The organism is Microbacterium imperiale (assembly GCF_017876655.1).
Lineage (GTDB): Bacteria > Actinomycetota > Actinomycetes > Actinomycetales > Microbacteriaceae > Microbacterium > Microbacterium imperiale.
Window position 1 is genome coordinate 1,530,017 of sequence record NZ_JAGIOK010000001.1, and the last position, 55,396, is coordinate 1,585,412.

53 protein-coding genes (1 of these 53 only partly in view) are annotated in these 55,396 nt (G+C 72.0%); 25 read left to right on the top strand and 28 right to left on the bottom strand.

What is annotated here, in order from left to right:
• Positions 1–145: 145 nt before the first annotated feature.
• On the top strand, positions 146–1,666 hold the full coding sequence (locus tag JOF37_RS07460; RefSeq protein WP_210006261.1) for a DUF6421 family protein: 1,521 nt from the start codon (positions 146–148) through the stop codon (positions 1,664–1,666).
• A gap of 47 nt (positions 1,667–1,713) precedes the next feature.
• Complete coding sequence (locus JOF37_RS07465) at positions 1,714–2,781, top strand: threonine aldolase family protein (RefSeq protein ID WP_210006262.1); 1,068 nt, start codon at positions 1,714–1,716, stop codon at positions 2,779–2,781.
• A gap of 60 nt (positions 2,782–2,841) precedes the next feature.
• On the opposite strand, the gene JOF37_RS07470 is transcribed toward JOF37_RS07465, so the two are convergent.
• Positions 2,842–3,297 carry a VOC family protein gene (locus tag JOF37_RS07470; protein WP_210006263.1) on the bottom strand — a complete coding sequence of 152 codons (456 nt, stop codon included), beginning with the start codon at positions 3,295–3,297 and terminating at the stop codon, positions 2,842–2,844.
• A gap of 100 nt (positions 3,298–3,397) precedes the next feature.
• On the opposite strand from JOF37_RS07470, the gene JOF37_RS07475 reads away from it, so the two are divergent.
• Positions 3,398–4,423, top strand: coding sequence for a helix-turn-helix transcriptional regulator (locus JOF37_RS07475; protein ID WP_210006264.1), 1,026 nt, complete (start codon positions 3,398–3,400; stop codon positions 4,421–4,423).
• Here JOF37_RS07475 and JOF37_RS07480 read toward each other — a convergent pair.
• The gene (locus tag JOF37_RS07480) at positions 4,396–6,315 is read right to left on the bottom strand and encodes a M3 family metallopeptidase (protein WP_210006265.1); all 1,920 of its coding nucleotides are present in this window, start codon (positions 6,313–6,315) and stop codon (positions 4,396–4,398) included. The genes JOF37_RS07475 and JOF37_RS07480 overlap by 28 nt on opposite strands.
• Positions 6,316–6,372: 57 nt before the next feature.
• A complete protein-coding gene (locus tag JOF37_RS07485; RefSeq protein ID WP_210006266.1) occupies positions 6,373–6,984 on the bottom strand; it encodes an NUDIX hydrolase family protein in 612 nt (203 codons plus the stop codon).
• A gap of 70 nt (positions 6,985–7,054) precedes the next feature.
• On the opposite strand from JOF37_RS07485, the gene JOF37_RS07490 reads away from it, so the two are divergent.
• The 4 genes from JOF37_RS07490 (at position 7,055) to JOF37_RS07505 (ending at position 15,272) form a co-directional block, all read left to right on the top strand.
• The gene (locus JOF37_RS07490) at positions 7,055–7,708 is read left to right on the top strand and encodes an alpha/beta hydrolase (RefSeq protein ID WP_210006267.1); all 654 of its coding nucleotides are present in this window, start codon (positions 7,055–7,057) and stop codon (positions 7,706–7,708) included.
• 213 nt (positions 7,709–7,921) lie between these two features.
• A complete protein-coding gene (locus JOF37_RS07495; RefSeq protein WP_210006268.1) occupies positions 7,922–9,577 on the top strand; it encodes an ABC-F family ATP-binding cassette domain-containing protein in 1,656 nt (551 codons plus the stop codon).
• A 96-nt stretch (positions 9,578–9,673) separates the two neighbouring features.
• Positions 9,674–14,506 carry an Lhr family ATP-dependent helicase gene (locus JOF37_RS07500; RefSeq protein ID WP_210006269.1) on the top strand — a complete coding sequence of 1,611 codons (4,833 nt, stop codon included), beginning with the start codon at positions 9,674–9,676 and terminating at the stop codon, positions 14,504–14,506.
• Positions 14,499–15,272: a DNA-formamidopyrimidine glycosylase family protein gene (locus JOF37_RS07505; RefSeq protein WP_210006270.1), complete on the top strand. Its 774-nt coding sequence runs from the start codon at positions 14,499–14,501 to the stop codon at positions 15,270–15,272. Before JOF37_RS07500 ends, JOF37_RS07505 begins: the two co-directional genes overlap by 8 nt.
• A 21-nt stretch (positions 15,273–15,293) precedes the next feature.
• On the opposite strand, the gene JOF37_RS07510 is transcribed toward JOF37_RS07505, so the two are convergent.
• On the bottom strand, positions 15,294–15,989 hold the full coding sequence (locus tag JOF37_RS07510; RefSeq protein WP_210006271.1) for a YitT family protein: 696 nt from the start codon (positions 15,987–15,989) through the stop codon (positions 15,294–15,296).
• A gap of 174 nt (positions 15,990–16,163) precedes the next feature.
• Here JOF37_RS07510 and JOF37_RS07515 point away from each other — a divergent pair, with 174 nt between their 5' ends.
• Both JOF37_RS07515 and JOF37_RS07520 read left to right on the top strand, forming a co-directional pair.
• Entirely contained in the window at positions 16,164–16,571 is a 408-nt protein-coding gene (locus tag JOF37_RS07515) for a transferase (protein WP_210006272.1), read from the top strand.
• 31 nt (positions 16,572–16,602) lie between these two features.
• The gene (locus tag JOF37_RS07520) at positions 16,603–17,349 is read left to right on the top strand and encodes a LysR family substrate-binding domain-containing protein (protein ID WP_210006273.1); all 747 of its coding nucleotides are present in this window, start codon (positions 16,603–16,605) and stop codon (positions 17,347–17,349) included.
• 13 nt (positions 17,350–17,362) lie between these two features.
• On the opposite strand, the gene JOF37_RS07525 is transcribed toward JOF37_RS07520, so the two are convergent.
• Positions 17,363–17,662 (bottom strand): hypothetical protein, encoded by a 300-nt coding sequence (locus JOF37_RS07525; protein WP_210006274.1) that lies wholly within the window; start codon positions 17,660–17,662, stop codon positions 17,363–17,365.
• 105 nt (positions 17,663–17,767) lie between these two features.
• Here JOF37_RS07525 and JOF37_RS07530 point away from each other — a divergent pair, with 105 nt between their 5' ends.
• A complete protein-coding gene (locus JOF37_RS07530) occupies positions 17,768–18,493 on the top strand; it encodes a glutamine amidotransferase (protein WP_210006275.1) in 726 nt (241 codons plus the stop codon).
• A 61-nt stretch (positions 18,494–18,554) separates the two neighbouring features.
• Here JOF37_RS07530 and JOF37_RS07535 read toward each other — a convergent pair whose 3' ends face one another.
• The 4 genes from JOF37_RS07535 to glgX are packed head-to-tail and all read right to left on the bottom strand — an operon-like array spanning position 18,555 to position 25,819.
• Positions 18,555–19,412, bottom strand: a complete 858-nt coding sequence (locus JOF37_RS07535; RefSeq protein ID WP_210006276.1) for a TspO-related membrane protein — start codon at positions 19,410–19,412, stop codon at positions 18,555–18,557.
• 31 nt (positions 19,413–19,443) lie between these two features.
• Positions 19,444–21,180, bottom strand: a complete 1,737-nt coding sequence (gene treZ, locus JOF37_RS07540) for a malto-oligosyltrehalose trehalohydrolase (RefSeq protein ID WP_210006277.1) — start codon at positions 21,178–21,180, stop codon at positions 19,444–19,446.
• A complete protein-coding gene (treY, locus tag JOF37_RS07545; protein ID WP_210006278.1) occupies positions 21,177–23,606 on the bottom strand; it encodes a malto-oligosyltrehalose synthase in 2,430 nt (809 codons plus the stop codon). Before treY ends, treZ begins: the two co-directional genes overlap by 4 nt.
• A complete protein-coding gene (gene glgX / locus JOF37_RS07550; RefSeq protein WP_210006279.1) occupies positions 23,603–25,819 on the bottom strand; it encodes a glycogen debranching protein GlgX in 2,217 nt (738 codons plus the stop codon). The genes treY and glgX overlap by 4 nt, the downstream gene beginning before the upstream one ends.
• A 218-nt stretch (positions 25,820–26,037) precedes the next feature.
• Here glgX and JOF37_RS07555 point away from each other — a divergent pair, with 218 nt between their 5' ends.
• The 5 genes from JOF37_RS07555 (at position 26,038) to JOF37_RS07575 (ending at position 30,736) form a co-directional block, all read left to right on the top strand.
• Complete coding sequence (locus JOF37_RS07555; RefSeq protein ID WP_210006280.1) at positions 26,038–27,540, top strand: HNH endonuclease signature motif containing protein; 1,503 nt, start codon at positions 26,038–26,040, stop codon at positions 27,538–27,540.
• Positions 27,541–27,777: 237 nt separating this feature from the next.
• Positions 27,778–28,587 carry a F0F1 ATP synthase subunit B family protein gene (locus JOF37_RS07560; protein WP_210006281.1) on the top strand — a complete coding sequence of 270 codons (810 nt, stop codon included), beginning with the start codon at positions 27,778–27,780 and terminating at the stop codon, positions 28,585–28,587.
• Positions 28,577–28,993, top strand: coding sequence for a phage holin family protein (locus JOF37_RS07565; protein WP_210006282.1), 417 nt, complete (start codon positions 28,577–28,579; stop codon positions 28,991–28,993). Before JOF37_RS07560 ends, JOF37_RS07565 begins: the two co-directional genes overlap by 11 nt.
• Positions 28,990–29,565, top strand: coding sequence for a DUF3618 domain-containing protein (locus tag JOF37_RS07570; protein ID WP_210006283.1), 576 nt, complete (start codon positions 28,990–28,992; stop codon positions 29,563–29,565). The genes JOF37_RS07565 and JOF37_RS07570 overlap by 4 nt, the downstream gene beginning before the upstream one ends.
• 130 nt (positions 29,566–29,695) lie before the next feature.
• The gene (locus JOF37_RS07575; protein WP_210006284.1) at positions 29,696–30,736 is read left to right on the top strand and encodes a YihY/virulence factor BrkB family protein; all 1,041 of its coding nucleotides are present in this window, start codon (positions 29,696–29,698) and stop codon (positions 30,734–30,736) included.
• A 4-nt stretch (positions 30,737–30,740) separates the two neighbouring features.
• Here JOF37_RS07575 and JOF37_RS07580 read toward each other — a convergent pair whose 3' ends face one another.
• Genes JOF37_RS07580 through JOF37_RS07590 form a run of 3 tightly spaced genes read right to left on the bottom strand, consistent with a single transcriptional unit; the run spans position 30,741 to position 32,229 of the window.
• A complete protein-coding gene (locus tag JOF37_RS07580; protein WP_210006285.1) occupies positions 30,741–31,211 on the bottom strand; it encodes a glutaminase in 471 nt (156 codons plus the stop codon).
• A 9-nt stretch (positions 31,212–31,220) separates the two neighbouring features.
• Positions 31,221–32,078 carry a transposase gene (locus JOF37_RS07585; RefSeq protein ID WP_210006286.1) on the bottom strand — a complete coding sequence of 286 codons (858 nt, stop codon included), beginning with the start codon at positions 32,076–32,078 and terminating at the stop codon, positions 31,221–31,223.
• A gap of 10 nt (positions 32,079–32,088) precedes the next feature.
• Positions 32,089–32,229, bottom strand: a complete 141-nt coding sequence (locus JOF37_RS07590; protein WP_210006287.1) for a hypothetical protein — start codon at positions 32,227–32,229, stop codon at positions 32,089–32,091.
• Positions 32,230–32,318: 89 nt separating this feature from the next.
• On the opposite strand from JOF37_RS07590, the gene JOF37_RS07595 reads away from it, so the two are divergent.
• Positions 32,319–32,678: a DUF7882 family protein gene (locus tag JOF37_RS07595; protein ID WP_210006288.1), complete on the top strand. Its 360-nt coding sequence runs from the start codon at positions 32,319–32,321 to the stop codon at positions 32,676–32,678.
• Positions 32,679–32,682: 4 nt separating this feature from the next.
• On the opposite strand, the gene JOF37_RS07600 is transcribed toward JOF37_RS07595, so the two are convergent.
• The 5 genes from JOF37_RS07600 to JOF37_RS07620 all read right to left on the bottom strand — a co-directional run bounded on the left by JOF37_RS07600 (position 32,683) and on the right by JOF37_RS07620 (position 36,686).
• A complete protein-coding gene (locus tag JOF37_RS07600; protein ID WP_210006289.1) occupies positions 32,683–33,000 on the bottom strand; it encodes a DUF7882 family protein in 318 nt (105 codons plus the stop codon).
• Between the two features lie 59 nt (positions 33,001–33,059).
• Positions 33,060–33,311, bottom strand: coding sequence for a hypothetical protein (locus tag JOF37_RS07605; protein WP_210006290.1), 252 nt, complete (start codon positions 33,309–33,311; stop codon positions 33,060–33,062).
• A 74-nt stretch (positions 33,312–33,385) separates the two neighbouring features.
• Entirely contained in the window at positions 33,386–33,940 is a 555-nt protein-coding gene (locus JOF37_RS07610; RefSeq protein WP_271174993.1) for a MarR family winged helix-turn-helix transcriptional regulator, read from the bottom strand.
• Positions 33,941–34,032: 92 nt separating this feature from the next.
• A complete protein-coding gene (nhaA, locus tag JOF37_RS07615) occupies positions 34,033–35,298 on the bottom strand; it encodes a Na+/H+ antiporter NhaA (RefSeq protein ID WP_210006291.1) in 1,266 nt (421 codons plus the stop codon).
• 77 nt (positions 35,299–35,375) lie between these two features.
• Entirely contained in the window at positions 35,376–36,686 is a 1,311-nt protein-coding gene (locus tag JOF37_RS07620) for a hemolysin family protein (protein ID WP_210006292.1), read from the bottom strand.
• A 212-nt stretch (positions 36,687–36,898) separates the two neighbouring features.
• Here JOF37_RS07620 and JOF37_RS07625 point away from each other — a divergent pair, with 212 nt between their 5' ends.
• A complete protein-coding gene (locus JOF37_RS07625) occupies positions 36,899–37,726 on the top strand; it encodes a hypothetical protein (RefSeq protein WP_210006293.1) in 828 nt (275 codons plus the stop codon).
• Here JOF37_RS07625 and JOF37_RS07630 read toward each other — a convergent pair.
• Entirely contained in the window at positions 37,711–38,250 is a 540-nt protein-coding gene (locus tag JOF37_RS07630; protein ID WP_210006294.1) for a YaeQ family protein, read from the bottom strand. The genes JOF37_RS07625 and JOF37_RS07630 overlap by 16 nt on opposite strands.
• A 43-nt stretch (positions 38,251–38,293) precedes the next feature.
• Here JOF37_RS07630 and JOF37_RS07635 point away from each other — a divergent pair, with 43 nt between their 5' ends.
• Positions 38,294–39,139, top strand: coding sequence for an NAD-dependent epimerase/dehydratase family protein (locus JOF37_RS07635; RefSeq protein WP_210006295.1), 846 nt, complete (start codon positions 38,294–38,296; stop codon positions 39,137–39,139).
• 60 nt (positions 39,140–39,199) lie between these two features.
• On the opposite strand, the gene xylB is transcribed toward JOF37_RS07635, so the two are convergent.
• Both xylB and xylA read right to left on the bottom strand, forming a co-directional pair.
• Positions 39,200–40,501, bottom strand: a complete 1,302-nt coding sequence (xylB, locus tag JOF37_RS07640; protein WP_210006296.1) for a xylulokinase — start codon at positions 40,499–40,501, stop codon at positions 39,200–39,202.
• Positions 40,502–40,558: 57 nt separating this feature from the next.
• The gene (gene xylA, locus JOF37_RS07645) at positions 40,559–41,746 is read right to left on the bottom strand and encodes a xylose isomerase (protein ID WP_210006297.1); all 1,188 of its coding nucleotides are present in this window, start codon (positions 41,744–41,746) and stop codon (positions 40,559–40,561) included.
• An 88-nt stretch (positions 41,747–41,834) separates the two neighbouring features.
• On the opposite strand from xylA, the gene JOF37_RS07650 reads away from it, so the two are divergent.
• The 4 genes from JOF37_RS07650 (at position 41,835) to JOF37_RS07665 (ending at position 44,192) form a co-directional block, all read left to right on the top strand.
• Positions 41,835–43,037: an ROK family protein gene (locus JOF37_RS07650; protein WP_271174992.1), complete on the top strand. Its 1,203-nt coding sequence runs from the start codon at positions 41,835–41,837 to the stop codon at positions 43,035–43,037.
• Positions 43,038–43,105: 68 nt separating this feature from the next.
• Positions 43,106–43,462: a DUF6804 family protein gene (locus tag JOF37_RS07655; protein WP_210006298.1), complete on the top strand. Its 357-nt coding sequence runs from the start codon at positions 43,106–43,108 to the stop codon at positions 43,460–43,462.
• The gene (locus JOF37_RS07660) at positions 43,459–43,734 is read left to right on the top strand and encodes a hypothetical protein (RefSeq protein WP_210006299.1); all 276 of its coding nucleotides are present in this window, start codon (positions 43,459–43,461) and stop codon (positions 43,732–43,734) included. Before JOF37_RS07655 ends, JOF37_RS07660 begins: the two co-directional genes overlap by 4 nt.
• Positions 43,731–44,192 (top strand): BLUF domain-containing protein, encoded by a 462-nt coding sequence (locus JOF37_RS07665; protein ID WP_210006300.1) that lies wholly within the window; start codon positions 43,731–43,733, stop codon positions 44,190–44,192. The genes JOF37_RS07660 and JOF37_RS07665 overlap by 4 nt, the downstream gene beginning before the upstream one ends.
• 42 nt (positions 44,193–44,234) lie before the next feature.
• Here the strand turns inward: JOF37_RS07665 and JOF37_RS15505 are convergent, their stop codons facing one another.
• Together JOF37_RS15505 and JOF37_RS07675 are read right to left on the bottom strand one after the other, a co-directional pair.
• Positions 44,235–44,414, bottom strand: a complete 180-nt coding sequence (locus tag JOF37_RS15505; RefSeq protein WP_271175000.1) for a DUF3072 domain-containing protein — start codon at positions 44,412–44,414, stop codon at positions 44,235–44,237.
• A 254-nt stretch (positions 44,415–44,668) separates the two neighbouring features.
• Positions 44,669–45,064 (bottom strand): hypothetical protein, encoded by a 396-nt coding sequence (locus JOF37_RS07675; RefSeq protein ID WP_210006302.1) that lies wholly within the window; start codon positions 45,062–45,064, stop codon positions 44,669–44,671.
• A 376-nt stretch (positions 45,065–45,440) separates the two neighbouring features.
• Here JOF37_RS07675 and JOF37_RS07680 point away from each other — a divergent pair, with 376 nt between their 5' ends.
• Entirely contained in the window at positions 45,441–45,632 is a 192-nt protein-coding gene (locus JOF37_RS07680) for a hypothetical protein (protein ID WP_210006303.1), read from the top strand.
• An 89-nt stretch (positions 45,633–45,721) separates the two neighbouring features.
• On the opposite strand, the gene JOF37_RS07685 is transcribed toward JOF37_RS07680, so the two are convergent.
• The 3 genes from JOF37_RS07685 to JOF37_RS07695 all read right to left on the bottom strand — a co-directional run bounded on the left by JOF37_RS07685 (position 45,722) and on the right by JOF37_RS07695 (position 46,712).
• Positions 45,722–45,880, bottom strand: coding sequence for a zinc transporter permease (locus JOF37_RS07685; protein ID WP_372445485.1), 159 nt, complete (start codon positions 45,878–45,880; stop codon positions 45,722–45,724).
• 103 nt (positions 45,881–45,983) lie between these two features.
• The gene (locus JOF37_RS07690; protein ID WP_210006305.1) at positions 45,984–46,265 is read right to left on the bottom strand and encodes an ArsR/SmtB family transcription factor; all 282 of its coding nucleotides are present in this window, start codon (positions 46,263–46,265) and stop codon (positions 45,984–45,986) included.
• 66 nt (positions 46,266–46,331) lie between these two features.
• Positions 46,332–46,712: a hypothetical protein gene (locus JOF37_RS07695; protein WP_210006306.1), complete on the bottom strand. Its 381-nt coding sequence runs from the start codon at positions 46,710–46,712 to the stop codon at positions 46,332–46,334.
• A 157-nt stretch (positions 46,713–46,869) separates the two neighbouring features.
• Here JOF37_RS07695 and JOF37_RS07700 point away from each other — a divergent pair, with 157 nt between their 5' ends.
• Entirely contained in the window at positions 46,870–48,111 is a 1,242-nt protein-coding gene (locus JOF37_RS07700) for a maltokinase N-terminal cap-like domain-containing protein (RefSeq protein ID WP_210006307.1), read from the top strand.
• Between the two features lie 136 nt (positions 48,112–48,247).
• Here the strand turns inward: JOF37_RS07700 and treS are convergent, their stop codons facing one another.
• Together treS and JOF37_RS07710 are read right to left on the bottom strand one after the other, a co-directional pair.
• Positions 48,248–50,545, bottom strand: a complete 2,298-nt coding sequence (treS, locus tag JOF37_RS07705) for a maltose alpha-D-glucosyltransferase (protein ID WP_210006308.1) — start codon at positions 50,543–50,545, stop codon at positions 48,248–48,250.
• 74 nt (positions 50,546–50,619) lie between these two features.
• A complete protein-coding gene (locus JOF37_RS07710; protein WP_210006309.1) occupies positions 50,620–54,018 on the bottom strand; it encodes a DUF5979 domain-containing protein in 3,399 nt (1,132 codons plus the stop codon).
• Between the two features lie 241 nt (positions 54,019–54,259).
• Here JOF37_RS07710 and JOF37_RS07715 point away from each other — a divergent pair, with 241 nt between their 5' ends.
• On the top strand, positions 54,260–54,862 hold the full coding sequence (locus tag JOF37_RS07715; RefSeq protein ID WP_210006310.1) for a DUF305 domain-containing protein: 603 nt from the start codon (positions 54,260–54,262) through the stop codon (positions 54,860–54,862).
• Between the two features lie 70 nt (positions 54,863–54,932).
• Here the strand turns inward: JOF37_RS07715 and JOF37_RS07720 are convergent, their stop codons facing one another.
• Positions 54,933–55,396, bottom strand: the 3' portion of a protein-coding gene (locus tag JOF37_RS07720) for a PfkB family carbohydrate kinase (protein WP_210006311.1). Its footprint extends 436 nt past the window's final position; 464 of the gene's 900 nt are visible here — the last part of the coding sequence; its start codon lies off the right edge, out of view — the gene reads right to left on this strand; the stop codon is at positions 54,933–54,935.

Here is a 55,396-nt window from a genome sequence, read left to right on the forward strand (position 1 = left end):
TGGTGTGGCGTCGCAGGCGCGCCGGGTCGACACGAGCCCCGCCGATCCGACGGACGTATCGCCCGACGGCGCGCGCCCGTTAGTCTGGCGCAACCTGACCACCGCTCCCCCGCGGAGCCGTACCTCGCAGATCGGAGGTTCCCCCATGTCCATCGCACAGACGCGCCCCACCCCCGGTGCCGCCAAGACGATCATCGGCGAGCCCGAGGTCGTCGAGGACGGCGCCGCGATCGACGCCGCGGGCATCGCGCTCGCCGCCGACGTGGAGCACGACCCCGCCTGGATCGCGCTGCGCGATGCCGCGACGGCTCTGCAGACCCTGCAGGCTGCCGACGGCTCGGTGCCCGACCCCGGCGACCGGGACACGGCGCGACGACACGTCGCGGCGATCACCGCCGCGATCGAACGGCTCGCGCCGCGGTTCCCGCACGACAGCGCGTACCTCGCCGCCTCGATCCGGGACTTCGAGCGATGGGCCGGCCCGGGCGATCCGGGCGAAGCGGTGTCGACGGAGGGGGCGTTCGGCGTGCCCGATTTCCTCGACTCGCTCCTGGCCTTCCAGCCGCAGCAGCACCGCGTCGACGGCATCCGGCATCTCGTCGTGTTCCCGATGTACACGCAGAACGGCTCGCGCGACCGGCACGTCGAGGCGCTGCTGGTCGAGGCGATCTGGCCGGAGGAGATCGCCCGGCTCGAGACGATGTACGCGAATCGTCTGTTCGTGTCGTTGCGGCTGCTCGACTTCACGGCCGGATACGACACCGACTCGGCCGTGCTGTTCCCCGAGACGGTCGCGATGCGCGAGATCCCGACCTTCACGTGGGGCGCGATCTTCCAGGACCGTGAGGCCGCGCGCTACCGACGCGTCGTCGCCGCGGCATCCGAGATCACCAAGCTCGACCTGCCCGCCGAGGCGGCGGAGATGCTCGACGACCAGGCGCTCACCGAGCGGGCGTTCGTCATGTGGGATCTCATCCACGACCGCACGCACATGCGCGGCGACCTGCCGTTCGACCCGTTCATGATCAAGCAGCGGATGCCGTTCTTCCTGTACTCCCTCGAAGAGCTGCGGTGCGACCTGACGGCGTTCCGCGAGTGCGTCGCCCTCGAGCGGAGCCTGGGCGCCGAGCCCGGCCTCGACCCGGTGGATGCCGAGCTGCTGCGGCTGTCGCGACTGGTGCAGTACGCCGTGATCTTCGACCGGATCTTCCGGTTTGCCATCACGGGGACGCGGGTGCGCAACTACGACGGGCTCGGCGGCCAGCTGCTGTTCGCGTGGCTGCACCGGCGCGGCGTGCTGCACTGGACCGACACGGCGCTCGCGTTCGATTGGCGGGAGGTGCCGGATGCCGTCGTCGCCCTGGGCGACGCGATCGACCGCCTGTACTGGGAGTCGATCGACCGGCCCAAGACGGCGCACTGGCTCGCGGCGTACGAGCTCGTGCGGTCGGTGCTCGAACCGCACCCGGCGTCGGTGTGGGCGCGCGGGCTGCCGGAGGAGGTGCTCGCCGGTCCGCCGAAGGGCTTCACCGACGCCGTGCTCGACGACGAGTTCCCGCTGTCGATGTTCTACGAGGCCCTCGAGAAGAAGATGCGCGACGTCATCGCATCGACCCGCGGTATCCGCGGGACGACGACGACACCGACCCGCGGCATCCGCGGCTGACCCGCACGCGGGCCCGAGGCCGCGCCCGAGGCTGAAAGGATGAGGTCATGACCTCCCTGCACGACACCTCGGTGCGCGGCTTCGCGTCCGACAACTACTCCGGCATCCACCCGGAGGTCCTCGCCGCCATCACCGCGGCCAACGACGGACACCAGACCGCCTACGGCTCGGACGTGTACACCGCACGCCTGCAGGAGCTCGTCGCCGAGCACTTCGGCGCCGGCGCGGAGGCCTTCCCCGTGTTCAACGGCACGGGCGCCAACGTCACGGCGCTGCAGTCGATGCTGCCGCGCTGGGGGGCCGTGATCGCGGCATCCACGGCGCACATCAACGTCGACGAGGGCGGCGCCCCCGAACGCGTCGGCGGCATCAAGATCCTGAACGTCCCGACCGCCGACGGGAAGCTCACCCCCGACCTCATCGACCGCGAGGCGTGGGGCTGGGGCGATGAGCACCGCGCCCAGCCGCTCGTGGTGTCGATCACGCAGTCGACCGAGCTCGGGACGATCTACACCCCCGACGAGCTGCGGACGATCGCCGACCACGTGCACGCCCGCGGCATGCGCCTGCACATGGACGGCGCGCGCATCGCGAACGCCGCGGCAGCGCTCGACCTGCCGCTGGCCGCCATCACCCGCGACGTCGGTGTCGATGTCCTGAGCTTCGGCGGCACGAAGAACGGCGCGATGATCGGCGAGGCCATCGTCGTGCTCGACCCGGCGGCATCCGAGGGGCTGACGTACCTGCGCAAGCTCAACATGCAGCTGTCGTCGAAGATGCGCTTCGTCTCGGCGCAGCTGGTCGCGCTGCTCGAGAACGACCTGTGGCGCCGCAACGCCGAGCACGCGAACGGGATGGCGCAGCGCCTGCGCTCGAGCGTCGAGGCCGGAATCGCCGACGGCTCGATCCGCGGGGTCGAGTTCACGCAGCCGACGCAGGCCAACGGCGTGTTCGCCGTGCTGCCCGAGGGCGTCGCCGACCGGCTGCGCGCATCGTTCCGTTTCTACGATTGGGACGAAGCTGCTCGCGAGGTGCGCTGGATGTGCTCGTTCGACACGTCCGCGTCCGATGTCGACGCCTTCGTCGCCGAGCTCGGGCGCCTGACGGCCGACTGACCCCGCTTCACGAGCGACGGGAGCCGCGGCGCGGAGCTATCCGGCCGCGGCTCCGTGCGTTCAGCGCGCGGTGACGCTGAAGCTCCACGTCACACCGAACCGGTCGGTGAGCATGCCGAACCCGGCGCTCCACGCCGACGCGGCGAGCGGCTCGACGATGACGGCATCCGTCGCCAGCGCGTCCCAGGGCCCCTGCAGCTCGGCGAGGCTCTCGGAGCCGACCGAGACGAAGAGCGCCTGATCGGTGATCGTCGCGTTGTTCTCGCGGCGGGTCGCCCCGCCGCCGGCGATCGAGCCCTCGGTGCGACCCGGGATGTCGTAGCCCATGACGCGGAAGCCGTTCTCGGCGACCACGAGGCCGAACACGACGGCGTCGGCGCCGGGAGCGTCGGCCGGCATGCCGACCTCGGCGTACGTGGTGATGACGGTGTGGCCGCCGAAAGCGGAGCCGTAGAACTCGAGCGCCTCGCGTGCATCGCCGCGGAAGTTGAGGTGGGGGGTGGTCTGGATGGTCATCGCTGCTCCTGAGTGAGGGTCGGCCCGATCGGCTCGACACCGTCAGCCTGCCGGGCGTGCAGGTCAGTTTCTGTCCGCCTTCGCGGGTACGGTGGGGGCCATGACCACGACGTCGCGATTGCTCACGCTGCTGTCGCTGCTCCAAGCTCGCCGCGACTGGCCCGGCGCCGTGCTGGCCGCGCGCCTGGAGGTCAGCGACCGCACGGTGCGCCGCGACATCGAGCGCCTGCGAGAGATGGGCTACCGCATCCACGCCTCGCTCGGTCCCGACGGCGGCTACCGCCTCGACGCCGGCAGCGAGTTGCCGCCGCTGCTGTTCGACGAGGACCAGACCGTCGCGGTCGCCCTCGCACTGCGGTCGGCGCCGGCCGTCGGCGCGGGCATCGGCGACGCGGCGATCCGCGCCCTCGCGACGATCCGGCAGGTGATGCCCTCGCGTCTGCGACACCGGCTCGACGCCCTCGACATCACCACCGTCGGCCGTCCCGGGGATGCCGCACCGCCGGACGTCCCGCTCGAGGTGCTCGTCGCGCTGGCCGACACGATCCGCGACCGGCAGACCCTCCGCTTCGACTACGTCCGCCCTACCGACGACGACCACGCCGCACCGGACGTCGGACCGGCCATGCCGCCGCGGCGTGCGGAGCCGCACCACCTCGTCGCCGCGGGCGGACGCTGGTACCTCGTGGCGTGGGATCTCGACCGGGGCGACTGGCGCCTCTACCGCGCTGATCGCGTGCGCCCGCGCATCCCGCACGGCCCGCGCTTCGACCGGCGGGCGGTCCCCGGTGGCGACGTCGATGCCTTCGTCTCGGCGCGCTTCCGCGGATCCGACGTCGACGCGTGGCCGTGCCGCGGCGCCGTCGTGCTGCACCTTCCCGCGCGCCGGGTCCGGCCCTTCGCGGGCGACGGCACCGTCACCGCCATCGACGACGACACCTGCCGACTCGAGAGCGGCTCGTGGTCGTGGGCCGCGCTAGCGGCGTCGTTCGGCCGGTTCGACGCACCGATGGAGGTGGTCGGGCCGCCCGAACTCGCCGACGCGTTCGCCGCTCTCGCCGACCGCTATGCCCGCGCGGGTTCGGCCCGGGGCGGGCGTCAGGCGCCGGCGAGCCAGTCGCGGTAGGCGTCGAAGGAGGACGGGCGACCGAGGAAGTCGGCGACGAGGTCGGCCGCGTCGCGGCTGCCGCCGGGCTCCAGCACGCGCTCGCGGTACCGCCGGGCGACGGCCGGGTCCATCAGGTCGTCGCCGAACGCCGACAGCAGGTCACGCGCGATCACGAGGCTCCACTGGTACGTGTAGTAGCAGGCGCCGTACCCGGTGAGGTGGCCGAAGCCGGCGTAGGTGTGACCGCCGGGCAGCGGGCGCACGGGCGACGACTCGCGGTACCACCGCTCGACGGCGCCGGCGAGATCCGCCGGACGCTCGACGTGCAGCCCGTACGAGACGTTCGCGTGCCCGAGCTGACGGGTCACCTCGAGGGCGCGGCCGAACGCGTCGGCGACCCGCATCCGCTCCACGAGATCGGCGGGGATCGGCTCACCGGCTTCGTTGCGGGCGAAGGTCGCCAGCACACCGGCATCCCACGCCCATTCCTCGAGCAGCTGGCTGGGGGCCTCGACGAAGTCCCACTCGGTCTCGATGCCGCTGAAGTCGGCCCACACGGCGTCGGCGCCGCCGAGGATGCCGTGAACGAGGTGGCCGAACTCGTGGAAGAACGTCACGACCTGATCGTGCTCGAGCAGCCCACGCGAGAAGTTGCACAGCAGGACGCCCTCGGGCAGCGAGCGGCCCGCGATCCCCGGCGCGAGACCGAAGCAGGCGGCGTGGTTGTACTTGCCCTCGCGCGGATGCAGATCGAGGTGGATGCGGCCGAGGTGACGCTCGCCCCGGAACACGTCGTAGCTGCGGACGTCCTCGTGCCACGCCGCGGCGTCGACGGGACGGTAGCTGATCTCGAGCAGTCGCGCCGTGACGTCGAGCACACCCGGCAGCACGTTCTCGAACGCGAAGTAGGCGCGCACCTCCTGCGCGTCGACGGCGAACCGCTCGCGCTTGACGGCCCCCAGCAGGTACCAGAGATCGGCCGAGGTGACGGCGTCGGCATCGGGCTCGTCGCGTCGCAGGCGCTCGAGCAGCTGCTCGTACTCGGCCGCCGCGACCTCGCGCGTGGCATCGGCGATCCGGTCGAGGAACGAGCGGATGGCGGCGCTCGATCCGATCATGCGGGTCTCGGTCTCGTGGTCGGCCCAGTCGCCGTAGCCGAGCAGCTCGGCGCGTTCGGCCCGGACGGCCAGGAGCTCGGCGAGCACCGGATCGTTCTCGGGCCACGCGAGGTCGTTGTAGACCGACAGCAGCGCGGTGCGCGTCGAGCGGCGCTCCGCGAACTCACGCACGGGCATGAGGTCGGTGTACTCGGTCGTCAGGGTGACGAGCCCGTCGGCGTCGACGGGGTGGGCGTCGATGAAGTCCTGCGGCAGCCCGGCGAGCGCGTCGGGAGCGACCTTCAGCTCCCGGCGGCCGTCGCGGATGTTGCGCGAGAACCGCAGCGACAGCGCGGTGTCGCGCTCGGCGAGCGCCCGCAGCCGGTCACGGGTCGCGTCGTCGCGATCGACGCCGCCCCGACGGAAGTCCCGCTGGATGCGCGCGAGCAGGCGGCGGGCGGCGGCATCCAGTCCGTCCGTCGTGAGCCCGTCGAAGACCGCGAACAGGCGCGGGTCGAGGGCCCGCTCCGACAGCAGCGCGTCGATGGCCTGCACGCGCGCCTCGGCGGCCTCGCGGACGGCGGGATCGGGATGCGCCTCACTGAGCACGGATGCCTCGGACGCGGCCTCGGCGATCGCGATCGAGGCCTCGTTCCACAGCTGCAGCCGGGCCAGCGGCGACAGGTCGTGACCCGCGATGAGCTGCGCGTCGATGTCGCGCACGCGGCCGATGCGGGCGTCGGGTCGATCCGAGGCGAACGCGAGCCAACCCGAGGGATCGGCGGGGAGGGCGAGGGGCTGCGGCGCGGTCATGCTCCGAGCCTACGCAGGGCGCCGGGCGCGCGGCGCGGCACCCTCAGCGCAGAGCGCTCAGCGCAGCGCGCCGACCGAGGCGAGGGCCAGGCGGATGAGGGTGCCGCGGCCGCCCTCCATCTCGGCCGCGAGCGCGTCGGACGCGGCCTCCGCCGGATCGAGCCACGTGACCTCGAGGGCGTCCTGCCGCGGCTCGCAGGTGCCCGTGACCGGCACGACGAACGCGAGCGAGACGGCGTGCTGCCGGTCGTCGTGGAAGGCGCTGACGCCGGGGATCGGGAAGTACTCGGCGACGGTGAACGGCGTCGGCGAGGCCGGCAGCAGCGGGAACGCCATCGGCCCCAGGTCGTTCTCGACGTGGCGGAAGAGGGCGTCGCGGATCGTCTCGCCGTAGCGCACGCGACCCGACACGATCGTGCGCGTCATCTCGCCCACCGGTGTCGCGCGCAGCAGGATGCCGACCTGCGTGACGGCGCCGAGGCCGTCGGTGCGCACCGGCACCGCCTCGACGTACAGCATGGGTAACCGGCGGCGGGCCTCGGTCAGCTCGACGTCGCTGAGCCAGGCCGGGTTCGCCGCCCCGCCACCGGGAGCGCCCCGCAGCGGATCGACGGGCAGCGAGGACGCGTCGCCCTCGTCGGGATCGGGGTCGGGGGTGCGCACGGCCATGCTCCATGTATACCAATGCCGTCCCGCAGCGCGATGACCGGACGTCGGAGCCGGCTGCCAGGATGGTCCCATGTCCGAGACCCCGGTCCTCGATTCCGCCGCCGTGCGCTGGTCGGCGCCCCCGGCCGAGCGGGCCGGTCGGCCGCTCCTGGTGCTGATGCACGGGTACGGATCCGACGAGAACGATCTCTTCGCGCTCGCGCCGCACCTGCCGGCGGAGTACGTCGTCGCCGCGGTCCGCGCCCCGCTGTCGCCGCCGTTCCCGACGCCGGGGTGGTCGTGGTACCCGATCGAGGGCCTGCACGGCCGCGACCCCGACATCGCGACGGCGAGTGCGCGCGCGCTCGTGACCTGGATCGACGGGGTCCGTGCGGATGCGGCATCCGTCGGCGTGCTCGGGTTCTCGCAGGGCGGGGTCATGGCGATCGAGGCGCTGCGCCTGGCGCCCGACGCCTTCTCGTTCGCCGTGAGCCTCGCCGGGTACGCCAACCCGCATCCGCTGCCCGGCGACGCCGCGCTCGCCGAGCGGCGTCCGCCCGTCTTCTGGGGGCGCGGGGCTCTCGACGACGTCATCCCCGCCCCGCTCGTCGCGCACACGGTGCAGTGGCTGCCGGGGCACGTGGAACTGAGCGGACGGGTCTACCCCGGGCTCGCGCACGCCGTGTCGGCGGACGAGCTGAGCGATGTCTCCACGTTCCTGCGCAAGCAGCTGCCCGAGGCGTAGACTCTCTCCGCCCCTGTCCCGAGTGTGAGGAACGACCGTTGATCGGTTTCGACGCGACCGCGCTGTGATCCCGCGCTGATCCGTCGATGCCTCCGGGCGTTCGATTCGGCCAGCGCTTTTCGATACCGCGCTGGCCCGCCGGACCGATCCCCTCTCTGCCGGGGCTTCTCGGTGTCCGTCGCGCCCGCGCACGACGACATCCGAGGAGGCACCATGCCCCATCCCACTCCCGCGGTCGTGCTCGACCGCATCACCCACATCTGGCCCGACGGGACGACCGCGCTGCGCGAGGTCTCGGGCGCGTTCGGTGCCGGACGCACCGGCCTCGTCGGCCGCAACGGCTCCGGCAAGACGACGCTTCTGCGGCTCATCGCGGGCGCGATCGCCCCGGGCTCCGGCACCGTCAGCGCGGCCGGACGCGTCGAGCTCCTGCCGCAGCGCCTGACCCTCGACGTCGATCGTCGCGTCGCCGACCTCGTCGGCGTCGCGGCCGTCGTCGACGCCGTCCGCGCCGTCGAGGACGGCGACGTGGATCCGCGCCACTTCGACACGATCGGCGATGACTGGGACGCCGAGGCCCGAGCGACGGCCGCCCTCGCCGCCGCGGGCCTGCCGCCGGGAGCGCTCGATCGTCGTGTCGGCGAGCTCTCGGGCGGAGAGGCGGTGCTCGCGGCGCTCGTCGGGGTGCAGCTGCGCCGCGCCGAGGTGGCACTGCTCGACGAGCCCACGAACAATCTCGACCGTGACGCACGCGAGCGGGTCGTCGAGATCGTGCGGTCGTGGCGCGGCGCCCTCATCGTCGTGAGTCACGACACCCGGCTGCTCGAGCTGATGGACGACACCGCCGAGTTGTACGGGTCAGAGCTCACCGTGTACGGCGGCCCCTACTCCGCCTGGCGCGCGTGGCGGGACGCCGAGCAGGAAGCCGCGCGCGCCGCCGAGACCGCCGCGGCGTCAGCGCTGCGCCGCGAGAAGCGCGACCGGATCGAGACCGAGACCACCCTGGCCCGACGCGCAGCGATGGGAGCCAAGGCCCAGCGCGAGAAGCGGGTGCCGGGGATCGTCGCGGGCAACCGCGCCTCGGCCGCGCAGGTGTCGGCCGGGAAGGTCCGCGGTGCGGCATCCGATCGCGAGGCGACGGCACGCGCCGCCCTCGACGCCGCCGGCCGCCGGGTGCGCGACGACGACGCGGTGCGGATCGACCTGCCCGATCCCGGGGTCGCCGCGGGCCGCCGCATCGCGACCATCGCCGACGGCGAGCGCTCGTGGGTCGTGCAGGGCCCCGAGCGGGTGGCGGTCGTGGGGCCGAACGGCGCCGGCAAGACGACGCTGCTCGAGCGGCTCGTCGGGTCGGCGCGCGCCAACTCCTCAGATCCGGCCGCCCCCGCGCCGGAGAGCCCGGATACGGCCGCCGACGAGCGGGAAGTGAGGAGTTACGGCACGGCGGTCGCGCACACCGACCGGGTCGGGTACCTCTCGCAGCGCGTCGACGGGCTGCGAGACGGCGACACGGTGCTCGAGAGCGTGCGGGCAGCGGCTCCCACGGCCACCGACGCGGAGCTGCGCAATCGGCTCGCCCGGTTCCTGCTCCGCGGCGACACCGTGATGCGGCCGGTCTCGGCGCTGTCAGGCGGGGAACGGTTCCGGCTCGCCCTCGCGCGCGAGCTGCTCGCCGACCCGCCACCGCAGCTGCTCGTGCTCGACGAGCCGACGAACAACCTCGACCTCGACACCGTCGATCAGCTCGTCGACGCGCTCGCGGCCTACCGGGGCGCTGTCCTCGTCGTCAGCCACGACGAGGACTTCCTCGCCCGGCTGGAGCCGACGCTCACGCTTGAGGTGCGCGAGGGCCGGGTGACCGAGAGCTGACGGATGCCGCGCCGGCGGGGCCCGTGCCGCCTGGCACGTCGGTCGCCGCCGGCGCAAGGCCGCGCCGATGTCGGTGGTCCGCGCGAAGATGAGGGCATGGCCGATGTGCTCGCCCGATTCTCCGCGCCCACCGCGGATTGGTTCCGTGGCGCGTTCTCGAAGCCGACGTCCGCTCAGGCCGGTGCGTGGGAGGCGATCTCGGCGGGCAAGCACGCCCTCGTGGTGGCGCCGACGGGGTCGGGCAAGACGCTGTCGGCCTTCCTCTGGGCGATCGACCGGATCTTCCGCGACAAGGTCGCCGCCGGTCCCGTCGATGACCGCCCGGTCAAGCGGCGGCGCACGGATGCCGCACCCGCCGACACGCGCGTCCTCTACGTCTCGCCACTGAAGGCCCTCGGCGTCGACGTCGAGCGCAACCTGCGCTCGCCGCTCGTCGGCATCGGCCAGTCCGCGCGGCGGCTCGGGCAGCCGGTGCCCGACGTCACGGTAGGCGTCCGCTCGGGTGACACGTCGTCGGCCGCTCGACGCGCGCTCGTCGCGCGGCCGCCCGACATCCTCATCACGACCCCCGAGTCGCTGTACCTGATGCTCACCTCGCAGGCGTCCGAGACGCTGCGCGGCGTGCACACCGTGATCGTCGACGAAGTCCACGCCGTCGCGGCGACCAAGCGCGGCGCCCACCTCGCCGTGAGCCTCGAGCGCCTCGATGCACTGCTCGAGAAGCCCGCGCAGCGCATCGGGCTCTCGGCGACGGTCCGCCCCATCGACGAGGTCGCCCGCTTCCTCGGCGGCGCGGCCCCGGTCGAGATCGTGGCGCCGAAGGCCACGAAGGCGTTCGACCTGAACGTCGTGGTCCCGATCCCCGACATGCTGCACCCGCCGGCACCGCCCGGCGCCGACGAGGCGGCCGCGGCGGCGCGCCCCGAAAGCGACGACGAGGACGACGACGGCGATGGCGACGACGGCGCGTGGTACCGAGGGCCGCAGGCGACCGAGGCCACCGGATCGGTGTGGCCGCACGTCGAAGAGGCGATCGTCGACCGCATCCTGCAGCATCGCTCGACGATCGTCTTCTCGAACTCGCGCCGGCTCGCCGAGCGGCTGACGGGCCGCCTCAACGAGATCTACACCGAACGCCTCGGCGGAGACCTGCCCGATGCCGCCGCTCCGCCGGCCGCGATGATGGCGCAGGCGGGAGCCTTGGCCGGCGCAGAGCCCGTGCTCGCCAAGGCCCACCACGGGTCGGTGTCGAAGGAGCAGCGCGCGCAGGTCGAGGACGAGCTGAAGTCCGGCGCGCTGCGCTGCGTCGTGGCGACCTCGAGCCTCGAGCTCGGCATCGACATGGGCGCGGTCGATCTGGTCATCCAGGTCGAGGCGCCGCCGTCGGCGGCATCCGGTCTGCAGCGCGTCGGTCGCGCCGGTCACCAGGTCGGCGAGGTCAGCCGCGCGGCGCTGTTCCCCAAGCATCGCGGCGACGTCCTGCACACCGCGGTCGTCACCGAGCGCATGCTCGCGGGCAAGATCGAGGCCATCGCGGTGCCGCAGAACCCGCTCGACATCCTGGCGCAGCAGACCATCGCCGCCTGCGCGACCGGCACCATCGAGGTCGAGGGGTGGTTCGAGACGATCCGCCGCAGCGCGCCGTTCCGCACGCTGCCGCGATCGGCGTACGAGGCGACGCTCGACCTGCTGGCGGGTCGCTTCCCCTCCGACGAGTTCGCCGAGCTGCGCCCGCGACTGGTGTGGGACCGCGACCAGGGCACGCTCACCGGGCGCCCCGGCGCGCAGCGCATCGCCGTCACGAGCGGCGGCACGATCCCCGACCGCGGGTTGTTCGGCGTGTTCGTCGCGGGTGAGAGCCGCAATGCGCGCGTCGGCGAGCTCGACGAGGAGATGGTCTACGAGTCGCGCGTCAACGACGTGTTCACGCTGGGCACCACGAGCTGGCGGATCGTCGAGATCACGCACGACCGGGTCAACGTGGTGCCCGCGTTCGGGCAGCCGGGAAAGCTGCCGTTCTGGCACGGCGACGGACTCGGGCGTCCCGCCGAGCTCGGTGAGGCGCTCGGGAAGTTCAGCCGCGAGGTGTCGGCGGCGGGGCCCGAGAAGGCCGCCGAGCGCCTGCGCGAGTCGGGGCTCGACGACTACGCCATCGAGAACCTGCTGGCCCACCTCGCCGAACAGCGCGAGGCCACGGGCAGCCTGCCGACCGACCGCACCCTCACCGTCGAGCGCTCGCGCGACGAGGTCGGCGACTGGCGCGTCATCCTGCATTCCCCCTACGGCATGCACGTGCACGCGCCGTGGGCGCTGGCGGTCAACGCCCGCATCCGCGAGCGCCTCGGAGTCGAGGGCGCGGCCGTGGCGAGCGACGACGGCATCATCGCGCGGGTCCCGGATGCCGCCGCCGAGCCGCCCGGCGCCGAGCTGTTCGTCTTCGACGCCGACGAGCTCGAGCACATCGTCACCGACGAAGTGGGCGGGTCGGCGCTGTTCGCCTCGCGCTTCCGCGAGTGCGCCGCCCGGGCGCTGCTGCTGCCCCGGCTCAACCCGAACAAGCGCGCTCCGCTGTGGCAGCAGCGGCAGCGGTCGGCTCAGCTGCTCGAGGTCGCGCGGCGGCATCCGTCGTTCCCGATCATCCTCGAGACCCTGCGCGAGGTCCTGCAGGACGTCTACGACCTGCCGGCGCTGCTGCGCATCGCGCGGAGCATCGCCGACCGCCGCATCCGGCTCGTCGAGACAACGACGTCGCAGCCCTCGCCGTATGCGCGGGATCTGCTCTTCGGCTACGTCGGCGCGTTCATGTACGAGGGCGACTCGCCGCTCGCCGAGCGCCGGGCCGCGGCTCTGTCGGTCGACCCGGCGCTGCTGTCGGAGCTGCTCGGCAAGGTCGAGATGCGCGAACTGCTCGACCCGGAGGTCATCGCGCAGTTCGAGCGCGAGGCCCAGCGCCTGGCCCCCGACCGCCGGGCGCGCGGGGTCGAAGGCGTCGCCGACCTGCTGCGTCTGCTCGGGCCGCTGGATGCCGCCGAGGTCGCCGCCCGGCTCGAGGAGTCCACCGGCACCGACGCCGGCACGGACGCCGGCACGGGCACCGGCACATCGGAGGAGATCGGCGCAGCGGAGGAAGCGAACGCCGCGTCCGCTCCTCCGGACGGCGGATCTCCTCCGGCACACCGGGTCGCCGAGGCCGCCGAGCTGCTGCAACAGCTCGTGACGGCACGACGTGCCATCCCGGTCACGATCGCCGGTGTGCAGCGAACGGCGGCGATCGAGGATGCCGGCCGCTTGCGCGACGCGCTCGGGGCGGCGTTGCCGGTGGGCATCCCGACCGCGTTCCTCGAGCCGGTCGTCGACCCGCTCGCCGACCTCGTGGCCCGTCACGCGCGCACCCACGGTCCGTTCCGCACCGCCGACGTGGCGACGCGTCTCGGCATCGGCACCGCGGTCGCGCGGCAGACGCTGCAGCGCCTCGAGTCGCAGGGGCGCATCGCGAGCGGGTACTTCCTGCCCGAGGCATCCGGCGCCGACGCCGACGATCTCGAATGGTGCGACTCCGAGGTGCTGCGGCGGCTGCGGATGCGGTCGCTCGCGGCGATCCGCGGCAGCGTCGAGCCGGTCTCACCCGAGGCTTTCGCCCGGTTCCTGCCGGTCTGGCAGCACGTCACGCGTCCCCTCGAGGGCGTCGACGGGGTCGCGGCCGTCATCGAGCAGCTGGCCGGCGTGCCGATCCCCGCGAGCGCCTGGGAGTCGCTGGTGCTGCCGTCGCGCGTGCGCGACTACTCCCCCGGGATGCTCGACGAGTTGACGGCGACGGGCGAGGTCGTGTGGTCGGGGCACGGCACGCTGCCCGGACGCGACGGCTGGATCGCGCTGCATCCCGCCGACATGGCGCCGTTGACCCTCGCGCTGGCCGATGCCGACACCGACGCGGACGAGTCGTCGACCTCGGGCGAGCTCGACGTGCGGATCCTCGAGGCGCTGGCCGTCGGCGGCGGCTGGTTCGCGGGCCAATTGGTCGCGGCGGTCGGGGCTCCGAACGAGCAGAGCGTGCTCGACGCCCTCTGGCGCCTGGCGTGGGCGGGACGCCTGACGAACGACACGTTCACGCCGGTGCGCTCGCTGCTGTCGGGCGGGTCGCAGGCCCACCGCAGCGCGCGCCGGACGCCCCGGTCGCGCCTGTACCGCGGCACGCCGCTCGCCCGGCCGTCGACTCCCGCCGCACCGCGCCCGACGACGCTCGGCGGACGCTGGTCGCTGCTTCCCGCGGTCGAGCCCGACCCCTCGCTCCGGGTCACCGCCTCAGCCGGGCTGCTGCTCGATCGCTACGGCGTCGTCACGCGAGGCAGCGTGCAGTCCGAGGGCGTCCCCGGCGGTTTCGCGCAGGTCTACCGTGTGCTCGCGGGTTTCGAAGAGGCGGGCCACTGCCGCCGCGGCTACGTCATCGAGACGCTCGGTGCGGCGCAGTTCGCGGCATCCGTCACGGTCGACCGGCTGCGCGAGTTCGCCGCTCTGCCCGACCCGCCGCCCCGGCGCGCCGTCACGCTCGCGGCGACCGACCCCGCCAACCCCTACGGCGCGGCGCTCGGCTGGCCGGCCCTCGAGGGAGTCTCGCACCGCCCGGGGCGGAAGGCGGGCGGTGTCGTCGTGCTCGTCGACGGCGCGCTGACCCTCTACCTCGAGCGGGGCGGCCGCTCGGCGCTGGCGTTCCACGACGACGAGGAGATCCTCACCGCGGCGGCGGCCGAGCTCGTGCGCACCGCGCAGGCGCGACGACTCGACACGCTCACGGTGGAGCAGGTCAACGGCGAGTTCGTCTACGGCACGGCGACCGGGCGCGCGCTGCGCGCCGCCGGTTTCGTCGAGTCCTCGCGCGGCCTCACGCTGCGCCGGGCGACCGCGGGAAGCCGGAGCGCCGCGAATGCCTGAGGGCGACACCGTCTTCCGCGCCGCGCGCACGATCGGCGACGCCCTGGTCGGGCACGAGGTCACGAGGTTCGACATCCGCGTCCCGGGAAGCGCCACCGCCGACCTGCGCGGCGAGCGCGTGCACTCGTCGATCGCGCGGGGCAAGCATCTGCTGCTTCGCGTCGGCGAGCACACGCTGCACTCGCATCTGAAGATGGAGGGCCGCTGGCACGTCTATCGCCCCGGACAGCGGTGGCGCGCCCCGGCCTTCCAGGCGCGGGCGATCGTGGGAACGGCCCCCGCGGATGCCGTCGGCTTCGAGCTCGCGATGGTCGAGGTGCTGCCCACCGCCGACGAGGACCGCCTCGTGGGGCACCTCGGCCCCGATCTGCTCGGGCCCGATTGGGACCTCGCCGAGGCATCGCGCCGTGTCGCCGCCGACACACGCGCCGCCCACGTCGCACTGCTCGACCAGCGCAACGTCGCGGGGCTGGGCAACGTGTACGCGAACGAGCTGCTCTTCGTCCGCGGCATCCTGCCGACGACCCCCGCGAACGAGATCGACGCGACGGCCGTGCTCGAGACCGGGTACCGCATGATCCAGGCCAACCGCGATCGATCGGCCCGCACATTCACCGGCATCGACCGGCCGGGCCAGCGCATGTGGGTCTACCGCCGTGAGGGCAAGCCGTGTCGGCGGTGCGGCACGCTGATCGAGACCGATGAGATCGGCGCCCTGCCCACGAGCGAGCGCCTGATCTTCTGGTGCCCGCGCTGCCAGAGCTGACGGCGAGAGGGGCTCCCGGCCTCAGCGGCCGATGTAGCGCCCCGGGCGGTGGTTGAGCACCAGCACGATGCTCAACACGACCGCGCCCGCCGCGCTCAGCAGCACCGCCGGCCACGGCAGCACGAGCAGGGCCGCGAGGATGATGATGACGTCGAAGATCATCTGGGTCCACCCGGCGCTGAAGCCCGTGCGCTCCTGCAGCACGAGCGCGATGATGTTGACCCCGCCGAGGCTCGCTCGGTGGCGGAAGAGGATCAACAGGCCGACGCCGGCCAGCAGGTTGCCGCCGAGCGTGCCGTAGATCGGTTCGATACTCGCGAACAGCATGAGGTGCTGGTGCACGAAGGTGAACACCGACACCAGACCGATCGAGGCGAACGTCCGGATCGTGAACGACAACCCCTTCTTCCACAGCGCCAGGATCGCGAACGGGGCGTTCACGACGGCGAACAGCACCGGGAACGACCATCCCGTCGCGTAACCGACGAGCAGCGCCAGCCCGGCGGTGCCTCCGGTGACCGACCCCGACGACTGCAGCAGGTGCAGGCCCAGCGAAGCGACAAAGGTGCCGGTGAGGATGCCGACCAGGTCTTCGGCGCGGGTGTGCCGGGTGAGGGCCGCTTCGAAGACGAGGGACGGCCCGGTAGAGGGTGCGCGAGAAGGCTCCACGAGCCCATCCTCGCAAAGGACCGGGGGCAACGGACGACGGCCGGTCATGTTATCGCTCGACGGCCGGCTGGCACACCCCGTCGACCATGTTCTCGCGGCACCGCACGCTTGTTCCAGCAAACCGGTCGGCCCCGCGCTCCGAATGATTCGTGGGAATGAAAACGCGGGTCGTGGGGTTGTTTCCAGTACTCAGTACCGGAGCCGGAACTGTCGGAGGGGATCGTGGGCAAGAACTACATCGACATCGAGAACGACCGTGGCGAGACGCTTCGCTACCGCAAGCACGCGAACGGTCGGGGCTTGATCGCGAACGGGGCCAAGGTGCACCCGACCGCGCTGGTCGAGGCGGGCGCCTACGTCGAACCCGGTGTCCAGGTCGCGGCGGGCGCGCACATCGGGCGCGGCGTGTGGATCGAGCGCGAGGCCGTCATCGGCCCGAACGCTCAGATCGCGCCGCACGCGCACGTGGGCTGCGGCGCGGCCATCGGACCGCGCGCGAAGATCGGGATCCGCGCGTTCATCGGGGCGCACGCGCACGTCGCCGGAGGGTCGCTGATCGGAGACGACGAGAACATCGCCGACGGTGAGCACGTGGCCACCGATCAGCGGGGTCTGCGCCTGGCGGCCTGATCGGTCACCCGCGGCCGGATACCCTCGAGGCATGGCCACGGGTGGATCGCGTCGGCGTCCCGCGCATCGCGCGGGGCGCAGTTCCGGCGCGCCCGCGGCGCGGGGCAAAGCACCGCGGCGGCCGGATGCGCGCGCCGAACGAGCGGCTCCGCCCCGCCCCGACGAGCGACCGGGAGATCGCGTCCCGGCGGGACCGTTCCGGCTCGGCGCGGTACCGGGCGCGACGCCGGGCAAGTGGATCGACATCTGGAAAGAGCGGATGCCGCGGAACCCGCTCGAGCTCGTGGCCGTCGACGTCGCCGACCAGCGCGCTGCGCTGCGCGACGGCGCGGTCGATGCCGCGATCGTCCGGCTGCCGATCGAGCGTGACCATCTGAGCGTCATCGCGCTCTACGACGAGGCACCCGTCGCGGTGTGCTCGGTCGAGTCGGCCCTCACGGTCGCCGACGAGCTCACCCTCGCCGACCTGGCCGGCGAGATCGTCATCGTCCCGCGCGATGACGTGCTGGGCGCCGTCGTACCGGATGCCGTGACCCCCGCCTTCGCTCCGCTCGAGACCACCGCCGATGCGATCGCGACGGTCGCGGCGGGCACCGGCGTGGTGCTCGTCCCGATGTCGCTCGCGCGGCTGCACCACCGCAAGGACGTCGACTACCGTCCGGTCGTCGATGCCCCCGGGTCGAGCGTCGCCCTCGCCTGGCCGACCGACGCCACGACGCCGCTCGTCGAAACCTTCATCGGGATCGTGCGCGGACGCACCGCGAACTCCTCGCGCTGAGTGCTGCCGCGGATCAGCGGCCGTGCAGCCCGCGGGCGCCGTCCGCGACCGCACCCTGCACCGGCGCGCGACGCAGCAGCGCGGCTGCGTCCACCGGGACGACGGCGTCGGCGGCATCCGGGTCGGCCTCGAGGGTGACGACCAGGGGCGAGGGCAGCCGCAGACCGCTCTGCGCGGCACGGGCCCGCTCTTCGAGCCCGGCGGCGTCGGCCGGTCGCCGCACACGCCAGCCGAAGCCGGCGGCGGCGCGGTCGAGGCGGTCGAGGATGTCGCCCAGCTCGGCGACGTCGGTCACGATGAGGCGATCGGTCATGCTCCCATTCTCCGGTCGGCTCGCCGCCGAGGCACCGGTCGCCTGGGCGTCGTCACCGGGAGTCATAGCGACATGACCGCGTCTGGTCCGCCGTAGAATTCTCGAATGGCCCCGCTCGTGTACGTCTGCGTGCGTCCGCAGCAGGTGGCCGCCGAGGCGGAGTACGCGTCGTTCCGCACGGCGATGGGGCTGACCCCGTCGCAGCTGGATCGGATCGACCTCACGCGCGACGCGCTTCCCGCCGACGCCTTCACGCGCTGGCGCGGCTTCGTCGTCGGTGGCAGCCCGTACAACGCCACCGACGCGGCCGAGACGAAGGCCGAGGCTCAGTTGCGTCTCGAGGCCGACCTGGCGCGCATCGCGGATGCCGCGGCATCCGATCGCACCGCCGCTCTGTTCACCTGTTACGGCATCGGCGTCGCGACGGAGCACCTCGGCGGCGAGATCTCGCGCGACTATCCCGAGGAGACCGGTCCGACCGAGGTCGCCCTCACCGACGAAGGACGAACCGATCCCCTGTTCGGCGGTCTGCCGCCGACCTTCGCCGCGCTGACGGCGCACAAGGAGGGCACGCGTACGCTCCCGGCCGACGCGGTGCTGCTCGCCACGAACCCGGACTGCCCCGTGCAGGCCTACCGCGTGGGCACCCGGCTGTACGCGACGCAGTTCCACCCCGAGCCGACGCCGCGCGACTTCACCGAGCGCATGACCGTCTATCGCAACGACGGATACTTCGACGCCGCGGACTACGACCGCATCGCCGCCCGCGTCCTCAGCACCCCGGTGACGGAGCCGACGCGCCTGCTGGCCGCGTTCGCCGCGTCGTTCTGACCGCGACGTTCGGGCCGCGGTGTTCCGGCCGCGGCCCGGTCGGCGGGATGCGCCCGCTGGCTCAGGCGGTGCGGGTACGACTGCGGTGCAGGATGCCGCGGTGCTCACGGCCGTTCGCACGCCAGGCCGACACGATCGCCGCGGCGACCACGACGACGATGACCACGACGGCGGCCACGGCGACCGGCGTCGACTGCGGCTGATCGCTGGAACGGGCGATCGCGACCCAGGCCAGACCCCACGACAGAGCGATGATCGGCGACGGCCGGCCCCGCGAGAACGCGGCGATGCCGACGCCCACCGCGGCAACGAGGACCAGCACGACGACGCCCCAGATGTCGGCCTGCGCGCCCCAGGATTCCGGCACGGTCCGGCTCAGCCAGGCCGTGATGTTGGCGACGGTGGCGAGTGACACCCAGCCGAGGTGGAGGCCGACGGTCGCGTCCATGAGCAGGCGGTCGCCGATCGACTGCGGGCGCGAGCGCACCAGCAGACGGAAGGTCCAGGCGAGCGCTGCCAACAGCGCGACGATCGCGATGACCGTCACGATGAGGGTCGTGAACTGCGCGGCGAGCAGCCATCCGCCGTTGAGGACGGCGGTGAGCGCGATCCACCAGCCGGCCATCCGCTGCCGGTCGCGCGCACGCTGCGAGGGCAGCGCCTGCCAGATCGCGTACCCGATCATGAACAGGTAGATCACCGACCAGATGCTGAACGCCTGGCTGCCCGGAGCGAGCACGGTCGAATCGGCGTCGAGCGCACCGCCCTGCACATCGCGGACGTTGGTTCCGCCGAGGAGTCCGGTGCCGACCATCGCCGCGATGATCATGAAGACCACCGCGGAGATGACCGCGACCTGTCGGGCGATGTCGCTCCCCCGCCCCGGCGTCCGTGCTGCGTGATGTGCTGTGGTGCTCATCACTTCACGCTAGGACGGTCGCCCGCGTCGATCACCCGCTTGACAGATCGGGACCCACGATCACCGCGGCATCCGGCGGCACCACGAGCAGCCCGTCGACCCGTTCGCTCGGCAGCGTCTCGAGCCAGACGACGTCATCGCGCGGGTCGACCCGCCACGGCTGCGTCGACAGGTTCACGAGCACCCGCGCACGCCCCCGCTGCAGGTCGTAGAGCCGGCCGCCCTCGCCCTCGGTCGCGCCGGCGCCGCGCGCCGAGAACCGGGGGTCGGTGAGGTCGGGCGCCTCGCGCCGCAGGCGGGCGAGGTCGCGGTACAGCGCGAGCAGGCGGGCGTGGTCGCTCTCCTCCGCCTCGGTCCAGTCGAGCTTCGACCGCAGGAAGGTCGCGGGGTCGTTGGGGTCGGGCACGAGGTCCTCATCCCAGCCCATCTCGGCGAACTCCTGCTTGCGACCCGCAGCGGTGGCCTCGGCCAGCTCGGGCTCCGGGTGCGAGGTGAAGAACTGCCACGGGGTCGTGGCTCCCCACTCCTCGCCCATGAAGAGCATCGGCGTGCCCGGCGCGGTGAGGGTCAGCACAGCGCCGACGGCGAGCCGGTCGGTGCTGAGCGTCGCCGACAGGCGGTCACCGGCCGCACGGTTGCCTATCTGGTCGTGGTCCTGCGCGAACGTGACCAGACGCCACGAGGGCACCTCGGGCGGAATGGGCCGCCCGTGCTCGCGGCCCCGGAACGACGAGAACGTGCCGTCGTGGAAGAAGCCCTCGTTCCAGGCCTTCGGCAGCGCGTCGAGCGCGTCGAAGTCGGCGTAGTAGCCGACGGTCTCGCCGGTCAGCGCGACGTGCACCGCGTGGTGCCAGTCGTCCGACCACTGCGCCGTCATCCCGTATCCGCCCGCCTCGCGCGGCAGGATCATGACCGGGTCGTTCATGTCGCTCTCGGCGATGAGGGTCAGCGGCCGGCCCAGGTGCGTGCTGAGCGCGTCGACGCGCTCGCCCAGCTCCTCGAGCACATGCATCGGGCTGTCCTCGTCGTGCAGCGCGTGCACGGCGTCGAGGCGCAGCCCGTCGACGTGGAAGTCGCGCAGCCACATCTCGGCGTTGCCGATGATGTACTCGCGGACGGCGTCCTCGTCGAGGTTGACGCTGTCGCCCCACGTGTTGCGACGGCCGTCGCGCAGGTAGGGGCCGTACTCGGGCAGGTAGTTGCCCGAGGGCCCGAGGTGGTTGTAGACGACGTCCTGGATGACGGCGAGGCCGGCGGCATGCGCGGCATCCACGAACCGCCGGTAGGCGTCGGGGCCACCGTAGGACTCCTGCACGGCGTACCACAGCACACCGTCGTAGCCCCAGTTGTGGGTGCCGTTGAAGGCGTTCACCGGCAGCAGCTCGATGTGGGTGACGCCCAGTCCGACGAGGTGGTCCAGTCGCTCGGCCGCGGCGTCGAGCGTGCCGGCGCTCGTGAACGTGCCGATGTGGAGCTCGTAGATGAGGCCACCCGGGAGCTGCCGTCCGGTCCACGCGTCGTCGGTCCAGGCGAAGTCCGACGGGTCGTCCCAGGCCGAGAGGCCGTGCACTCCGTCGGGCTGACGGCGCGAGCGCGGGTCGGGCCGCGCGTCGTCGCCGTCGCCGAGGACGAAGCCGTAGCGGTCACCCGGCTGCAGCTGCACGTCGGCCGACCACCACCCGGCGGCGTCACGCGTGAGCTCGACGTCGTCGGCATCCGGTCGTCGCAGCCGCACCCGCTCGGGACGCGGCGCCCATACCTCGATCATGCGTTCTCCTTCGCGGGCGCCGGGGCGTCGGGGGACGCGGCGCCGGTCGACTCGGTCGCGGCCAGCAGGGCCACGGGGTAGGTGTCGAGCAGATCGGCCAGGCGAACGGAGCCGCCGTCCCAGGTGCGGCCGGTCAGCGCGTCGGCGTGGCGGCCGGCCGGAAGCAGGACCACCGTGTCGTCCCACCCGCCGCGGGCGGCGAGGCCCACGGGCAGTCGGGTGGCGACGGCGATCGCACCGCCGCGGTCGAACGCGACAGCGTGGTCCGCGGCCGGCCCGACCACCGGCAGCGGCGCGTACCGCTCGAACAGCTCGGGGCGGTCGCGGCGCAGGCGCAGCGCGCGCGAGACGACGAGCATCTTGGCGGCGCCGGAGTCGTCGACCTCGGGCAGCCAGCCCTGGTCGAGCTTGGTCAGCAGCGCACGCCGCCCGGCGAAGTCGACGTCGCGCCGGTTGTCGGGGTCGACGAGCGACAGGTCCCACAGCTCGCTGCCCTGGTAGACATCGGGCACGCCGGGTGCGGCGAGCTGCAGCAGCTTCGCCGCGAGCGAGTTCGATCGGCCGGGCGCGGTGATCTCGCCGACGATCTCTTCGACGATCGCGCGCGCCTCGCCCGAGGCGGCATCCACCAGCGCGTGGACGCGCGCTTCGGCGTCCTCGTCGGGGTCGGCCCACGACGTCACGACGCCGCCTTCGCGAGCCGCCTTCTCGGCATAGTCGTGCAGGCGCTCGGACGACGCCGGCCAGGCGCCGACGATGGCCTGCCAGAGCAGGTCGTCCAGACGCCCGTCACCGGTCGACGCCACGGCGCGCAGGCGCTCGAGCGTCGAGCTCCACCGCTGCGGCATCTCGGCGAGCACCGACAGGCGGGCGCGGACGTCTTCGCTGCGCTTGGTGTCGTGGGTGCTCAGCGCCGTCATGGCGTGCGGCCACGTGGCCTGCCGCTGCACCTGCGCGCGGTGGTATCCCGCAGCGTCGAGGGCGAAGACACCCGGATCTCCGCCGACCTCGGTCAGCGTGCCCAGGCGCGGGTAGCGGTAGAACGCCGTGTCTTCGACGCCCTTGGCCATGACCGGACCGGTCGTCTGTCCGAAGCGGCGGCTGAGCTCGGTGTCGCCCGCCGTCACCAGCGGAGCGAGCATCGCGATGGCTTCGGCCAGATCGGGGCGGGACTCGGATGCCGCGGCGACCGCCTCGGCCACGAGTTCACTGCCCGCCGGCGGGTAGACGCGATAGACCGAGAAGCTCGTGAGCAGCTCGGCGAACGCCTCGCGGGCGATGTCGTCGCCGAGCCGGTCGCGCACGTCGGCCGGCAGGCAGCGGACGAGACGCCCGACCTCGGCGGCCTGGATGGTGCCGGCGACCGTCCGCTTGGCGTCGCGGACGATGTCGTCGTACGTCTCGGGCGCCGTGTCGGCCCGGAGCTCGGCGTCCAGCGCGTCGAGCGCGCCCTCGCCCGCAGGGTCGATCAGGACGCGGTCGATCTCGGCCATCGCGTCGTAGCCGGTCGTGCCGGCGGTCGCCCACCAGGCCGGCAGCTGCTCGGCGTGGTCGGTCGCGGCGTGCTCGAGGATCTTCTCGACCAGGACGTACGCGCCACCGGTCGCCTCGGCGAGCCGGTCGAGGTACCCGCCCGGATCGGCGAGGCCGTCGGGGTGGTCGATCCGCAGGCCGTCGACGAGTCCCTCGCGCAGCCAGCGCAGGATCTCCGCGTGGCTCGCGTCGAACACCTCGGGAAGCTCGACGCGGACACCGGCGAGCGTGTTGACCGCGAAGAATCGGCGGTAGTTCAGCTCGGTGGCGTCGTCGCGCCAGAAGGCGGCGCGCCAGTGCTGGGCCGCGAGCACGGCGTCGACGGTCGCCGGGTCGGTCGTCGCGGCAGCCGGGGCGGTGCCGTCGGCGAGCGGCAGCACGTGGTCGAAGTAGCGGGCGACGCCCTGGGCGCCGTGCGCCTCGTCGGCCGTGACCGGAGCGACCTCGATCTCGCCGGCCGCGACGGCCTCGCGCAGGGTCTTCCCGAGGATCGGCAGACCGAGCTTGCCGTCGCCGTGCTCCCAGTCGATGTCGAAGGCGGCGGCGTGGACGGAATCCCGACCGTGTCGCAGCACGTCCCACCACCACGGGTTCTCCGCCGCGACCGCGACGCCCTGGTGGTTGGGGACGATGTCGACCAGCACGCCGAGACCGGCGCCGCGCGCGGCGGCCGAGAAGCGGGTGAGCGCCTCCGGTCCGCCGCGCCGCGGGTCGACCTGCGTGGGATCGACGACGTCATAGCCGTGGTCCGACCCCTCGGCCGCCGCGAGCAGCGGCGAGAGGTAGGCCCAGTCGACGCCGAGGTCGCGCAGGTAGTCGACGATGCCGGCGGCCGCGTCCAGGTCGAACGCGGGCCGGATCTGCAGACGGTAGGTCGAGACGGGGGCCGTCATCGTCCGGTGACCTCCGGGGCGGGGGCCTGCGCCGGAACGATGTCGACGGGCGCCGTGTACGCCGCTGCCAGCGACGCCGCGACGGAGTGGTCGGCCTCGGCCTCGGGCTCCACGTACTCGCCGAGCACGACGAGCGACTTCGCACGCACCCCGATGGCGTTGCCGCCCTCGAGCGGCTCGGAGCCGACGAGCTCGCCGCTCGTGTCGATGAGCACCTCCCACCGGTCGCTGTACTCGTCCGAGGGCACCGCGAAGTCGACCTGCTCGTCACCCGCGTTGAACAGGATGAAGAAGTGGTCGTCCGCGATGTCCTCGCCGCGACGGTCGCGCTCACGGATGCCGTCGCCATTGAGGAACACGCCCACGGCGCGGCCGAAGCCGGAGTCCCAGTCCTCGGGCTGCATGGCCGTGCCGTCGGGGCGCAGCCACACGATGTCGGGCAGCGGCGACCCTTCTTCGCGACGCACCGGGCGCCCATCGAAGAAGCGGCTGCGACGGAACGTCGGGTGCAGGCGCCGCAGGCGAGCGAGCGCCGCCGTGAATTCGATCAGCGGCTGGTCGACCTGGTCCCAGTGGATCCAGGTCAGCTCGTTGTCCTGCGCGTAGCCGTTGTTGTTGCCCTGCTGCGTGCGACCGAGCTCGTCGCCGTGGCAGATCATCGGCACGCCCTGGCTCAGCAGCAGCGTCGCGAGGAAGTTCCGCTGCTGCCGGGCGCGCATCGTCAGCACCTCCGGGTCGTCGGTGGGACCTTCGACGCCCATGTTGTACGAGCGGTTGTGCGACTCGCCGTCGTTGCCGTCCTCGCCGTTGGCGTCGTTGTGCTTCTCGTTGTACGACACGAGGTCGCGCAGCGTGAACCCGTCGTGCGCCGTGACGAAGTTGATGGATGCCACCGGCCACCGGCCGTCGTGCTCGTAGAGGTCGGCTGAGCCGGTCAGGCGCGAGGCGAACTCGCCGAGCGTCGACGCCTCGCCGCGCCAGAAGTCGCGGACCGTGTCGCGGTACTTGCCGTTCCACTCCGTCCACTGGGGCGGGAAATTGCCGACCTGGTAGCCGCCGGGGCCGATGTCCCACGGCTCGGCGATGAGCTTGACCTGCGAGACGATCGGGTCCTGCTGCACGAGCTCGAAGAACGCCGACAGCCGGTCGACGTCGTAGAACTCGCGGGCGAGGGTAGCGGCGAGGTCGAAGCGGAAGCCGTCGACGTGCATCTCGGTCACCCAGTAGCGCAGCGAGTCCATGATCAGCTGCAGCGCGTGCGGGTTGCCGACGTTGAGGCTGTTGCCCGTGCCGGTGTAGTCGGTGTAGTACCGCTTGTCGTCGTCCTCGAGGCGGTAGTAGGCCTCGTTGTCGATGCCGCGCATCGACAGGGTCGGGCCCATGTGGTTGCCCTCGGCGGTGTGGTTGTAGACCACGTCGAGGATGACCTCGATGCCCGCCGCGTGCAGCGCCTTGACCATCGCCTTGAACTCCTGCACCTGCTGGCCGTGGTCGCCCGTCGCCGAGTAGGTGTTCTGGGGCGCGAAGAATGCGATGGTGTTGTAGCCCCAGTAGTTCGACAGCCCCTTCTCCTGCAGGGTCGAGTCGTTGACGAACTGGTGCACGGGCATCAGCTCGAGCGCGGTGATGCCGATCTTCTTGAGGTGCTCGATCACGGCGGGGTGCGCGATGCCCGCGTACGTCCCGCGGATGTCCTCGGGGATCTCGGGATGAAGCTGCGTGAGGCCCTTGACGTGCGCCTCGTAGATGACGCTCTCGGCGTACGGAACCTTCGGCTGGCGATCGCCGGCCCAGTCGAAGAAGGGGTTGACGACGACACCCTTCATCATGTGGGCGGCCGAGTCCTCGTCGTTGAACGAGTCGGGGTCACCGAAGTTGTAGCTGAAGACCGGCTGGCCCCAGTCGACCTGGCCTTCGACCGCCTTCGCGTAGGGGTCGAGCAGCAGCTTGCTCGGGTTGAATCGCTTACCGGATGCCGGGTCGTGGGGACCATGCACGCGGTAGCCGTACCGCTGCCCCGGCTGCACGTTCGGCAGGTACGCGTGCCAGACGAAGGCGTCGACGTCGCGCAACTCGACGCACGTCTCGGTGCCGTCCTCATCGAAGAGGCACAGCTCGACCTTCTCAGCGCCCTCGCTGAACAGGGCGAAGTTCGTCCCGTTCCCGTCATAGGTCGCTCCGAGCGGATAAGCGGAACCCGGCCATGCCTGCATGTGATCTCCCCTGTTCGTGGGGCTCACACTACTCAGGCGGAATCAGAGGAACCGGTGGCCTTGACAAGCGCTCCGCAGGAGTCCGTTCTCAACGAGGCTCGCACGACGAGGGTCAGCGCTCGCCGCGGTCGGTGCCGAAGAACAGCGGGGCGGAGGGAGACTCCTCGGTGCACCCGGAGCCCGAGGGCGATGTCGGAGGTTCGTGACATCATTCGAACATGCATTCGAAGGTCGGGATCGGGAGTGATGCGGATGTCGCCGCCCTCGCGGAACTCGTCGCCGACGCCGAGCGGGTGACGGATGCCGCGCGCGCGGCGCAAATTCATGAGGTGCGCGTGCTCGCGGCGGCGGGGCGTCTGGCGGAGCAGCAGTCAGCGGGTGCATCCGAGCGGGTCAAGGCGCGAGAGATGGCGCTGCGGAGCATTGCCGCCGAGCTCGCCGGGGTGTTCGCGACCACCGACCGGACGCTGCAACGACGCATCGACGAAGCGCGCGATCTGGTGGAGAACTACCCGGCGACGATGGATGCCTGGGAAGCCGGACGCATCACCCGAGGGCACGTGCGGGCCATCCAAGACACCGGGTGCGTTGTGCCCACGGAGGTGCGGGCGGAGTTCGAGCGGGCGGCGATCGAACGGTGCGAGGGTGAAACACCGAACCGGGTGCGGGACGCGCTCGTGCACCTCGCGGAGAGGTTGCACCCGCGCTCGTTCACCGAGCGGCACGAAGAAGCCGTTGCAGGGCGATGCGTGCGGGTACAAGCGGGGCCGGACGGGATGTCGGATTTGATCGCAACCCTCCCCACGGTGATCGCCGAGGGAGTCGTGGACCGGTTGACGCGGCAGGCGCGGGAGATCATCGACGCCCGCCGGCACACGGAGGCGGGCGGAAGCGAGGGCGGGGCGGCGGCAGGCGATACGGATGCCGCGGCGGTCGAGCGCGCGGATTCCACGGGTTCGTCATTCGCGGGCGATACGCGCACGATGGACCAGGTCCGCGCGGACGTGTTCGCCGACCTCCTCCTCGCCGGGACGCCGTCACTGGACCCGACCGCCGACGCCGACGGAAACGGTGCGCTCGGCGCGATCCGCGCGAAAGTCCAGGTCGTCGTCCCAGCGCTCACCCTGACCGGCGAGGACGACGGGCCCGCCGAGCTTGTGGGCCGCTCCCCCATCGACGCCGCCACGGCCCGAGAACTCGCCGGTGACAACACCGCCTGGGACCGGCTCCTCACCCACCCGGTAACCGGCACCGTGCTCGAATGCGACGCCTACCAGCCCACCGCGGCGATGCGTCGTCTGCTGCGAGCGCGCGACCGGCACTGTCGATTCCCTGGATGCCGGCAACCCGCCATCCGATGCGAGATCGACCACACCCACGCGGCATCCGACGGCGGACCCACCCACGTCGGCAACCTCGCCCACCTCTGCAAACGCCACCACGACGTGAAGCACCACACCCGATGGCGCGTCGAACAGCTCCCCGGCGGGAAGCTCGTGTGGACCTCGCCCACCGGAAGGGTCTACCGCGAAGACGCGCCGCGACCGCTGGTGGCGTTCACTCCGGCGACGGAGTCACCGCCCGCGAAGTCGGAGTCACCGCCCGTTAAGCCGGAGTCACCGCCCGCGGGGGCGGAGTCACGGCCAGCGGGGTCATCGCTCCTCACGGCATCGTCGGCGCGCCGCAGCATCCAGACCGGGCACGACATCCCGCCGTTCTGACGCGCGCGGCGCCCGTCCGCGGCGCCATGGACGCGAGAACGCGCGATGTCAACGTGTTGACGGCGCCATCCGGTCATCCAGCGCACGTCCTCCGATCATCCGATACGCGTCGTCGGCGATCCGATACGCGACGCCATCCCACAGCGGTTCTCCGTCGTCAAGCCCCGGGCAGGACGCACCGGGGCAGGAGTTACATCGGGAACCCACGAACGCAAAGCGGTACCGAGAGGAGAACCGATGTCGCAGAACTATGGTGAGCCGACGTCCGGCTCGCAGGCAGGATCAGCGTCCGGAACGGCCGAGACGGCGAAGCAGGAAGCCGGGCAGGTCGCCGGCACGGCTCGCGCAGAAGCCGGGCACGTCGTCGAGACCGCGAAGCACGAGGCCGCGGGTGTCGCATCCGAGGCGAAGTCGCAGGCCAAGCAGGTCTACTCGCAGACGAAGCAGCAGCTGACCGAGCAGGCCGCCTCGCAGCAGCAGCGCGTCGCCGACGGGCTCCGCTCGATCGGAGACGAGCTCAACTCGCTCGCACAGGGTTCCGAGAACCCGGGTATCGCCACGGACCTGGTCCGTCAGGCGTCGACCCGCGTCAGCGGAGCCTCGGACTGGCTGTCGCAGCGCGACCCCGGTTCGCTGGTGAACGAGGTCAAGACCTTCGCTCGCCGCAAGCCCGGCGTCTTCATCGCCGGCGCTCTCATCGCGGGTGTCGTCGCCGGTCGGCTGACGCGCGCCCTCACCGAGAGCGCGAAGGAAGAGCACCAGGCAACCGGCTCGGGCGTCACCGAGGGCACGTCGGGCGCGGGTCGCATCCCTGCCGCTCCGTCCGCTCCGACCCCGGCTCCGGTCGACACGCCGATCGGGTCGCCGGTCGGAACTCCGGTCACGCCCGTCGCTCCGCCCGTCGGGTCGCCGGCCGGCTCGCCCGTCACGCCGGCCGTCACGACGCCGGACGTCTCGGCGGAGCCCACGCCGCTGTACGAGAGCTCGCGCGGCGCGACCGCCGAGCCGTACACGGAGGGTCTCGGGGAGACGCGCGATGACCGATAATGCCACCCCCTCCGAGCGGCAGGCCGCGAACACCTCGCTCGGCGACCTGCTGGGTGAAGTGACGCGCGACCTCTCGGAGCTCATGCGCCAGGAGATCAACCTGGCCAAGGCCGAGCTCAAGGAGTCCGGCACCCGCGCCGGCAAGGGCGCGGGCATGCTCGGCGGCGCCGGGTACGCCGCGCTCATGGCGATCTTCTTCCTGTCGATCGCCCTGTGGTGGGCTCTGGGCCACCTCGTCGGACTCGGCTGGTCGGCCGTCATCGTCGCCATCATCTGGGGCGTCATCGCGGCCGTGCTGTACTCCGTCGGCCGCAAGCAGCTCAAGCAGGTCCAGGGTGCGCCGCAGACCGCGGAGACCCTCGGAAAGATCCCCGACGCACTGAAGAGAAATGAGGAGAACCGATGACCGATTCACCGGAAGCGATCCGCGCCGACATCGAGCGCAAGCGCCGCGAACTCAGCCAGGACACCGATGCCCTCGTCGACAAGGTGACCCCCTCGAAGATCGCGCACCGCCAGACCGACAAGATCAAGGGAGCGTTCGGTTCCGTTCGCGACCGCGTCATGGGTGCCGCGGACGACGCAGGCTCGTCGTTGCACGGCGCCGGGTCCTCCGTCGCCGACGGCGTCTCGAGCGCCGCCCACCGTGTGGGCTCGAAGGCCGAGGGCAACCCCCTCGCCGTCGGCCTCATGGCCTTCGCCGGCGGTCTTCTCGTCGCCTCGCTGATCCCCGCCTCCGACAAGGAGAAGGGCATCGCCGCCGACGTCAAGGAGCAGGCGCAGCCGCTCGTCGACGAGGCGAAGAGCGTCGCCCAGCAGGTCGGTTCCGACCTGAAGGAGCCGGTGCAGGATGCCGCGGCAGCAGTCAAGGAGACGGCCACCGAGGCGGTCTCGAACGTCAAGGGCGACGCCCAGGACGGTGTCGACAACGTCAAGGACCGCACCCAGGAGGCTCGCGACAACGTCAGCGGCAGCTGACATCCTCCGCCTCGCATCGCGAGGCACCAACCGTGCACCGAGCCTGCGGCGAACCGCCGCGGCCTCGGTGCACGGTTGCGAGAGGCCGGTGATGCAGCATCCGGCCGCCCCACATTCCCAGGAGAGAGACATGTCCCCTCACACCGATGCGCGCGACCCCGAGCACCCGGCAAAGCCCGACTCCCTGACGGACGTCGAGAAGCCCTCGTGGAAGCACGTCCTCAAGCGCACGTTCCGCGAGTTCAGCCGCGATCAGAGCCCCGATCTCGCGGCCGGCCTCACCTACTACGCCGTCCTCTCCGCCTTCCCGGGACTGCTCGCCGTCTTCTCGCTGCTCGGCGTGCTCGGCCAGGGGCAGCAGGCCGCCGACGCCGTGCTCGACATCGTCGGCCAGGTCGCCCCCGGCGGCACCGCCGACACCCTCCGCGGGCCCATCGAAGAGCTCGCCAACTCCCCCGCCGCCGGATTCGCCCTGGTCTCGGGCATCGTGCTCGCGCTGTGGTCGGCGTCGGGTTACGTCGGCGCCTTCAGCCGGGCCCTCAACCGGATCTGGGAGATCGACGAAGGTCGGCCCTTCTACAAGCTCAAGCCGCAGCAGCTCGGCGTTACCGTCCTCGCCGTCGTCCTCGTGGTCATCGCCCTCGTGCTGCTCGTGGTCTCGGGACCCGTCGCGCAGGCCATCGGTGACGCCATCGGGCTGGGTGACACCGCGGTGCTCATCTGGCAGATCGCGAAGTGGCCGGTGCTGGCGTTCATCGTCGTGCTGCTGGTCGCCGTCCTCTACTACTTCGGCCCGAACGCGAAGCAGCCGAAGTTCCGCTGGGTCAGCTCCGGCGCGCTGATCGCGATCGCCGTCCTCGCCATCGCCACCCTCGGGTTCGGGATCTACGTCGCCAACTTCTCGAACTACGAGCGGACGTACGGCTCGTTCGCCGGCGTCATCGTGTTCCTGCTGTGGCTGTGGATCACCAACCTCGCCCTGCTGTTCGGCGCGGAGTTCGACGCCGAGCTCGAGCGCGGTCGCGAGCTGCAGGCCGGCATGCCCGCCGAAGACACCATCCAGCTGCCCCCGCGCGACACGAAGCGGATCGAGAAGACCGAGAAGCAGGAGGCCGAGGAACGCGACGAGGCTCGCCGACTGCGTCAGTCGCGCGGTCGTTCGGACTCCTGACCGGTCAGCGCAGCAGCGCGATGCGATCGTCGAGATAGTCCGCCAGCGGCATCCGAGCACCCGCGGCGAACGCGACCGTGACGACGCCGTCGACGCCGGAGAGCGGCCCCGAGGCCCCTCCGGCGTCGACGGCGTCGACGTCGATCGGGGTCCAGTCGATGTGCACCGGCTCTCCCTCGGCGAAGCCGCCCCGGAACGCCGCCGCGGCCCGCTCCGAACGGGCCCGCTGCGACTCGGCGGTGTACCCCCGGATCGCCTCGGCCCGCGCCCGCAGCACCTCGCCGGTCGCGAAGACCTCTTCGTCGGCGATCAGCAGCACCCCGACATGCCAGGCGTCGCCCACCGGAAGGATGCGGCTGGCTCGCCCGAACCCGAGCAGGCGGCGCGCCTCGTGACGCACGCCCAGACGGTCTCGTCGCACACCCGAGAGGCGTCGGCGCGCATCGTCGATGAGGGCTCGCGCAGAAGAAGGCATGCAGCGATGCTATTCACCGCGCGGCGCGGCGTCGCTCACCTTGCGCTCCGCGGCCGAGAGGGCATCGCGGGCCTCGCGCTCTCGCCGCTCGAGCGCCGCCACAGCGGCATCCGCGGCCTCCGCCTCGTCGACCACGCGGGCCAGATCCCGGCGCAGATCGTCGACACGCTCGTGCAGCCGGTCGGCCCGCTCGCGCGCGGTCGCCGTCTTGTCGGCCACGCGGGCCAGCTCACGGCGCGCCTCGGATGCCGCGCGCTCGGCCTCGCGGCGGCGCTTCTCGGCCTCGCGGCGCGCGCGTCGCTCGGCCAGGTCGTCCCGAGCAGGCGCCGATGGTTCGACGGCCCCGGGCACCGAACCCGCCACGCGCTCGGCGAGGTCCTCCGGGCCGACCGCCCCCGGATCGAGGGGGCGGATCAGCCGCCCGGCGGCGACCACGGCTCCCGCGACGGGGTCGACGATCGCGGCATTGACCGTGCGCTCGACCTCGTCCCTCGCCCCGGCGGCCAGAGCGACGTCGGCCTGCCGCGCCAGGTCCGCCGCGCGGCGCGCGAGCGCGGCGACGAGCGCGCGCCGCTGCTTGCCGAGACGCGCGAGCTCGGCGGCATCCAGGTCATCCTGCGCCTCACGGAGCGCACCGGACAGTTCCAGCGCGTCACGGAACGCGGCGTCGTGGCTCAGCAGGTTGACGGCCCACGCAGCGACCGTGGGCTTCCGCAGGCCCCGGATGCTGCGGGCCAGCGCCCCGGTCGCGGCGGCGGCGCGGTCGTTGCGCGCACGCGTGAACTCCGCGGGCGGCAGGATCAGAAGCTCGGCGGCGGCGGCGTCGAACGCCGCGACATCCAGCCCGCTCGCCCCGTCAGCACCCATCCCGCCATTCTCACCGACGCGGCTTGCGCGCGCGAGGCATGAGCTCACCGTCGACCACGTCGAACGCCGGCAGGTCGGCGAACAGCTGCTCCTCGACCGATCCGCCGTCGTGCGGTTCGGTCTCGTCGTCAGGTCGAGGATCGATGCTCATCGCTCATCTACTCTCATCCGCGATCCGCGAAGCGTCGAGGCCTTGACAAGCTGAGGGCGTTTCGCCCCGCCTTGGATAATGTGGTGCGCGTGGGCAGCATCTACTACGGCGACGGCGCCTCGCCGATCCAGATCGAAGACCGCACGCTGGCGCACCTGAAGGTCGTCATCTCGACCAAGCTGCGGCGTGGTGAGAGCTTCACGCTCTCGTGGCGTCACCCCGAGGGCGAGCCCACCGGACGCAGCACCATCTGGTTGCATCCCTCGATCCCGCTGCGCTTCGTCTTCGACGATCCTGAGCCCACGACGCTGAGCCGCGAGTGGGTCGAGGAGCTCGCCAGCTCGGCGAACTCGTCGGGCGGCATCCTCGTCGTCGCCGAGCACCCGGAAGACGAGGCAGGAGGCACGGTCGACCGCTCCGACGCCCCCGAGAGCGGCACCGCGTCCTGAGCGGTCAGCCGACCTCGGGCGCGCCGTCGTCGGTGGGCTCGGGCACGAGCGAGAGACCCGACGGCCCGCTCGCGACCTGCATGAGCTCTTCGACCCAGTAGCGGTTGATGCGCGGCTGCCGGCTGCCCGAGAAGTGGAACTGCAGCGGCACGGAGGGGTGGATCCAGTAGCTGCGGCGCTCACCGCCGCGCGGCAGGTCGATGTCGAACATGAACGGCTCCGAACGGCGCAGCTTGTTCATGATCACGATGCGCAGGTGCGCCAGGGTACGGTCGTCGATCTCGACGGAGTTGCCCAGCGTGTCATAGATGAATCGGCCCACGCAGTGAGCCTAACGCGCTGGCGGCGGTCCAGAAAACGAACCCGCGCGTCGCGCGGCGGTCAGACGTCCGAACGGGCGGGCGTCTCGGCACCGAGCATCTCGGCCGCGCCCTCCTCGACCCCCACGGGGACCACGAGGGGCCGGCTGGCGCTGTAGGCCTCCCACTCGCGGAGGACGACGCGCTCGACATCGACGACCGACAAGGTCGGATGCGCGGCCGACAACCGCGCCACGACGCCCGAGAACGGCGTCACCACCTGCCCTTCGATGGTGAAGCGGTCCTCGTTCGGGGTCACCGGAAGAGAACACATGTTCCCATCGTGTCACGCGGCGAGTCGCCTGACGAATGTCAATCCGCGGGCTTTCTCCGTTGCCGAAGTACCTGTCAGGAACGGTCGGTTCGCGCCTGCTCGGCGCGCGGATCGTGCGCGTGCGCGTCGACCTCGTCGACCGCCTGCTGCAGTCGGCCCAGGCAGTCGATGACGATGCGGGCCTCCTCGGCGCTCATGCCGTCCACGGCCGCGATCATGCGCTCGTGCATCCGTCCGAGGGTCTCGCGGACCTCCTGGTCGGACTTGTCGGTGGCCACGACGTGCACGCTGCGGCGGTCGCTGGGATGCGCCTGACGTACGACATGTCCGGACTTCTGCAGGCGGTCGATCAGAGCCGTCGTGGATGCCGTGGAGATGCCCAGGTAACGCGAGAGCTCGGTCGGGCCGACGAACCGGCCCTCACCCTGCGCCTTGATGAGGTAGCGAAGCACGAGCAGCTCGTTCTCGCCCATCGACATCGAGTCGCGGGTGCGCCGGCGCATCGCCGCCTCAGCCGCGCGGTACAGCCGGAACGCCTGCAGGACGGCGACGCCTCGTTCGCGTGGCGTGGCACTGTCCTCGGGGCCCGAGGGATACCAGTAATGCGTAGTCGTCGGAGCGTCGGGCACCCCGGCATCCTAGAACGAGCCCGCTACCGCTCGCACGCGGCACGCGGATCATTGACTCCCGCGCCGATTCGTGCCTGGAGGTGCGCAGCGCGTCAGGGGCGGCCGCCGAAGCCGAGCGCGGGCCCATCGCCGTCGATGCCGTCCGAGGCGTCCGACGCCGCCGCGTCGCGGCGCGCGCGCCGGGCATTGCGACTGAGCAGCAAGGCTGCGCCCAGCGCCGACAGCAGGCTGCCCAGCAGCACCGCGAAGCGCGCCCCATCGGTGTGCACGCCGTCCTCGAACGACAGCCCGGTGATCAGCAGCGACACGGTGAACCCGATGCCGCACAGCAAGCCGACGGGCAGCAGGTCGCGCATCGAGACGCCCTCCGGCAGCTGCAGGCGCGTGACCCGGGTCACGAGTGCGGTCGTACCGAGCACGCCGATCGCCTTGCCCACGACCAGTCCGCCGACGATCGCCGCCACGACCGGCTGGGCGACGACGGCGAGCGGGTCGCCCGCACCGACCACCGTGACGCCCGCCGCGAAGAAGGCGAAGACGGGCAGTGCGATGCCGGCCGAGAAGGGGCGGACGAGGTCGTCGTAGGTGTCGGTGCGCGCGATGCTCTCACCGGGCAGCGGACGCGCCGGGACGGCGAAGCCGAGCAGCACTCCCGCGATCGTCGCGTGCACGCCCGACGCGTGGAGGAAGCCCCACACGAGCAGGCCGAGAGGCAGCAGCAGCCACCACCGCGCCCAGCGCTGCCGCACGATCACCGCGTACACCGCGACACCCGCGAGCGCGATCAGCAGCGGGATCAGGTGGATCGTGGCGGTGTAGAAGACGGCGATGACGACGATGGCCAGCAGATCGTCCACGACGGCGAGCGTGAGGAGGAAGGTGCGCAGCCCCGGTGGCAGCCCGCGACCGAAGATGGCGAGCACCGCCAGGGCGAAGGCGATGTCGGTCGCCGTGGGGATGGCCCAGCCGCGCAGCGCCTCGGTGTCGCCGAAAGCGAGCACGACGGCGACGAAGATGACGGCGGGCACGAGCATGCCGCCGACGGCAGCGAGTACGGGGACGGCGGCCTCACGCGGGCGCCGCAGGCTCCCGGCCACGAACTCGTGCTTCAGCTCGACGCCGACGACGAAGAAGAACAGGGCCAGCAGTCCGTCGGCGGCCCAGTGCGAGAGCGACAGGTCGAGGTGCAGCGCCTCGGGTCCGATCGTGAACTCCGACAGCGCCGTGTAGGCGTCCGCGAACGGAGAGTTCGCCCAGATGAGCGCGAGGGCGGCCGCCGTCAGCAGCAGCGCCCCGCTCGTGGTCTCGCGTGAGAGCCAGCGGCGCAGGCGAGCTCGGCGGGGCAGTGCGTCGTACATGGATGAAGCCTTCCGTCCTCCTCCGGGGGTCACCGGCGGAATGTCGACCAGACTTCCCGACGCACCGCCCACCGAGCTTACTCGTCGGCGGATGCCGCGGGCTCGGCCTCGTGCGAGGCGCGAGCGACGTGCAGCTCCGAGATCCGGCGACGGTCCAGTCGCGTGACCTCGATCGTCGCGCCGTCGACCTCGATGCGGTCGCCGACGCGCGCGAGCCGCCCGAGCTGCTCGATCACGAAGCCGGCCACCGTGTCGGAGGTGCCGCGCGGGATCGAGATGCCCGTCGCCTCCTCGAAGTCCTGGAGGTTCAGGCGGCCGTCGACCGATCCGCCCTCGCCCGCCAGGACGTGCGGCATGGCCTCGGTGTCGTACTCGTCGACGATCTCGCCCACGACCTCTTCGACCAGGTCCTCGAGGGTCACGATGCCGTCGGTGCCGCCGTACTCGTCGACCACGACCGCGATCTGGCTGCCCTCCGCCCGCATGCTCGTGAGCGTCGGCAGCAGCCGCGCCGTCGAGGGGAAGTAGCGGATGGGACGCACGATCTCGGCGAGGGTCTGCGTGTCGTCGGTGGCCGCCGCGTCGAGCAGGTCGCGCACGTGCACGAACCCGACGACGTCGTCGATCGTCTGATCGATGATCGGGTAGCGCGAGTAGGGCAGGTCGCGCACGACCGCCGCCGCCTCGCCCACCGAGTCGCGGCCGAGCAGCGAGACCACCTCGGGGCGCGGCCGCATGACCTCGCTCAGCTGGCGATCGCGCAGCGACAGCACGTCGTCGAGGATGCGCCGTTCGTCCTCGGGCAGACCCTCGTGACTCGAGACGATGTCGCGCAGCTCTTCGTCGCTGAGCTCCTCGCCGGTCTTGTCGGGATCGCCGCCGAGCAGGCGCACGAGCACATTCGTCGAGATCGACAGCAGCCAGATCACCGGACGCATGAGCTTGGCGAAGCCGTTCAGCACGGGCGCGACGCCGTACGCGAAGGCGGCGTTGCGCTGGATCGCAAGGCGCTTGGGCACGAGCTCGCCCAGCACGAGCGAGAGGTAGGCGATGATCAGCGTCAGCACGATCGTGGCGACGGTCATCGCAGCGCCGCGGGCGAGGCCCCACGACTCCAGCACCGGCGCGAGCGACGGCGCGATCGACGATGCGCCGTACGCGGCCGAGGCGAAGCCGGCGACGGTCACGCCGATCTGCACCGCCGAGAGGAACGTGTTGGGGTTGCGGGCCAGGGCGGCGACCTTCTCGCCGCGCTTGCCGCGCAGGGCGAGAGCATTGACCTGGCTCTCTCGCAGGGTCACGAGGGCCATCTCCGTGGCGGCGAAGACGCCGCCGATGAGGACGAAGATGACGACGAGGACGATGTTGAGGAGCAGATCGCCGTTCATCGGCGGCCCGCGCGCGGGAAACGGATCGCGCCCGGGGTCACCCGGGCGCTGGGACTGTCGGAGTCTGAGGCCGAAACGGCGCAGTTCGTCATCGCACCAACGTAGCGGCATCCACTCGGAATCCGCTGAACGGGCGGCGGCCCGGCGGGGATGACGGCGGACCGGATGCCGCGACCCGCCCCGCTCGCCCCTGCGTGTGTCACGATGCTGGAATGGACGACGGGGCGGACGCCGAGCTGCGAGCGCTGCGCGCCCGCGCCTACGGCCCCGCGAGCGACATCGACGCCGATCCGGCCGCCCTGCGCCGACTCGCCGAGCTCGAGGCGCGGCGCCGCTCGGCACACGCCCGGTCGCTCGAGCCGGCGCACGCGGACGCCCCGGACGCGCTCCCCGTCGCGGTCGACCCGGGTCCCGCCCTGCCCGACCGCGCCGATGCGTCACCGGCGGAGCACGACGCGGATTCCGCTCGCACCGACGCGACCGAAACGGATGCCGGTGGCCCGACGGGTCGCCCGTCGCGCCGACCGTCGCTGCGAACGACGCTGATGTGGGCGGGGTCGCTCGTCGCGGTGGCGGCGCTGGCGGCCGCGGTCACGAACTTCGCCACCGCGCGCACGGCCTCGACCGCGACCGCGATCCCCGACGACGCACCGGTCACCCACCTCACGACGCTGCTGCCGATCGGCGGCGAGCAGCCGGAGTTCCTGCGCGACTGGGGCGCGGAGGACTCCCGGTCGTTCGAGCCGTTCTTCGGCCTGCGCACCTACGAAGTGCGCGTCCCGTGGCTCGAGCACGAGCACACGTGCCTGCTCGTCATGAACGGGGAGCAGGCCGACCAGGCATCCGATGCCGGTTGGTCGTCGTACGGTCAGGGGTGCTCGGCCGGGGCGTTCCCGGCGGCGATGTCGTTCGTCGTGACGTCGGAGTACCCCGCGGAGTTGCGCGAGCACTTCCCGGAGGGGTCGGCGCTGCAGCTCGTGCTGAGCGACGTGGGCGTCGACGTCTTTCTGTCTGACGCGCCGGCTCAGGCCGCCGGCTGAGACGTCACGTCCGACTCGGCCGTCACGCCCCCGAGCTCGACGTACAGCCGGCGCTCGGTGATCGAGACGGTCGCGACGTTCCGGCGGTCCAGCGCCGAGGCGAGGGTGTCGATGAAGCCGGGTTCGAAGCTGTAGAGCGGGATCTCGGACGCCCGGTGGATCTTCTTGCCGGCCCACGCCGCGGCGACCGGCCCGGGGTTGCGGTGGGTGTAGACGGCGACGCGACCGGACTGCTTGCTGCCCAGGTGCAGCCGCGAGGCGTCCGGTGCGCCCACCTCGATCCACGCGACGATGGCGCCGGTCAGATCTCGCACGAGAACTGCGGGCTCGTCCTTCGCGGCGATCCCCTCGGTGAAGTCGATGCCCTCCTCGTACTCGAGGCAGTACGCCAGGAGCCGCGTGATCATGAAGGCCTCGGTCTCGGAGGGATGCCGCGCCATGCGCAGCGGGAACGACTCGTAGACGCCGCGGTCGACGTCCGCCAGGGTCACGTCGAATGTGTGGATCGTCGCACCGGCAGCCATGACGACCGAGCCTAGCCGCCCGCGGGTGTGACACCCTGATCCCATGCGGATCGCACTGACGGGATCATCGGGAAAACTCGGCACGGTCGTCGCTCGTGAGCTCACGGCGGCCGGTCACGAGGTCATCGGCTTCGACGTCGTGGGGGCACGCGGTCCCGCGTTCGTCCAGATCGACCTGACCGACTACGGACAGGTCGTCGACGCTTTCGCGGCGGTGGGCGACAGACACGACGGCGTCGATGCGGTCGTGCACCTGGGCGCGGTGCCCGCACCGGGCCTGCGCCCCGACATCGCGACCTTCCACAACAACATGACGGCGACATTCAACGTGTTCCACGCGGCGACGCGGCTGGGCATCGACCGGATCGTCTACGCCTCGAGCGAGACGGTGCAGGGCCTGCCGTTCGATGTCCCGCCGCCCTACTTCCCCGTCGACGAGGAGTACCCCGCCCGCCCGGAATCGGTGTACTCGCTGGTCAAGCACCTCGAAGAGCAGCTCGCGATCGAGCTGGTGCGGTGGCACCCGGGACTGTCGATCACGGCGCTGCGCTTCTCGAACGTCATGGTGCCCGAGGACTACGCCGAGTTCCCGTCGTTCGACGCCGACGCCCGGCGCCGCAAGTGGAACGCGTGGAGCTACATCGACGCCCGCGACGGCGCGCAGGCCGTGCTGCGTGCGCTCGAGAACGCGCCCGCCGGCTTCGACCGCTTCCTCATCGCCGCGGCCGACACCGTCATGTCGCGGCCGAACGCCGAGCTGATCGCCGAGGTCTTCCCGGGCGTCGAGGTCCGCGGAGACCTGGGCGAGAACACGTCGCTGTTCTCGACCGCGAAAGCACGACGGCTGCTGGGCTACGAGCCGCAGCACTCCTGGCGCGACCACGTGTGAGGCGAACGGGACCGGATGCTGCGGCATCCGGTCCCGTTCTCGTCGCGCGGATCGCGCGGATCAGAGGATTCGGCGCGCCTGCTCGGCCGCACCGAGCGCGACGTACTCGCCGGGCTCGGGCACCTCGACCTCGAGACCGAACACCAGCGGAGCGATGCGCTGCACCGCCTCCGACCGCGCTCCCCCGCCGACCAGCAGGACGCGGCGCAGGGGCACCCCGTGTGCGCGCAGGGCGTCGAGGCCGGCACCGAGTCCGCCGAGCAGTCCTTCGACGGCGGCTCGGGCGAGGTTCTCGCGGGTCGTCGAGGCGAGGGTCATGCCCGAGAGCGAGGCCGTCGCGTCGGGCAGATTGGGCGTGCGCTCCCCCTCGAAGTAGGGCACGAGCGCGAGTCCGCCGGCGCCGGGCTCGGCCGACAGCGCCAGGCGCGACAGCTCGTCGTGGTCGATGCCGAGCAGCGCCGCCGTGACGTCGAGCACGCGTGCCGCGTTGAGCGTGCACACGAGCGGCAGATGGTGGCCGTCCGCCGAGGCGAAACCGGCGACGGTGCCCGAGGGGTCGGCCACCGCGGTCTCGCTGACGGCGAAGACCGTGCCCGACGTGCCGATCGAGACGACGACATCCCCCACGCCGGCCCCGACCCCGAGAGCGGATGCCGCGTTGTCGCCGGCGCCGGCAGCCACACGACGGCCGTCGGCGTCGAGCACGAACTCGTCGGCTCCGAGCACGCGCGGCACGATGACGTCGTGGCCGAGCGCGGCGACGAGGAGGTCACGGTCGTACGCGCCCGTCGCGGCGCTCCAGTAACCGGTGCCCGACGCGTCGGATCGGTCGGTGACGAGCTCGTCGAGCGCGGCCGGACCGGCGTTCGCGGCATCCCCCGGTCCGAAACCGCGCAGCCGCCAGGTCAGCCAGTCGTGCGGCAGCGCGACCGCCGCGACGCGCGCGGCGTTCTCGGGCTCGTGGTCGCGCAACCACCGCAGCTTGCTGATGGTGAAGGACGCGACCGGCACGAGCCCGGTGCGCTCGGCGAGCGCCGCCGCCCCGAACTCGGACACGAGGTCGGCCGCCGCGGCCGCCGACCTCGTGTCGTTCCAGAGCAGGGCGTCGCGGATGACCCGGCCGGCCTCATCGAGCGCCACCAGTCCGTGCTGCTGACCGCCGATCGACCACGCCGCGACGTCGGCCATCCCGCCGGCCAGCTCGATCGCTCGCTGGAGGGCGACCCACCAGGCCTCGGGGTCGACGCTCGTGCCGTCGGGGTGGGGCGCACGCCCCTCGCGGAGCACGCGCCCCGACACGTCGTCGACGACGACGACCTTGCACGACTGGGTCGACGAATCGATCCCCATGACCAGCGCCATGCCGGCATCCTCTCTTCGTTGCACCGCGGCCGAGCCGCGGGGTCGGGCGACTCCGCGTCAGCGGGCTCCGAGCAGGTGCTCGGTCGCGAGTTGCTGCAGACGCACGAAACCGAAGCCGTGACCGCCGAGGTAGGCGTCGGCGTCGAAGTCCTCGTACGCCGAGCGGTCGGCGACGAAGTCGTCGTACGTCTCGCCCTCGCCGAAGGTCGGCTGCGACAGCTCCGCGACACGGGCCGCCTCGAGCGCCTCCTGCACCTCGGGGTCGGCGCGGAAGGCCTGGGCGCGCTCCTTCAGCAGCAGATAGGTGCGCATGTTGGCGGCGGCGGAGTCCCACACACCGGTCTCGTCCTCGGTGCGGCTCGGCTTGTAGTCGAAGTGGCGGGGGCCGTCGTAGGCCGGTCCGCCGTTCGGGCCGCCGTTCTCGAGCAGGTCGACGAGCGCGAACGCGTTGTGCAGGTCACCGTGACCGAAGACGAGGTCCTGGTCGTACTTGATGCCGCGCTGACCGTTGAGATCGATGTGGAAGAGCTTGCCGTGGTACAGCGCCTGCGCGATGCCGGCGGCGAAGTTCAGCCCCGCCATCTGCTCGTGGCCGACCTCGGGGTTCAGGCCCACGAGCTCGGGGCGCTCGAGCGAGTCGATGAAGGCGAGGGCGTGCCCGACAGTCGGCAGCAGGATGTCGCCGCGCGGCTCGTTCGGCTTCGGCTCGATCGCGAAGCGCAGGTTGTAGCCCTTCTCGACGACGTAGTCGCCGAGGAAGTTGACGGCCTCGCGGTAGCGCTCGAGCGCGGCGCGGACGTCCTTGGCGGAGTCGTACTCGGCCCCCTCGCGGCCGCCCCACATGACGAACGTCTCGGCGCCGAGCTCGGCGCCGAGGTCGATCTGGCGAAGGACCTTGCGGATGGCGAAGCGCCGGACCGACCGGTCGTTCGAGGTGAAGCCGCCGTCCTTGAAGACGGGAGCGCTGAAGAGGTTGGTGGTGACCATCGGCACGGTCAGACCGGTGTCGGCGAGCGCGCCCTTCAGCCGGTCGATCTGCGTCTGGCGCTCGGCGTCGCTCGAGCCGAAGGGGAAGAGGTCGTCGTCGTGGAACGTCAGGCCGGCGGCGCCGAGCTCGGCGAGCTTCTCGACCGCGTGGACGACGTCGAGCGGGGGACGGGTGGGTCCGCCGAACGGGTCGGTGCCGTTGTAGCCGATGGTCCAGAGGCCGAACGTGAACTTGTCGGCCGGGGTCGGGGTGCGCATGCGTGCTCCTTCGCGTCGATTGCTGCGACATCAGGTTAGGACTATTTGTCTAGTGCGTCAACAAACCTGTTTCTCGTAGGCTGTGCGCGTGAGCATCGCCCCCGGCACCGCCGAACTCGTCCGTCGGGCGAACCTCGCGCGCATGCTGTCCGCGGTCCATCGGACCGGGCCGCTGTCGCGTGCGACGCTGACGGCGGACCTGGGGCTGAACCGTTCGACCATCGGGGCGCTCACGAGCGAGCTCGGCCGCCTGGGGCTGGTCACCGAGACCGCGGGTGCACCCGAGGGGCGCATCGGACGCCCCTCCCCGGTCATCAGCGCCCGCGGCGACGTCGTCGCGATCGCCGTGAACCCCGAGGTCGACGCCGTCACCGTCGCCGCCGTCGGGCTGGATCGGCGCGTGCACGCCCGGCACCGGGCGCCGTCGGCCAACCTGATCACGCCCGCCGATCTCGCCGGCCTCATCGCGGCGACCGTCTCGCAATGGCGCGAAGACGCGCTGGCGGCGGCATCCGTCATCGGCGTCGGCATCGCCGTCCCGGGGCTCGTGCAGCCCGCGGACGGTCTCGTCGTGCACGCTCCCCACCTGCGCTGGACCGACGCTCCCCTCGCCGACCTCGTCTCGTCAGCGACCGGCCTGCCCACGACCGTGGGCAACGACGCGTCGTACGGCGCCCACGCGGAGTACCTCTTCGGCGCCGCGCGCGGGGTCACGGACGTCATCTACCTCAACGGCGGGGCGAGCGGCATCGGCGGCGGTCTCGTCGTCGGCGACGTGCTCGTCGGCGGGGCGCGCGGCCTGGCCGGCGAGTTCGGCCACAACCCCGCCGCCCTCGAGGATGCCGCCGACCGGCGCTCCGGAGCGCGCGGCGCCCTCGAGGACGAAGTGAGCCGGCACCGGCTGATCACGGCGCTCGGGGTCGCCGCGGCCGACGACGCGGAGCTGCGCACCGCGCTGCAGCGCAGCAGCAACCCCGCCGTCGTCGACGAGGTCGACCGCCAACGCCGCATCCTGGCGACGGCCGTCGCGAGCGCGGTGAACATCCTCGACCCGGCCGTCGTCGTCCTCGGCGGCTTCCTCGCCGCCCTGATCGAGACCGAGGTCGAACTGTTCGCCGCCGCGGTGGCGCGCCAGACCATCGCCGGGTCGGCACCGCTCGTCCGCATCGCCGAGCTCGGCGACGACCGCCTGCTCATCGGCGCGGCCGAAGCGGCCTTCGCGGCCCTGCTGGACGACCCGGTCGCGACCATAGCGATCAGCGAGCCGGCGTCAAGCACGGGAACCGACTGATACCCACCTCCTACGATCGGGGAGGCGCCGGCGACGGTGCCGCCCGTACCCCCGAGAGAAACATCCGCATGGCCTCCAGAACCGCCCGACCGACCGACCCACCGCTGCGGCAGCGCAACGCGCTGGCGCCCGGCATCCTCGGGGCCGCGACCCTCGTGGCCGGGATGGCGCTGATCGGCGGCGACGTGGCCGTCGTCGTCTCGTTCATCGTGACGATCCTCGCGCTCATCATCGCCTGGTTCGCCGTGCAGGCACGCCAGTGGTGGTGGGCCGTCGTCATGGCGGCGATCGCGATCGTGTGGAATCCGGTCGTCCCGTTCTCATTCGCGGCGCCGATCTGGCTGACCGCGCACGTCATCGCGGCGGCGGCGTTCCTGGCCGCCGGTGCGCTGATCTGGACCGAGCGCAGCGAGCCGGCCCCATGAGCTCGGCGACGCAGGCGGACGGCGCGGGCGCTTCGCGATCGGGCTCCGGCGTGGTGTGGGCCCGCGTCGAGGACGGCTTCCACGTCGGCAGCCGGATCGGCGAGTTCGTGGGCTACATCGACCGTCAGCGCGACGGGCGGCACCTCGCGTACGACTCGCGCTCACAGTGCATCGGCGCGTTCGTCGAGCTCACCGACGCGATGCGCGCTCTCAGCAGTCCCCCGGCCCCGCCCGAGGACCGTCCGCCCGTCGACCTGTGGGAGGTCCGATGACATCGACACCCGGCGATCTGCTGTCGGTGCTCTACACGAGCACCGCCCGCGCCCCCTTCGGCGACGACGAGCTGCGGTGGCTGCTCGAGCAGAGCCGAGCGTCCAATGCCGCCCGAGACCTCACGGGGATGCTGCTGTACCGTGGCGGTCGGTTCGTCCAGGTGCTCGAAGGACCCGAGGCCGCGGTGCGCGCGCTGATCGAGCGCATCGGCCGCGACCCCCGGCACGACGGCATGCGGGTGCTCATCGAGCAGCCGATCGAGCACCGCGAGTTCGCCGAGTGGACGATGGGCTACCAGCCGATCGCCGAGACGACCGGGGTCGCGCCCGCCGGGTTCCGCGACACGTTCGACGACCTCGAGAGCCGAGACGACCCGAGCGCGACGCTCCGGGCGGCGCGCGAGCTCAGCCTGTGGTTCCGGGTGCGCCAGCGCAGAGCGGGCGCGGACGCGGGCTGACCCGGCATCCGCGCCCGCTCTCGTGCGCTGGGTGAGGAACCGTCAGGATGCCTCGCCGCGGCCGGTCGCGTTCTGCAGGCGGTCGATCTGCTCCGAGGCCTCGGCCTTGGTCAGGCTCGCGGGCAGCTCCTCGCCGGCCTCGCGGGCGAGGGTGTCGAGGTAGCTGCGCTGCGGTCCCGTCATGGGCTCGTCGCCGGTCACCCAGGTGTCGGGATCCTTCACGGGCGATCCGACGCCGCCGCCCTCGGGTCCGCCGAGGGTCTCGTCACCCGCAGCACCCGACGCCGCCGGGGGCGTGGGGGCACCGGGCTCGGCGGGAGCCGGGGTCGTGGGCTCGGCCGGAACGGGGACGGTCGGCTCGGCGGGGGCGGGGAACGTCGGCTCGTCGGGGGTGGGGATGCTCTGATCGCTCATCCTCCGACGCTACGGCGATCACGCGATGATGCCGAGGCACTTGCGCATCCGCAAGAAGCCACTCAACCCGCCGCGAGCAGGCGGACGAACACGCGCAACGCCGAAGCCCGCGCCGGTGGGTCCCACCCCGCCCACGCGAGGGCGAGGGCGGTGACCGTGGCGGGGTCGTCGTTGAGGTAGGCCGCGATCATCCGTGCGACCAGCAGCTCGGCACTCGACGCATGGGCGGTCACCTCGGGCCGCCACACCTGGTCGGGCGGCGTCGCGGCGGTGGCCGCCCGACGGTCACCCGCGGTGACGGCGAGCGCGGTGACGATCTGCACCTCGCGACGGCGCCCGTGGCCGGCGTGCCGGAGCACCCACCGCTCGACGTCACCGCTGCCGGGCGACTGCAGCGCGATGGCCAGCTCGGCGAGCGCCATGTGAGCGAGCGGACCGATCGGGGGCGGGGTCGGCACACGCGCATTGTGCCAGCCCGGGCGGGGGCAGGGCCAGTGCCGCCGGGCGACCGACGTCGCCGCCGCACGCGAGGCCGCAACGAAGAAGACCCGGTCTCGAGGACGCCGTTCGGGCAACGTCCCCGTGACCGGGTGCTCTTCGATCATGGGCGAGTCGGCGCAAGATCAGCGCAACAGCGTCATCACATCACCTCAAGAAACCCGCAAGGTCGGTCGTGCGCATGGTCGCGCACGCGGTTTTCGCCGCTCGACGCAACACCTTGCGCTCCGGCCGCGCGCTTTCCAGGCTGGAGACACCGCCGATGCAGCGGAGTCACATCACGATTCGATCGGGCGAGCGCCGGACCCCGGCGAGCGCCCCCGGAAGGAGACCGCCATGGCAGATGTCAGGAACGAGCACGGCCCCGAGGTTCCGGTCGCGGATGCCGTCGAGCAGGACCTCGCCGCCGACGCGGCATCCGTCGTCCCCCCGGCGACCCCCGCGGCGACGCCCGAGGCGGATCCCGCCGACGTCTGGGAACAGCAGCAGGAGGTTCCGGCCGAGGACGACGAGCACCCGCTGGGCTGACGCGCGCACGAGCCGAGACGAGAAGGAGCCTGCCCCCGGATGGGTGGCAGGCTCCGTCGTTCGCGGATCGGCGTTGGCGCCGGACCCGCTCAGTGCTCGTCGTAGTGGTCGCCGTGGGGCGCGTGACGGTGGCCGTCGTGGACGTAGTCGACGTGGTCGTCGTGCTGGACGCTCTCGTGTCCGCACTCGGCGCCGTGGGTGTGCTCGTCGAGGGTGTGCTCGGCGTGGGTCTCGGTCGTGCTCATGATCTGCCTCCAGAACGATCGGGGCCGCGGCGCGGCCGGAACGAGTCCAGCAGACCATATACATAAGCCCATTGCAATATGTGCAGCTAACTGAGACCGATTCTCGTCACCGCTCGAGTGCGTGCTTCACGGCATCCTCGACGATGTGGGCGACGTGGAGGTCGGCGACCGCGTAGTGCGCCTCGCGGCCCGAGCGCTGCACCGAGACCAGCCCCGCCGAGCGCAGGGTGCGCAGATGCTGCGACACGAGCGGCTGCGACAGACCGCTCGCCGTCGCCAGATGACCGACGGTGGCCGGGCCGTCCGCCAGCAGCTGGAGGATCCGCAGCCGCGACGACGACGAGAGCGCCTTGAACAGTTCGGCGACCGGCTCGAGCTCCTCGTTCATATGAACATATAAGCACCAGCCGATACGATTGCTCGCCGAGCGACGTCTCGCGGACCGCGACTCGGCTCACGCCGGCCGCGTACCGCCGACCTCGCAGCCGCTCTCCCCCTCGGCGGTCGTCGCGCGTCGCGACGTGAACAGGGACGGATGCCGCTGCGGCAGCGACGACCGCGCATGCGTCACCGCCACCGCGACGAACGCGAGGATCAGCGCGACCGCCACGACGCCGGCGAAGGCGACGACCCGCAGCACCCGCTCCTCCCAGCCCCACCCGAACGGGAGCACCACGGCGACCGCCAGTGCGACGCCGAGCACCAGGCCGACGGCGACCGGCCCCTGCACGCGACGGCGCACGGCGCGCCACTGCGCCCGGGTGATCGCGGGGTCGACGACGACGTCGGCGTCCCACCGGCGGACCCGGCGGCTCACCTTCTCGTGAATGGACATGCGGACCTCCGCGGGCCTGACGTTCGGTTGCTCCCGGTGGCACTATCGGCCGGAATGCGCCGAATGTGCGCGCGGCGCGCCCGGATCGGCAATACGCCTCTCACGGCCGCGCGTCCAGCCCTTTCCCCTGTCGAATCCGGCAGGCCAGGGTGGGACCGTGCGATTGACAGACGAACTCGGCGCCTGGGTGGCGCGACAGCGGTGGTACGCCGGCAAGAGCCACGAGCCGCGGTTCCGGATCCTCGACGCGCAGCCGGCCCCCGAGGCGACGCGCTACCTGCTCATGGATGACGCGGGGTCGCTCCCGACGCTGTACAACGTCCCGCTCGTGCACCTGCCGGCGACGGACCACCCCGACGCGGTGATCGCGCACGACGACGGCGGCGTGCTCGTCGACGCCGTCCGGCATCCCGGCTTCACGGTCGGACTGCTGGCCGAGATGGGAGTCGACGTCAGTCGCGTGACGGGCTCGCGCGTGCTGACGGGTGAGCAGTCCAACACCTCGATCGTCTACGACGTCGATGGCGAGCCCACGATCATCCTCAAGCTCTTCCGCACGCTCCACCACGGCGAGAATCCCGACGTCACCGTGCAGCGCGTGCTCAGCGACGCCGGATCGCCCTACGTTCCGCGCTTCTACGGCAGCCTCGACGCCTCGTGGCCCGACGTCGGACGCGCGTCCGGCTCGGCCAGCGGCACCCTCGGCTTCGCGCAGGAGTTCCTCCGCGGTGTCCGCGACGGCTGGGCGGTCGCCCTCGACGCCGCACGCGAGGGCCGCGATTTCACCGACGCCGCCAGCGATCTCGGCCGCGCGGTCGCGGGAGTCCACGGCGCGCTGGGCGCGGCCCTCGAGACGAAGGATGCCGGCGCCGACGAGGTCGCCGCGACGGGCAACGCGTGGCAGCGACGGCTGTCGATCGCAGCATCCGAGGTTCCCGCTGTCGCCGAGCGCGTCGACGCGATCCGCGCCGTGTACGAGACCGCCCTCGCACGTCCCTGGCCGCTCCTGCAGCGCATCCACGGCGACCTCCACCTCGGTCAGGTGCTCGCCGTGCCCCACGGCGGATGGCGCATCGTCGACTTCGAGGGCGAGCCGCTGCGCCCCATGGCGGAGCGCGCGATCCCCGACCTGCCCCCGCGCGACGTCGCCGGCATGCTGCGCTCGTTCGACTACGCCGGCGCGGTCGGCGCAGGCCCCGACGCGAGCGAGTGGGCCGCGGCCTGCCGCGACGCTTTCGTCGCGGCGTACGTCGAGGCCCCTGGCGCCGTCGCGCTGGACCCCGTTCTGCTGCGGGCGCTGGTGCTCGACAAGGCCGTGTACGAGTCGATCTACGAGGCTCGGAACCGCCCGGACTGGCTGCCGGTGCCCCTGGCGGGCATCGACGCCGCCCTCGCCTGAGCCCCGCCCGGGGCCCCGTGATCACCCGTCGCGCTACGTCCGTCGGACCCCCGGTGCGGGTGAGGCGGCGCCATCGCGGCGCGGCCTCACTCGCCGCGCCGATCCGACAGGTGTATCCGCGGGGCAGGCGCCAGGATTAGTCCTCGGTCGGCTCGGGCGCGTTCAGCACCAGGAACTTCGCGCCGTAGGCCGGCAGCGAGACACTGAAGCTCTGCAGGTCGTCGACGCGTCCGAGGGTCTCACCCGAGGCGGCATCCACCACCTCGCTCTGCGGCACGAGCTGCTCCGACCGCACGGTGCCCTCGGTGGGCTCGGCGGAGAAGTTCAGCACCGTCACCTGCATCGCCGCGTCGGCGTTCGGGTCGCCCTCATCGAGGCGGTGCACCAGCACGAGCATGCCCGCGTGCGCGACCTCGGGGATGTCGACCTGCGTCGCCGAGGCGATGCCGTACTCGCGCCGCAGGTCGATGATGCCCGCCAGGCGCGAGGCGAACGACTCGGGGTCGTCGAGCTGGGCCGGCAGCGATCCGTAGAGCGCGCGTCCTCGCGGCATCCCGGCGGCCGAACGGGTCGCCGACGGGTCGACGTCGAGCAGGTCGTGGGCGCCGCGCTCGATCCAGCGCGTGTCACCGGCCGAGAGCAGGTCGGCGACCTCATCGGCGGGGATCGTCAGCATGCCGACGAGGTCCCAGCCCGAGAGGGCGAAGACGCCCGGCTGCCAGGCGTTGTAGGCGCTCAGCAGCAGGTGCGCGTCGCGGATGAGCGGGATGTCGTCGTCCGAGACGTCGTCGAGCCGCGCGATGCCGCGCGTCGCGGCGATCAGCGAGGTCGTCGTGCAGGCGATGCCGTTCTGCGTGAACACCCGGTTGTAGTCTGCGGTGCCGGTGAGGTGCTCGGTGAGGTCGGCGCGGATCTCTTCGGCGAGGTCGCTGCCCGAGATCTCGCGGCCGCGGAAGCGGTAGACGTCGTCGCCGTGACGGGTGGCCCAGTGGACCAGCTCGTACGTGAGCTCGTCGTGGTTCTGCATGCCGTGCACGAGCTGCACCGGCGCGACGCCGAGCTCGAGCGAGGTCGTCAGCGCCAGGCGCAGGAACTCGGTCTGCCCGGTCGCCAGCGCGTGGTGGTAGCCGGGGCGGCCGACGAAGTCGTACGACAGGTCGGCGCCCACGGCTCCGGTGTCGCGGATGTCTTCGATGGTGAGGTTGAGCTCCTGGAACGTGAAGCCCCCGACCTTGCGCACCATGCCGGCGATGATGTGGTTCGCGGCGTGCGACAGGGGGTGCCCCTCCGACCACGCGGGCAGGCCTTCGGCGCTCTTCTCGACCCCGAGGAAGCCGTTCGCGTCCAGTCGCAGCGCGCTCGTGCCGAGCTCGCCGAGCGAGTGCAGCGCGTCGCCGATGACGAGGCGCATGCCGGCGAAGGTCGGGTCGAGCCAGTTGATCGACGGCTGACCCTGCTTGAAGTAGTGCAGGTAGACCCAGCGGCGCGTGCGTCCGTCGGGACCGGTAACGGGCGCGGTCGCGCTCCAGTTGGTCTCCTTGACCCCGGGCGTGTAGAAGATCACGCGCTGGAGCGCGCCGATGATGTACCCCTGCTCGGCCAGCTCGTGCTCGGTCGCCGGGTCGAGGTTGACGCTGTCGACGCCCTCGGGCACCTCGGGCAGCAGATCCCAGTCCTCGGGCGGGATCTCGACCATGTGGTAGATCCCGGGGTAGTCCTTGTAGCCCATTTCGGCGAGCCGGAAGTCGGCGCCCTTGCCGGTGTGGCCGGGGACGATGTCGTCGATGACGCTGCCGCCGTGGGCATCGGCGACGTCGCACAGGGCACGGAACTCCTCCTCGGTGCCGAACGCCGGGTCGATCGACGTGCTGATGCGGTCGAAGTGGCCGTCGACGCTCGGGGTCTCGCGCCACCCCTCGATGCCGCCCGCCCGCTTGACGGGGCCGGTGTGGATCGCGGTGATGCCGATGCGCTCGAAGGCCGACCACAGCGCGTCGTCGCCCAGCGCAGCGAGGAAGGACTCGCCGGGGCGGGTGATGAGCGAGATCGGGTACGCGGTGAACCAGACGTCGGTCGTGGCGATCGCGCGGCGCGCGTCCGGTCGCGCGTACGGGTTGCGCCACATCGCCGGCTGACCCGACAGCTGACGGGCCAGCACGTCGGCGTCCTTGAGCATCGCCTGGCGCACGAGCCACTCGACATACGACGGGTTGGTGCCGTTCGCCGTCCGCGGGTCGGTCATGTTGCGTCGCACGCTGCCGCCGCGGAACTGATCGCGAGGGCGCAGCCGTCGCGGGCGCGCGGGGTACCGCTGCTCGTCGTAGCTGATCTCGGGCATGTCGAGATCAGTGTCCTCGCCGTCGGCGCCCGCCGCCCCCGGAAGGGTGATGGGGGCGGTGTAGAGGTCCTCCGGCTGTTCGTCGTCGCGCGCCATGCCTCAACCGTATTGAGTCCGGCCGACCGTCACGAGGGGCTGGTGCCCGGTAGCGCGAGGCATTATGGGCCGCCTCACGCCCGCCGGCGACGTGCGGCGAGAGCGGCACCGAGGAGCAGCGGCAGGATGCCGGCGGCGGGCAGCATGGGGCTGAGGCTGCCGCCCGTCGTGGGCAGCGAGCCCGCGGCATCCCCCGACCCGGTGTCGTCGCCCGACCCCGTGTCGTCGCCCGGCTCGCCGGGCGTCTCGGGCACGTCAGGACGGAGGATGTTCTCGAGCTCGATCGCGATCGTGTCCTGACCCGACGCCGAGACCGGCACGACGATGCGGCCGTTCGACTGCACGGGCAGCACCTCGCCGCCCAGGGTCCACACCGGGTCCTGCCAGGTGCCGCCCGGGACGTCCGCGGGGCGCGGCTCCTCGGCCTCGATGATCGACCCGACCGGGAACCGGTCCGACGCGACAGTCTCGCCGGCGACGAGCGTGAGGTCGGGCTGGCGCTCGTCGTCGAGCCACCAGGCGATGTCGAACGCGACGTCATCCGCGACGAGGTCCGCGGCATCGTCGACCGTCTTGGTCAGCGACACCATCGCGTACTGGACGGCGGAGTTGGTCACGACGATCGTGGGAATCTGCTGCGTCGCCGCGATCGTCAGCGAACGCGAGGGCGACCACGTCGGCCGCGCCCAGTCGTAGTCGTCCGGGAGCGTCGCCTCGTCGGGCGGGGCCTCGGCGAGGACGATGCGCGTGCCGACGGGGAACGTGCGCGGCGCTCCCGCGTCGTCGAGCGGACCGACGGGCGTGCCGTCGGCGGGCAGGACGATCGTGCCGACGTCGACGGCGCCGGTGGGCAGGAGAGCGAGGTACCCGACGAGGAACGTGTCGGTGGTCACCTGCTCGGGCGCGATACCCGCGAGGTTCTTGGCGACCTGGAAGGTGCCGCGGTCGAACGTCGCGGTGTTGGTCATCGTCTCGACCGCGACATCGGCGTCGCCGTCGCCGATCGTCAGGGTGCCGGGAGTGAACGACGTCGAGACCCAGCTCACGCCCCGTTGCAGCGGCGCCGGCGCCTCGCGGAACTCCACGACGGTGCCGTAGGGGAAAAGCAAGGGATCACCCGAGGCGTCCTCGGGCGACACGGGTGACCCGTCGGCCGGCACCCGAACGCGTCCCGCCGTCACCTCGCCGGTCGGGGTGGTGGCCGTCCACTGCGCGGTGAACAGCGTGCCGGGCGGCAGGTCGTCGGGCACGATGCCCTCGAACCGCTTCTGCACGGCGAAGGTCCCCTCGCGCAGCTCGTTCGTCACCTCGACCGAGATGTCGCCCGACGCGGGCAGCGGGATGTCGACGACGGCATCCGACAGGGGCACCTGCCCTTCGTAGCCGCCGGCGGTGTAGGTCTCGGTCACTCCGTCCGTCGTGACACGGAACACCGGTGCTTCCCAGTCCGACACATCGACGGGCGCGCCGTCGAGCAGCGGGATCGGCTCCGCCAGCTGCAGGAACTCCGCTCCCGTCTCGACATCGGTCAGCACGACGGGATCACCCACCGTGATCGCGCGCGTGCGCCGCGAATCTGCCCCCGGGGCGGTGGGGTCGATGTTGTAGCTGACGGAGTACTCGTAGCGAGGATCGACCGCGGCGCCCACGGTCTGCTTCACGACCGAGATGCTGCGCGGTTCGGCTTCGGGCGCGACCGTGTTCGTCAGCACGACCGCCGACGTTCCGGTGCCGGCGATCGTGATGATGCGGCCCGGGTCCCACGTCGCGCCGGTCCAGCGGTATCCGTCGGGGGCGGGGACGCTCGAGAGGTCCTCCGAGAGCGTGATGCGCGTGCCGAGCGGGAACTGCTCGTCGGGTGAGACGGGCGTCCCGTCGAACGGCACCTCGAGGATGCCGGAATCGAGCGCCGAGCCCGCGCGCGTGGCCGTCCAGGTCACCTCGACCGCGCCCGCGGGCTCGTCCGGAACGGGTCCCGCGGCGGTCGCGATGCGCTTGCTCACCGAGAACGTTCCCGTGAGCGGCGTCGCCTCGTTCGTGACGACGACGTCAGCCGTCGCCCCGGCCGTGACCACGAGAGGGTCGGGGGCGATCGTGGGGGCCGCCCATTCGTACCCCGGGATGCTGGCGGGCGGGATCTCTTCGAAGTCCACCACCGTCCCGACCGGGAAGTCCTCGCCCGCCGAGACCCAGCTGCCGTCCGCGGGCAGCTCGAAGCTGCCGCGCAGCTCGTCGCCCGCGGGGGTCGTCGCGATGTAGTTCACAGCGAAGGTCAGTCCCGCCACTGCGGCGGGGTCGATGCCCTCCAGAGCCTTGCGGATGCGGAAGGTGCCCTCGTCGGCGGTGCACGAGATGGCGCCGGCGAAGAAGAACGAGTGGACCTCGCCGCCGCCGATCGTGACGTCGCGGCCGATGATCTGGCCGTCGAGGGGGGAGGCGGTGACGGTGATGTCGGCGTCGGGGGCGTAGATCGAGCCGTCGATACGAGCCTGGGCCGCCGTCACCGACACCTCTCCCGTCACCGCTGACAGGTCCCACATGATGTAGGGCGAGTAGGCGCCCTGGGGGTCGACGCGGGCCCCGATGACCTCCGTCGTCCCGGCGGGCACCCGGATGATGAGCGGGTTGGTCACACCCGGCTCGGGGCCGGACGAGAACTGCAGCAGGGCGGCGCCGGCGATGTCGTCGTAGTCGACGACATTGGGCCGCGTCGCGCTCAGCGGGCCGAGGACGATGCGGTCGCCGACGTCTTCGGCGACCGACACCGGGAAGCCGGCGCCGAGCCCGGGGTCGGCGATGTCGGCGAGGCACGCCGCGGCCTGTTCGTACGACGCCTCGCGCGCCGACTCGACGTAACCGGCGACGGCACCGCTCGACTGATCGACCGTGTAGATGCTTCCGCCCCCGACGGGTCCGGTCGGCGGCTCGCCATCGTCCGGGTACTGCTGGTGCGTCGCGTCGATGAGCGGTGTCAGATCCGGCTGCGACGCGTCGAGGTTGAGGCGCAGCCAGTCCGCCCGCGCCGCCGCCTGCCACGGACCGTCGCGCTCGACCATCTTGAGGTCGCCGCGCAGCGCCGGGTCGGACGTGCCGGCGCTCGTGATCGCGGTGATGCCACCGCTCTCCGGGTCGAATGCGCCCACCAGCAGGCGGGTGGGGTCGCCGTCCACCGTCGGCAGCGTGTAGTCGGCCGTGCCCGCGACGACGTGGACGAGGGTGTACTGGCCGTCGCCGGGCTTTGTGGCCGTACCGCCGACGGCGATCGCGCCCTCCGTCTCGTCATTGCCGAGCACCGCGTCCTCGCGCGCATAGACGGTGTAGCCGCCGCCGATCGCGAAGGGGTTGAACGACTCGGGGTACGCCGCGTAGGCGGGCTGGGCCGGTGAGGCGACGACGACAGAGGCGACGAGCGAGAGAGCCGCGACGGATGCCGCACCGATCCGCCCCCTCGTCCGAGCGGTGGCGGTCGACATGGCGTCTCCTCGGTGGACGCGGACTCCGTCGCCCGATCGACGGACGCTCCGCCGGGTCAGTCAAGCAGGTGAGCGGGCTCAGCGGAACCCTGTGCGGCGCGTGACCCGTCAACCGCACTGTCAACCCGCTCCCGCCATCCCCGTCGTCATGCGAACCTCCGCGAAGGCTGTGACCGTACGGTCCGGACCGCCGGTCGGAGGGTGGGTCGGTTGAGCCGACGAAGCGAAAGGAGGAGTTCGAATGAGCGAACACGCCAAGGAGGAATCGACGAAGTCTTCCCGCCGCCCATACCTGCGGTTCGCAGCGATGATCGTGACAGGCATGGCGGTCATGTACTGGACGATGTTCGCGGGGACGTGGGAGCTCTCGCACATCAGATTCAGCGAGAGCCGCGTGTTCATGACCCTCACGATGGGCGGCACGATGGTGCTCGTGATGCTCGCCTGGATGTGGGGGATGTACAAGAGCGTCCGTGCCAACATCGCCGTCATCGTCGCGGGCCTGCTGCTCATCGGGAGCGGGATCGCGCTCGACCGATCACAGGCGACGGTGGACGACACCGCGTTCATGAACGGGATGATTCCGCACCATTCGCTTGCCATCACCCGTTCCGAGCGCGCGCACCTCACCGATGTCCGCGTGTGCGAGCTTGCCGCCTCCATCAGCGCCACACAGCGGGAGGAGATCCTCACCATGTCCTGGCTCGTCGACGACATCGCTCAGAACGGGCCCGCCACGACCACTGACGAAGCGCAACGCCGTCCGGCGCCGGACTTCGCCCGTTCGGCGGATCGCCGTTGCGCCGGGATGCCGACGGACACCGCCACGACCCAGATGCGGTGATCGAACGAGACGACGTCGCGTAGGGCAGCCTTCGCACGCTCGACGCGCACCGAGAGCCAAGAGCAGCCGATCAGCGACGCGGGCGGAAGCGGGTGAAGCCGCCGAGCTGACCGACCGCCGTGGCTGCGGCCGCGGCGGCCCTGGCCCCGATCGTCGCCGGGTCCTCGTTGTGCACGACTCCCGCGACCATCCCCGCCACGAATGCGTCTCCCGCGCCGGTCGGGTCGATGACCTCTCCCTCGTGGTGCGGGTAGAACCGCGAGCCGCCATTCCACGCCACGAGATCACCGGCACGCGGGACACTGAGCGCGACGAGTTCGGCGCCGGCCGCCAGAAGCGTCGATGCAGCACCCTGCGCATCGTCGACCGACGCGATCGCGCGTCCGGTCAAGAGCGCGGCCTCATGGGCGTCGGCGCGAACGACCGGTGCCATCTCGAGCAGCTGCGGCCGGGCCTCATCGCTCTCGATCGCTCCGTCGAGCACGAGCGTCGCTCCGGCTTCATGCGCCACGCGCGCGGCATCCACAAGGACCA

Excerpts from the sequence above, each read along its gene's own strand:
- JOF37_RS07605 (WP_210006290.1), bottom strand. The coding sequence starts at position 33,311 with ATGTGTTCTCTTCCGGTGACCCCGAACGAGGACCGCTTCACCATCGAA.
- JOF37_RS07710 (WP_210006309.1), bottom strand. The coding sequence starts at position 54,018 with ATGTCGACCGCCACCGCTCGGACGAGGGGGCGGATCGGTGCGGCATCC.
- JOF37_RS07565 (WP_210006282.1), top strand. The coding sequence starts at position 28,577 with ATGACCGATAATGCCACCCCCTCCGAGCGGCAGGCCGCGAACACCTCG.
- JOF37_RS07680 (WP_210006303.1), top strand. The coding sequence starts at position 45,441 with ATGGCAGATGTCAGGAACGAGCACGGCCCCGAGGTTCCGGTCGCGGAT.
- JOF37_RS07555 (WP_210006280.1), top strand. The coding sequence starts at position 26,038 with ATGCATTCGAAGGTCGGGATCGGGAGTGATGCGGATGTCGCCGCCCTC.
- xylB (WP_210006296.1), bottom strand. The coding sequence starts at position 40,501 with ATGGCGCTGGTCATGGGGATCGATTCGTCGACCCAGTCGTGCAAGGTC.
- JOF37_RS07585 (WP_210006286.1), bottom strand. The coding sequence starts at position 32,078 with ATGGGTGCTGACGGGGCGAGCGGGCTGGATGTCGCGGCGTTCGACGCC.
- JOF37_RS07575 (WP_210006284.1), top strand. The coding sequence starts at position 29,696 with ATGTCCCCTCACACCGATGCGCGCGACCCCGAGCACCCGGCAAAGCCC.
- JOF37_RS07525 (WP_210006274.1), bottom strand. The coding sequence starts at position 17,662 with ATGACCGATCGCCTCATCGTGACCGACGTCGCCGAGCTGGGCGACATC.
- JOF37_RS07715 (WP_210006310.1), top strand. The coding sequence starts at position 54,260 with ATGAGCGAACACGCCAAGGAGGAATCGACGAAGTCTTCCCGCCGCCCA.
- JOF37_RS07665 (WP_210006300.1), top strand. The coding sequence starts at position 43,731 with ATGACATCGACACCCGGCGATCTGCTGTCGGTGCTCTACACGAGCACC.
- JOF37_RS07480 (WP_210006265.1), bottom strand. The coding sequence starts at position 6,315 with ATGACCGCGCCGCAGCCCCTCGCCCTCCCCGCCGATCCCTCGGGTTGG.
- treY (WP_210006278.1), bottom strand. The coding sequence starts at position 23,606 with ATGACGGCCCCCGTCTCGACCTACCGTCTGCAGATCCGGCCCGCGTTC.
- nhaA (WP_210006291.1), bottom strand. The coding sequence starts at position 35,298 with ATGTACGACGCACTGCCCCGCCGAGCTCGCCTGCGCCGCTGGCTCTCA.
- JOF37_RS07490 (WP_210006267.1), top strand. The coding sequence starts at position 7,055 with ATGTCCGAGACCCCGGTCCTCGATTCCGCCGCCGTGCGCTGGTCGGCG.
- JOF37_RS07495 (WP_210006268.1), top strand. The coding sequence starts at position 7,922 with ATGCCCCATCCCACTCCCGCGGTCGTGCTCGACCGCATCACCCACATC.
- JOF37_RS07460 (WP_210006261.1), top strand. The coding sequence starts at position 146 with ATGTCCATCGCACAGACGCGCCCCACCCCCGGTGCCGCCAAGACGATC.
- JOF37_RS07470 (WP_210006263.1), bottom strand. The coding sequence starts at position 3,297 with ATGACCATCCAGACCACCCCCCACCTCAACTTCCGCGGCGATGCACGC.
- JOF37_RS07485 (WP_210006266.1), bottom strand. The coding sequence starts at position 6,984 with ATGGCCGTGCGCACCCCCGACCCCGATCCCGACGAGGGCGACGCGTCC.
- JOF37_RS07620 (WP_210006292.1), bottom strand. The coding sequence starts at position 36,686 with ATGAACGGCGATCTGCTCCTCAACATCGTCCTCGTCGTCATCTTCGTC.
- treS (WP_210006308.1), bottom strand. The coding sequence starts at position 50,545 with ATGGCGCGCGACGACGAACAGCCGGAGGACCTCTACACCGCCCCCATC.
- JOF37_RS07630 (WP_210006294.1), bottom strand. The coding sequence starts at position 38,250 with ATGGCTGCCGGTGCGACGATCCACACATTCGACGTGACCCTGGCGGAC.
- JOF37_RS07500 (WP_210006269.1), top strand. The coding sequence starts at position 9,674 with ATGGCCGATGTGCTCGCCCGATTCTCCGCGCCCACCGCGGATTGGTTC.
- JOF37_RS07625 (WP_210006293.1), top strand. The coding sequence starts at position 36,899 with ATGGACGACGGGGCGGACGCCGAGCTGCGAGCGCTGCGCGCCCGCGCC.
- JOF37_RS07465 (WP_210006262.1), top strand. The coding sequence starts at position 1,714 with ATGACCTCCCTGCACGACACCTCGGTGCGCGGCTTCGCGTCCGACAAC.
- JOF37_RS07660 (WP_210006299.1), top strand. The coding sequence starts at position 43,459 with ATGAGCTCGGCGACGCAGGCGGACGGCGCGGGCGCTTCGCGATCGGGC.
- JOF37_RS07655 (WP_210006298.1), top strand. The coding sequence starts at position 43,106 with ATGGCCTCCAGAACCGCCCGACCGACCGACCCACCGCTGCGGCAGCGC.
- JOF37_RS07580 (WP_210006285.1), bottom strand. The coding sequence starts at position 31,211 with ATGCCTTCTTCTGCGCGAGCCCTCATCGACGATGCGCGCCGACGCCTC.
- treZ (WP_210006277.1), bottom strand. The coding sequence starts at position 21,180 with ATGATCGAGGTATGGGCGCCGCGTCCCGAGCGGGTGCGGCTGCGACGA.
- JOF37_RS07520 (WP_210006273.1), top strand. The coding sequence starts at position 16,603 with ATGGCCACGGGTGGATCGCGTCGGCGTCCCGCGCATCGCGCGGGGCGC.
- JOF37_RS07635 (WP_210006295.1), top strand. The coding sequence starts at position 38,294 with ATGCGGATCGCACTGACGGGATCATCGGGAAAACTCGGCACGGTCGTC.
- xylA (WP_210006297.1), bottom strand. The coding sequence starts at position 41,746 with ATGCGCACCCCGACCCCGGCCGACAAGTTCACGTTCGGCCTCTGGACC.
- JOF37_RS07510 (WP_210006271.1), bottom strand. The coding sequence starts at position 15,989 with ATGACCGGCCGTCGTCCGTTGCCCCCGGTCCTTTGCGAGGATGGGCTC.
- JOF37_RS07505 (WP_210006270.1), top strand. The coding sequence starts at position 14,499 with ATGCCTGAGGGCGACACCGTCTTCCGCGCCGCGCGCACGATCGGCGAC.
- JOF37_RS07570 (WP_210006283.1), top strand. The coding sequence starts at position 28,990 with ATGACCGATTCACCGGAAGCGATCCGCGCCGACATCGAGCGCAAGCGC.
- JOF37_RS07695 (WP_210006306.1), bottom strand. The coding sequence starts at position 46,712 with ATGTCCATTCACGAGAAGGTGAGCCGCCGGGTCCGCCGGTGGGACGCC.
- glgX (WP_210006279.1), bottom strand. The coding sequence starts at position 25,819 with ATGCAGGCATGGCCGGGTTCCGCTTATCCGCTCGGAGCGACCTATGAC.
- JOF37_RS07590 (WP_210006287.1), bottom strand. The coding sequence starts at position 32,229 with ATGAGCATCGATCCTCGACCTGACGACGAGACCGAACCGCACGACGGC.
- JOF37_RS07475 (WP_210006264.1), top strand. The coding sequence starts at position 3,398 with ATGACCACGACGTCGCGATTGCTCACGCTGCTGTCGCTGCTCCAAGCT.
- JOF37_RS07560 (WP_210006281.1), top strand. The coding sequence starts at position 27,778 with ATGTCGCAGAACTATGGTGAGCCGACGTCCGGCTCGCAGGCAGGATCA.
- JOF37_RS07535 (WP_210006276.1), bottom strand. The coding sequence starts at position 19,412 with ATGAGCACCACAGCACATCACGCAGCACGGACGCCGGGGCGGGGGAGC.
- JOF37_RS07530 (WP_210006275.1), top strand. The coding sequence starts at position 17,768 with ATGGCCCCGCTCGTGTACGTCTGCGTGCGTCCGCAGCAGGTGGCCGCC.
- JOF37_RS07690 (WP_210006305.1), bottom strand. The coding sequence starts at position 46,265 with ATGAACGAGGAGCTCGAGCCGGTCGCCGAACTGTTCAAGGCGCTCTCG.